Origin of the sequence: Nostoc sp. LEGE 12447 (assembly GCF_015206985.1) — a bacterium.
In the GTDB taxonomy this organism is placed as follows: Bacteria; Cyanobacteriota; Cyanobacteriia; order Cyanobacteriales; family Nostocaceae; genus Nostoc.
Window position 1 is genome coordinate 1 of record NZ_JADEXT010000050.1, and the last position, 45389, is coordinate 45389.

Sequence of the window (45389 nt, forward strand, 5' to 3'; positions counted from 1 at the left end):
AAAATGCTGAGACACTCTATCCGACTGGTCATACATTATCTTAAGTATGGTTCAGTGCCGCTCACGATGTGAGGTACAAGTTTTATTCCAGCGATCGCCTGATTCATATTTTGATTCAGCAACGCCAGAATTGTAATGCCTCTAGCAGTACGAAAGCTTAACCAAATTAAGACAAGGGAACTGACAAGTCACAGCGCAAGCACTCGCACTATGGTTGATTGTATTTCTCCCATAACATAGCTGAAAATTTTTGAAACGTCCTGCCTTAACCTTTGACTATACTGTTAAAGGCAAGCAATAACAAAAACTGTTATTATAATAGCGATTCTGGTTGATTGTGAGGCATAAATGAATATTTCCCTGACTCCTGAGCTAGAAGCGTTTGTGCAGAAACAGGTTGAGTCTGGTTTGTACCATTCTCAAAGTGAAGTGATTCGGGAAGGATTGCGTCTGTTGAAACGCTTTAACGACCATTCCGAGGAATATAAACTGTGGCTCAATGAACAGATTGCCATTGGTCTAGGCCAACTTGACAATGGCCAAACTCTTCCCGCCTCTGGCGCACGCGATCGCATTCGTAACAAGGCGCAAAAGTTGATGAAAAAATCCGATTGATGAACCCAAAACCTTATGTTTTCTCTGAGCAAGCAGAAGAAGACTTGGCTTTGATTTACGCTTATATTCCGCGAGATAATCTAGATGCTGCCGAACGGATGCTGGATAAACTGCTTTGTGCTTGTGAGTTGCTGACAGATAATCCCAGGATAGGGCAGTATCGTTCTGACCTGACACCGTTACCCGTTCGTTTCTGGTTGGTGCATCCCCGCTATTTCCTGATCTATCGAGGGGAAAACCCTGTTGAAATCGTGCGAGTACTGGCGGCCAATATGGATATTGCGCGAGAACTTGCTGGAAAATAATCAAGCTCTCAGATTGCTATCTGTAGTTTGCCACACATAGTAAACGCTTCAATGCAGCTAATTCAGTCGTAGCAGAAGTTACCCAAACTGTAAAAGTTTTAGAATTGCTATGAAAGTTTAAAGCCTAAAACCTCGGTGCTGTCATTTTTTGGGTATTTATAAATTTTCGTCTTTGTAAAGTTGGCTTTGTGACTCTGATTTATCTGATTACTCCTGAGAGAAAGGCTGTTGATTTTTGCTCTGAGGTAATTATGTCGGATCAAATTAACATATGTGAGTTGCTGACAGAACTATCCACAAACGAACAGCAGCTTCTATCCGGTGGTCACGGGGGTCATGGTCATGGTCATGGTCATGGTCACTGGGGTCATGGTCATGGTCACTGGGGTCATGGTCATGGTCACTGGGGTCGTGGTCATCATCGTCGCTGGGATTATGATGATGATTAATAAAAGTAAAGCCATAGCAGAGCGTCTGCCGCTACCTGTCACCAGTTGAGCACAGCGATCGCGTCAGGGCAAACGCATCTAAAGTATAAGAATCCTTTAATAGCAAGGGTTTTAGCGTTTTTTAATTTAACCTATTTTTTCGTCAATATCCTTATCCAGCAGGGGTTTCAGAAATACCGTGCGTTCGCCCTGGGAATATAGCGGTTCTCAGTTGGGTGCAATATAGTAACAGCAGTGGGTAAACCATCCAATAATGTCTTTTTTAGTTACTGTATTCAGAGCATTTGTAATGGCCTCGTCTAACTGTTGATATGTTCTAGAAGCTTGTGATACCTGCGGCGGGCTACGCCTACGCAAAAATTCTTTTACTTTCGACCAACAGTTTTCAATCGGTGAAAAATCAGGAGAATAAGGAGATAAGTACACTAGCCTTGCCCCAACGGCTTCAATGGCTTCCTTGATACCTGCGACTTTGTGAGAACTGAAATTATCCATGACAACAGTTGCGCCTGACCAAAGATTTGGAACCAAAACCTGAGTGACATAAGTTTCAAATGCTGATGCATTAGTACCGCCAGTAAAAGTCATGGCAGCAATGATGCCTTCCGTTGACATCGCTCCAATCATCGTCACTGAAAACTAAACCCCGATCTCACTTTTTCGCGTTGCTCCCGAGTTGAACTGCTAATGAGTAAGTTTTCTGGTTAATTCAACGACGATCGCCACCAAAACTTCTGGATCGAAGGGTTTGGCGAGGTGATGTTGAAATCCGGCGGCGATCGCAAGGTTTTGATCGAGTTCTCCGGCATAAGCTGTTAAGGCAATAGCAGGAATTTGTCCGCCTTGTTCAAGCCCAAGAGTACGAATTTGGCGCATTAGCATATAGCCATCCATCTGGGGCATCCCAATGTCACTGATGATGATGTTGGGAATGGATTGAGCGATCGCTTGCAACGCCTCAGTCCCAGATGCAACAGCCGTGACGATCGCCTCATCTTGTTCTAAAACAAAAGCGATGAAGTCCCGCGAGTCCGTTTCATCATCGACGACTAAAATGTGAATGCCGTTCAAATCACTATCCTGAACGGGCGATCCCTCCAAGGTTGGTGCTTGAGTTAACCCAGGTGCAAGTGGAATTTTAACTGTGAATGTCGCTCCTAGTCCAACACCAGGACTGTCTACTGTGACTGTTCCGCCATGCATTTCCACAATTTGGCGCACGATCGCTAATCCCAAGCCAAGTCCGCCAAATTTGCGGGTGGTTGCGCTATCTTCTTGGCGGAAATGCTCAAACACGTAGGGCAGAAAGTCGCCACTAATTCCTTTTCCAGTATCGGTGATTTGAATTTGGGCATGACTTTCAGTTTGAGCGAGGGCAATTGTGACTTGCCCACCATTATGTGTAAACTTAACGGCATTCGACAGCAAATTCCACACGACTTGCTGCAATCGCCCTGCATCCCCGATTACCAGGCCTAGAATGGGCGAGACGATCGTCTGAATTTGGATTGACCTGGCTTCTGCGGCTAGCCGAACTGTTTCCAGCGCGGTCCAAATCACTACATTGAGGTCAATGGATGAGGCTGATAAGCTCATTTTGCCGCTCAGAATCCGGGAAATGTCCAGCAAGTCATCAATGAGTTGCACTTGAAGCTGGGCGTTGCGCTCAATTGTGGCGATCGCAGCATTCGTTTTTTGGGCATCCAGCTTTCCTTGCTGCAACAGTTTTGACCATCCCAGAATTGGATTCATGGGCGTTCTCAGTTCATGGGAAAGAACCGCCAAGAACTCATCTTTAATGCGATTACTTCGATCTAAAGCTTCGGCTCGTGCCTGTAACTCTGCAATTAAGCACGATCGCTCTAAGGCAGCAGCTACTTGATTGGCTACTGTTTGCATGAGTTCGAGTTCGTCGGGCGTAAAGCGATCGCGTTGACGAGTTCCCAGCCCTAGTGTACCTAAGACGCGATTGCCCACGATTAACGGATGACTAGCATAAGCTCTGATACCGATTGATTGAACTGGAAGGGCGAGTGGATTGGTGGTTGAGAGCGCATTTTCAACGATAGCTGGCTGGCGATGTTGTACCGCATAACCACATACACCCTGCCCTAACTCCAAAAATTTAGCTCCTAAAGCAATGTCTTCCGAGATACCGCCATAGGTATTAAGTTTAAGGTGCTGCTGGTCTTCTTGAAACAAGTAATTAAAGAAAACTTCCAGTCCCAAATAAGTCGAAATTTTTTCAAACAAACTGGCTAAAAACACCTTGGGATCTTCGTTGAGCAACAGATCGTTGGCAACTTCTGAAAGCAGCTTCAGCCGTTCGTTGCTTGCTTTCAAAGTCGCTTCAATTTGCTTGCGATCAGTGATATCGTTAAACAATATCGCTACTTTTCGGCTCTGTGGCTGCCCAATGGGAAACGCATACACGTCAAACCAACGGTACAGCGCTTCGGCGCGATTCTCAAAGCGATGGGGTTGTCCTGTTAGGACAATTTTACCGTAAATTTCAAACCAATACTCTTCATGATTTGGAGCTAACTCGCGCATCCTTTTGCCTTGTGCGTCGTTGAGTCCCGTTTGTTTCTCGAACGCCGGATTTATTTCCAAAAAGCGATAATCGATGGGCTTACTGTTTGCATCAAATAGCACTTCAATTACACAAAAGCCTTCGTCAATGGACTCAAACAAAGTTCGATAGCGTTCCTCAGATTGGCGCAAAGCGTCTTCGGTTTGTTTGCGTTCGGTGATGTCTGCTAATGCTCCAGGAAAAGCAATCGGTCTGCCATCAGCAGCATATTCAACTCGGCCGCGTGCGGCAAGCCAGCGCTCCTCGCCTCTTGCCGTATAAACGCGGTACTCACTAACATATTCTTCCCCAGTTGCAATCGCCTGATTAATTGCAGCGACCGTTCGTGGGCGGTCTTCTTCGTGCATTGCTTGTACAAACAGTTCAATCGGCAACCCTGTTGTTGCTTCCACAGGGTCAACGCCAAACAAGTGAGCAAATGCTGCATTCACGATTACTAGATTCTCAGGAATCTTCCACCGCCATGTGTAAATGGCTCCTGCTGCTAAAGCGGACTCCAATTGCACGTGGGTTTCCCGTAAGTCAGCTTCGGCTTGTTTGCGGATATCTATCAGTTTTAAAGTTGATTCAACACGAGCCAGTAGTTCGCGAGCCGAAAACGGTTTGATTAAATAATCATCGGCTCCCTCTGCCAGTCCTTCTACACGAGCCTCTTCGCCCGCCCGCGCTGATAGCAAAATTACGGGCAATTCTCTGGTTTGGGGGTCAGCCCGCAGTTGATGCAGCAACTCATACCCATCCAGCCCCGGCATCATTACATCACTGAGAATCAAATCCGGTTGCTGTACCTGGATTGCAGCCAGAGCCGCCATTCCATCAGCGACTGTCTCAACCTCATACCGTTGACTCAACAATCGCCGCACATAATCGCGCATGTCGGCGTTGTCATCTGCCAGAAGGATACGGGCAGAAGCAACAGAGGGGAAAAACACTCTATCAAAACTACCTTCTTTCTCTGTATCTCCTCTGCCCCCCTGCCCCCCTGCTCCTCTGCCCCCCTACTTCTTCCAAAAGCCAGCGCGAAACTTCTTCAATGTATGGCGTGGCGCTGAGTGTGTTTGATGCCACAGTCCCAGGGGCATTTAACCGTTCTTGTGGTAAATGCGCGCACCCAGTTGGAATAGAAACTGTAAATCGGCTACCCTCTCCTAAAACGCTGGTAACGCTGATGGTACCGCCATGCAACTTTACCAGCTCTTGCACGAGCGATAAGCCAATTCCAGAGCCTTCAAAACTTCGTCCCTGTAACCCTTTAACTTGATAAAACCGTTCAAACAGGTGCGAAATTTCAGCTTCTGGAATGCCAATTCCAGTATCTTCAACGATTAAATTAACAGTATTGCGATCGCGCTGCAACCGAACAGTGATGGTTCCCGTCAACGTAAACTTAAAGGCATTCGATAATAAATTAAATACAATTTTCTCCCACATTTGGCGATCGATATAGATTGCTTCTGGCAAGGTCGGACAGTTGATCGCGAACTCCAGACCAGCTCGTTCGGTCAGCGAGCAAAACATACTAGCTAGCTCTGTTGTCAATGCGGCTAAGTCAATCGGTTCATAGGATGCTTGCATTCGCCCTGCTTCCAGTCGCGAAAAATCAAGCAGCGTGTTGACTAATTTCAGCAACCGGAGTCCATTGCGCTGCACGAGTTCAAGGCTATCGCGCTGTTGGGGCGCTAATGGAGTTTGAGTGTCGAGTAACAAGTCTTCGAGCGGACTCAACATCAGTGTTAAAGGCGTGCGAAACTCATGGGAGATATTGCTGAAAAAAACAGTTTTGGCGCGATCAAGTTCTGACAATGCCTCATTCGCCGCTTGCAGTTTTTCGTTGACCTCTCGTAACTCCTGCGATCTAGCATAAATTTCCATCTCCATTTGGTCGGTGCGACTCTGGAGTGATTGATTCATCTGACGCTGTTCATTTCGCTGCTGCTGCACCCGCACAAACTCAGTGACATCTTCGGCTCGGTGAATAATGTGTGTCATCTCACCGTTTTCATCAAAGACTGGCGAGTTGGTTGGTGTCCAATACCGCTCCTCAAAACCACCGCCTTCTGATTCCGGGCGGCGAATGTCATACTTTTGCACTACCATTGTGTGGGGCTGGCGATGCTTGAGTACGCTTTCTAGCGAGGCACGTAAATTCCGAACTCCATTAGCTTTAGGATCGTCAGGATTGTCTGGAAAAACCTCGAACAAATGGCGACCAACGACCTCTTCTCGTTTGGTTTTGGTCGCCCGAAAGTAAGCATCACTTCCCCCAACAATCACAAAGTCCAGTGAGTAGACGATATACAATCCCGGTATTGATTCAAATAAGGTTTGAAAATTCAGCATCTGTTCCCCCGGTCACGCTTCGCCAAAGTAATCGAGCAGTAGGGATTTAGCACCTGTTCGATAGGCTTCAATAGGTGAATCTTTCAGTTGGTTGAGCTTGGCTTTAATTTGCTTGAGTGCTAAGGGTAGTGGCTTGGCTCGGTTATTTTCCCAACGATTGATCGTCACCAGCGTCACCCCACCTCAGCCGCAAACTGCTCCTGTGTGAGTCCTAACAATTGTCTCAGTTGACGCACCAGTGCTGATGCGTCAACCTGACGACTGCTATATAACTTTGATGTATCTACCATAATCAATCCTTTTCTATTTAAAGAATGATAAGTCACGTGACCCATTATTTATCAAAAGGTACAGATATTGGCGTTGTGGTAGCAATCGTGCCAAAATTAACGCACTTGGCTGTAAAGCAAGCAGGACAAGCATTCTAGCACTCACCAAACATTGCCTAGTTTGATTTCTTGTATGCAAAAAAGATCCAATAAATAAAATGCCCAGCCCTTCGGCTTAGTGCAGTTGCTGGGGATAAATGAGCAGCAGTCCCGCAAGGCGGATGTCTCAGCCCATTGCTGGCGAACATCTGCCTAGATGGGTTAGGGAAACTACTCAAAGAATTCCAGACCCTGGACAAATATGTGACTGCAAAAGGCAAGAAAACATCCAAATGGAGAAGCACATATGAATACATTCGCTACTGTGAAGTCAAATTTGTGGACGAATATTGCCAGTGGTATAAAAGCCTGTTTCCAGATGTTAGGAGTTTTGAGGCTTTTAAATATCTTCATGTAGGCTGTGTTTCTGAGCTAAAACGGAAAACCCTACCAGAAATAGCAAAAATTGTAGGATTGGATAATCACTCTTGGGTTGCATCATTTTTTAACTACATCACCTTGGAATATAGAAAAGTTAAGAGTGTTGCGATTAGAACTAATTTTACAAGTGCTAAAAGGCAGACCAATCATTCTAATTATTGATGAAACAGGAGACAGAAAGAAAGGGAATAAAACAGATTACGTAAAACGGCAGTATATAGGGAACTTAGGAAAAGTAGAGAATGGAATTGTGGCAGTAACAGCGTATGGCGTATTCTGCGGTATGACTTTTCCACTGCTATTTGAAATATATAAGCCTCGTAAAAGATTAAAGCCAGAAGATAAATACCTAACCAAGCCACAAATAGCAGCAATTCTAATGCGAAAGCTCAAGTCAATGGGCTTTAAATTTAACTTAGTACTGGCAGACAGTTTGTATGGAGAAAGTGGAACTAACTTCATATCTGTGTTAGATGAAATGAATCTAAACTATATAGTGGCGATTCGCTCAAACCATGATGTGGATTTACTTCCGAGACAACATACTCAATATTTAAAGTGTCACAAGTTTAAAAGAGTATTTTCAGACCTTAGAAGTGAAAATCGATTTATTAGAGAAATAATTCACGGCAAACGACAAGAAAAAAGATATTGGCAGATTACCACAGATAGTGAGAATTTACCTGATAACACTACTTGGTATGTCATGAGTAAGTATCCAGACATGAATATGCCTTTACTCAAGGATTTGGGAAACTTGCCAAGATCATGTTCCGGTTAAGTTGATTCCCAATGTTGGGTCATAATTGAATGGCACGCTTGAAAAGCGCATCAGCTTGCTTTGACAAAAGTTTTACATATTTTGTAAAATCAATATTTCCCCATCTTTGTGCAAATTCATTGTAAGGTGCAGGTATCTTACCTGGTAGTTGCCACTAGAATTTAATTGTTGCAGATGGCTTGTAATCATACAGCCATTTATGAAAATCATCATTAAGGCTCATTGTCTGTTCCCGTTGCCCGTTTGATGCCACGGTGTTAGATTCGTAGTAGCGCATCTCACCCAAAGCGCTACGAGCTTGGATAATTTCTGTGCGCTGCATACGACGCTGTTCGTAGCTAGTTAAGGCTTCCTGGAGATTAGCTGATTGAGAAAAACACTCTCGCAATTCATAAGCATCTTCAAAAGTAGTATTCGCTCCCTGTCCCATAGCTGGAGCCATCGGATGGGCAGCATCGCCTAAAAGTGTAACTCTGCCTTGACTCCAGTGAGTTAATGGTGGGCGATCGCAAATCGGCCCTTCCCAAATTTGCTCGGCTGGTGTTGCTTGTACTACCACTTGAAAGGATTCATCCCAATCAGCCAATTCATGGAGAATACGAGATTTGACTTCATCGGCGCTGTGGCAAAGAGAGTATTCAGGAGAAAACTTACGACTAATCCAACTCATATAGCCGCCGCCCACATTCAGAAGGTACATGAACTGTTGATTGCCTTTGACGAACACTAATTCATAGTCATTAAATAGCTCGTGGTGATATTTGATGACGGCACGCCAACACATACTACCAATATAATTAGGCTTACCCTCGCCAAATAAAATTTCTCTAATTACAGAGTTAACACCATCAGCGCCAATCAGTAAATCTGCATATACCGATTTTTCGCCATCAAAACGAATTTTCACACCGTTTTCATCTTGCTCAAAGCCGATACAGCGATGATTGAGATGAATTATATCAGATGGTAATCTAGATGCTAAGACTTGCTGTAGACGATACCACCAAACAGTCACTAATGGCTGTCCATATTTCTCTTGGTATTTACTTGCATTAGCCCGGATTGTTTCTCCCCGAAAATCCTTTAAAACCGTGTGGTGAACCTCACACCCTGAACCTTTAAGGGTTTCGACAATTCCCGGTGCGATCGCATCTAAAAAATTCAAGCCATTGGGAGCTAGTCCTAGCCCAGTTCCAGCCGGACGAAACTCTTGAGCTTTTTCGTATATTTGAACGTCTATCCCTTGGCTTCTCAGTGCTATAGCAGCAGCTAAACCGCCTGGGCCAGCACCAACAATGGCAACTTTTTCTACTATGGGTTGGGATAATTTCTCAGTTGGGTTTATATTCATAATGTGAGGTTAATTGTCTGAGCTACAAAAAAGTAATAATAGACTGTGGTGGAAGTTGACTACTTTTCAGACTTGTTTCTTCAGCCCCAAGTTTTTCCTATTGCCTCTTTACTCTTGCCCGCCAATGCAAATCAATTCTAAAATCAAAGCGGACTGCGAGATCAAATTCAATAAACATCTGAAAAAACTATTAGTATCATCATTCAACATGAAAGAAAAGTTTTTAGATCCAATAACTTCAAACTCTCTTACCCAAAAATTACAAATATTTGCTTCCGAAGAAGTAGAATTATCGCTGAACATCAATAATATCTCCTACTCAGTAAAACTAGAACCTCGCCTTACTTTACTGGATGCACTCCGAGAGAAGCTGGGTTTGATGGGCACTAAAAAAGCTTGCGATCGTGGTGAATGTGGTGCATGTACTATTCTAATCAATGGTCGCAGAATTAACTCCTGTATGACTCTAGCAGTAATGCATATCGACGCTGAAATTACCACGATTGAGGGATTAGCGCAAGATGACAAACTCCACCCCATGCAAACAGCCTTTATCACCCATGATGCTTTTCAATGTGGTTACTGCACATCGGGTCAAATTGTATCAGCCGTAGGGATGATATTAGAAGAACCACCAAAATCTGAGGCAGAAATTCGAGAAAAAATGAGTGGAAACCTTTGCCGTTGTGGAGCATATCCAAATATTATTGCGGCGATTCGAGATGTGCTAGAGGAAATGGAAAATGCAGCCATTTAGTTATGCTAAAGTTACTTCACAAGATGCTGCGATGCCTGCGGCAACCCGAAGCGGGAACGCTACGGTTGAACAAAACGAAACTGCTGCATTTATCGCTGGTGGTACAGATATCCTGGGATTAATGAAAGATGGAGTCCAAACAGCGAATATATTAATTGATATTAATAATTTGCCCTTAACAGATATTGCATCTCTTGCGAATGGAATCCGTATTGGTGCAATCTCTCGTATGAGTGACGTGGCTTTTCATCCCAAAATTCAGGAATGTTATCCAGTAATTAGTCAAGCATTGTTACAAAGTGCTTCACCGCAGCTACGAAATATGGCAACAGTGGGCGGTAATTTACTACAACGAGTCCGTTGTGGCTACTTTCGCGATCCGGTTTTTCCTTGTAATAAGCGCACCCCAGGTTTAGGTTGTGCCGCAATTACAGGCTACAATCGAATGCACGCTATTTTCGGAGCAAGTGAACATTGTATTGCCGTTCATCCTTCCGATTTAGCTGTAGCATTAACGGCATTAGATGCGATAATTTACATCCAAGGGGTGGAAAAAGAACGTCAAATTTCAATTCATGATTTTTATCTCTTACCAGGTGATACACCAGAAAAAGAAACTTTATTACAGCCTGGAGAATTAATCGTTGCTATTGAAGTTCCAAATTCTGTATGTAAGTCCTATTATTTAAAAGTTAGAGATCGAGCTTCCTACCAATTTGCTCTCGTTTCCGTAGCTATTGCCATAGAGTTAGAACAGGACATAATTCAATCAGCACGAATCGCTTTTGGTGGGGTAGCACCCAAACCTTGGCGTGCAAGGGATGCCGAGGAATTTCTCAAAGGTAAAGCAATTAACGAAGCTACCTTTAAAGCCGCAGGAGAAGCAGCTGTTAAAGAAGCAAAACCGCAAACACATAATGAATTCAAAATTGAATTAGTTAAAGGCGCTTTGGTACGTGCGCTTTCAGTTGTGACAGAAAAATTATGAATAAAATTATCGGTAAACCGCTCGATCGCGTTGATGGCAAACTCAAAGTTACCGGAGAAGCACCCTATACAGCCGATGTTGCTATAGAAAATTTAACTTATGGAGTGATTTTTCAAAGTGCGATCACAAGCGGTAAAGTTATCCAAATAGATACATCCGCCGCCACCGCCGTCCCTGGTGTTGTAGATATCATTACCTACAAACAAACTCCATCTCTGGTAAAAATCCCCTTCTTTTCATCTCCCCAGCCTCAACCAACCGAAAAAGACGATAATATTTACTACGATGGTCAACATTTGGGCATTGTAATTGCCCAAACTTTAGAACAAGCCGAAACCGCTGCCTCCCTAGTTAAAATTATCTACGAAGAAGCCACTGCGATAGTCACAGTAGCAGATGCAGAGATATTTGAACCCGAATCAATATTTTTTGGCATGATGCCAGGTAAAATCACCAGGGGGGATGTGGAATCTGGGAAAGCTCAAGCAGATGTTCTGGTAGAGCAAATTTATACCACGCCAATGGAACATCATAATCCCCTAGAGCCTTCTGGAACGATCGCAATCTGGGAAGGAGATAATTTGACGCTGTATGAAACTACTCAAGGCATTTCCGCAACCCAAAAAGCGATCGCATCTGTTCTGAATATTCCTCAAGAAAATGTCCGTGTTATCTCTAAATATTTAGGCGGAGGATTTGGTTGTAAGGCATTGTTGCGATCGCATACTATTTTAGCTGCGATCGCATCTCGTCAAGTAAAACGCCCTGTAAAAGTTGTGCTAACGCGATCGCAAATGTACACAGCTTGCGGCCACAGATCCCAAACTCAGCAGCAGCTAACGCTAGGTGCAACCACCGAAGGTAAACTAACCGTTATTCATCACATTGGCACATCCTTAACATCGCTATATGATGACTTTGTAGAACCAGTTGGTGCAGCAACAACAATGATGTACGCCTGTCCAAATCTGGAAATTAAATACCGTCTAGCACGTATCAACGCCGCCACACCAACCTTTATGCGTGGGCCAGGAGAAGCGACAGGGATGTTTGCCCTAGAGTCAGCAATGGATGAACTAGCATACACCTTAAATATTGACCCAATTGAACTAAGACTAAAAAATCATGCAGATATCGATCCCCACCAAGGATTACCTTGGTCAAGTAAGTTCCTAAAAGAATGTTACCAAAAAGGGGGAGAAATTTTTGGTTGGTTCCAACGCAACCCAATTCCCCGTTCCATGCGAGATGGTTATTTCCTAATTGGTTGGGGAATGGCTAGTGCAACATTCCCCACTAATGTTGAAACTGCATCAGTCAAAGTAGAAATTTTTGCCAGTGGAAAGGTGCGGCTACAAAGTGGAACCCAAGATATTGGTACAGGTACTTATACAGTGATGACGCAGGTAGCTGCTGAGGTATTAGGCTTACCAGTGCAGTTTGAACTAGGTGATAGCAATTTTCCGAAAGCGCCCATTACGGGTAACTCAATTACAGTTGCTAGTGTTTCCCCGGCGGTGTATAAAGCTGCGATCGCTGCACGGGATAGAATAATCCAAATGGCGAGCAAAGATCCAAATTCTCCGCTTTATCAATCTCAAGCAGAAGATATTACCGTCGAGTCAGGGCAAATATTTTTAAAACACGATCATTCCAAAAGAGACAGCTACACCGATATTCTGCGCCGTCACGAATTAGAAAGTTTAGAAGTCACAGAGCAAACCTCACTCAACCCAGAGGGTAAGCAATACGCCAAACACTCATTTGGTGCAATTTTTGTGGAAGTAGCAGTCGATGAAGTGTTGGGAGAAATCAAAGTTAGACGTTGCGTAGGAGTTTATGATGCAGGACGAATTCTCAACTTCAAGACAGCGCGAAGTCAGGTTCTCGGTGGGATTACATGGGGAATCAGTATGGCGCTGATGGAGAAAACTGTAATGGATACAAATCAGGGCAGAATAGTTAATGCTAACCTTTCTGATTACCTGATTCCCGTTCATGCAGATATCCCAAATATGGAAGTACTATTTATTGGGGAACACGATCCTTATGTGAATACTCTAGGGACAAAAAGCTTGGGTGAACTTCCGATTGTTGGGGTAGCAGCAGCTATATCTAATGCAGTGTATCATGCCACAGGTAAACGGATTCGTGACCTACCAATTACACTAGACAAGTTGTCTGAATCCGGGATTGATTAAAATTTCTAGATTATTAAAAAACATCATGGACTAAAACGATCATTTATTTGTGCTAAAAGTCATGGTCAAATCCATGACTTTTTTCATTAGTTTTTTTGTTAAATATCTATATAATAGTCGTATTCAAACCAAGTTATATTGCGATATCAACCCAAAATTAAGACACTCTTGCCATTATATTTAGATATATTTACCGGATAATTTAAAAATACTAGGTATTAGTTAATAGAGATAACATAGAGCTATTAACTATGCCTTTTACATCTTATGTTTTAGTCTTGACTTTCCTGTTTAGTTTACTAAGTCTTAATGACCAAATACAGATAAATAAATTATCTCAGACCCTGTATCCTACTTATAAAACACAACAGTTATTTTTAGAAATTACTAAATCTAATACTCCCAGTACCCCTGTACCTTATAGAGGCGGTGGACGTAGATATTTAATTGAACCTTTCAAAAAGATTGATCTTCTTGTTTAACCTAACTTTTCACAGTATCTGAAAAATCAAAAGGTGTGGGGTGTAGTAAGACTTTCTGTCTTTCCCTACACCCAAACTTGCAACCCTACCTCCACACTTCTTTTTTTGCTAATTAGCCCCTAAAATATCATCAATGAGTGCTTCTCACGAAACTAAATACTGTTGAATTTCAGTTTTTTGACGACGTAGAACAGTGATTGCTTGCTGCTGAATTTGACGAACTCGTTTAATTCGACCATTGTTGGCTCACGATCTAGTTGTTGGGTGAGTTCATTTTTTCTTTGCTCAATTGCCATGATTTGCTGTACCTGCCTCCCATAAGCAATTTCTTGGTCTGCGGTTAGCATTGGGTAACGACCAATCTCTTGCAAATAGATACGAACCATGTCTGGACTCAGGCTGGACATACAATAAAACTTTTTTTGATATTTAGACGAATTTAAAAGTATAAATCAAATCGCTGAATTAATTTTCCTGATTTAACAGCTAAAAAATATTAACCTGAGATTGCGATAAATAAATTCAACCTAGAACAAAATGGTACTAAGTTAATCGCAAAGCCCTGATATAACTTGGATATAACTTGCTTTTTGAGTGGGGGAGTGGGGAGAATGGGGGGTAAGACTTATTCCTCGTCCTCCCACACCTCCCACACCCTGCCAGCAAGGAGGTTTCAGCTTTTCTTAGTGCCAATTCAACCTAGAACACAATCATCTATAACGGTATCCAGTGAGCGCTTACTATACCTCCATTCCAAAGTTCTATCTCTGGTAAGTTTTGTCATTAAACTTAACTTGTTGAGAATTAATTAGCTGGTATTACCCAAGCTATTTTGAGAGTTCCTGACTTAACTGGATAACTGGAAAAGTCAGGTAGGGCATGGGGGACAAGAGTTTTTCCCCTATACCGAATGATGGCACGAAGATTTATGTGAAACCTCCTTGCTGACAAGGTGTTGGCTGTACTGTTTCAGACAATTAAATGCGAGTGCGTCAAGGAAGGAGTTCAACATCTTCTTAATTCCCCACACTCGAAGGGAGCAACTCCATACTCTTTCATCCAGAAATACCAGGGATTTACGCTTTTCTTCGTGCTATTCTCCCTGATCAGATTGGCGACTGTTGCGAACATGAAGAATTGCTACAGTATTTTCTGACACGACAAATAAAACTCGATATTTTCTTCGTTTTCCAACCCAGAGTTGCCGAATTTCACGACCAATCACTGGTGCTTCTGGTGCTATGCTACAGCGATTAGGAAATTCTTTCAGTGAAGCGATAGCGTCTTGAATTTCATAATACCAGCTATTGGCTACTTCAGCACTCAGATTGTCGCACATCCAACGATAGGATGTTTCGATTTCTTGAAAGCCAGTGGGTTGAATGAGAACCTGGTAACTCATGGGCGAGGCGGAATGCCTAGTTTGTGTTCTAGGGCTGCCAAGGCTTGGTCGGACGGAATTCCTTCACCCTGCTCAAACTCATCTAGTCCTTTACGAATACCTACTATTGCTTCTAGATAATCAATGCGTTCTAAGAGTTCTCTATATGTGGCTAGTGGATGTTTTGGAGATGTTTTGAGTGATTTCAAAAACCCAAGTAGATCCTCTAGTAGTTCGTTTGGAGTGTTGTCAATTTCTTGTAATAGCAATTCTTTGATCGTCATTACAGTTATATAGATGAGATTTCTGTTTCTAGTATGGCTAATTATAGCTAGAAGTGCAGACGATAGCACTTTAAACGTGTCGGTTCGCAGACTAATTGAAAAATCTCAACGAAATAATCAGGGTTCTGGCGTACCTTGTCGCAAGCTAAGTGAAAAACGAGTTATTTCTTGCACTGTTGCATTGTGTATTTGTTGCATTAACAATCAAGTTCACTTTTGCTGTCTCCATACAAGGTTGTACTCTCTCTCAACAGCCGCCAGCAGTTTCGATTGCTCCCGTGAAAGATACGGTTTGGCAAAATCCCCAATCCCTGCAACAGCCAATCCACAGAAGAGTTACGGCTTAGATGGGTTATCTTTATTTTTTATATTACTATCTGTCTGATGGCTGATATATCTCTTCTAATTTCTCAAGCAAGCTTATCCGTAAGATAGTTTTGTTTTATATGAAAAAACGTCTATTTTAAATATAAGTTTGAACAGTATTCGTATAAATCAAAATTGACAAATAAAGTGGCACATTATCCCTTATTGAAGTCAAAAAATCACGAATGAAGCAAGTAAAACTAACTATGTCAGCCTGACCTTTATTTTGAAGGCTAACTCTATCATCAAAGAATTGGATTTATCGAACACTATCTCAAAAAAATATGCCTAATATATCAGGAAAGCACATTTCTTACTGGATTGACTCAACACCCACAGCTAATTTTCCACCACTTATCAATAATCTATCTGTGGATGTTGCAATTGTTGGTGCAGGTATTGCGGGAATCACTGCTGCAACATTACTTAAACGCGCAGGTAAAACCGTTGCTGTAATTGAATCGCAACAAATATCTACTGGTGTTAGCGGTCATACTACAGCCAAAGTTACCTCACTTCACCAATTGATTTATGCCGATTTGATTAAAAATCATGGTGAAAAAAAGGCACAGATATATGCACAGTCAAACCAAGCAGCACTAGAATTCGTTGCTAAAACAGTTACTGAACAACAAATCGACTGTGATTTTAGTCGCCAAAGTGCCTATACTTTCGCAGAAACCGAAGATCATCTCAAGGACATTGAAAAAGAGGTAGAAGCAGCACTAAAAATCGGACTACCCGCCACATTTGTTCGTGAAACTTCCTTGCCCTTTCCTATTGTTGGTGCTGTTAAGTTTGACAACCAAGCACAATTTCACTCTCGCAAATATCTCTTACACCTGATCAAGCAGATTCCTGGTAATGGAAGTTACGTATTTGAAAATACAAGAGTACTGAAGGTCGATGAAGATAATCTTTGTCAAGTTACTACTGACAAGGGAATTATTCAGGCACTGGATGTCATCGTTGCAACTAATATTCCCATTACCGATGAAGGATTATTCTTTGCTAAAACTTACCCCAAACGTTCTTACATCATTGGTGCGCGGATTGCAGAGCAGAAAGCACCTGTGGGAATGTACATCGGTTCAGGAGAAAAATACTACTCTATTCGGACTACTCCTGACAAGAATGGCTTATTGCTACTTGTTGGTGGCGGCGGTCATCAAGTGGGAACAGTGGAGAATACTGAAGAAAAATATCTAGATTTAGAAAATTATGCCCGTTCTCGCTTTGATATCGATTCCATCGACTATCGTTGGTCTACTCAGGATTTTGTCTCTTTTGACAAGATACCATACGTAGGAAAATTAACTCCTCTAAGCAAGCATACCTTTGTGGCAACTGGGTTTAGTCTGTGGGGCATGACTCAAGGAACCTTGTCTGGAATGATACTTTCAGACCAGATTTTAGGCATTGAAAATCCTGCGGCTGATTTGTACGATTCAACCCGCGCCACTCCTTTTCTCACTCCACAAGGTATAAAGCAAAACTTGGAAGTTGGCGCTCATTGGGTAGGCGATCGCCTCAAGGGATTGAATAAATCTCTGCAAGATGTGGCTATCGGTGAAGGAAAGCTAGTCACTGTCGATGGTGATAAAGTTGCCGCTTACCGAGATCAAACAGGAGATATACACGCTGTTTCTGCGGTATGTTCTCACTTGGGTTGTGTTGTTGCTTGGAACAGTGCCGAGAAAAGTTGGGACTGTCCCTGTCATGGTTCACGTTTCAGTTGCAAGGGTGAAGTTTTACACGGTCCGACAGTGAAAGATTTAAAGAAATTTTAGCTTTAACTATTGCCTATTAAGGGTTTCATCATTTCTTAGCTGCTTGCACACGCCCTTTTCTACCTTGTGTCACCTTCGGTTCTTCTTCCTTACTGGACTTAACCATTTTCACCAAGTGCTGATTTAGATAACTCTGCGCTGAGATATACAAACTTTCCCAAATCTCTTGATTGTGGCTGATTTTTGTGCCGACTGTATTTCCGGCTGTTTTCTCCGACACCAAATATTTGCGGAAATAGTTATTCCACAGGTGTTGGAGAAAATCTTCAGCGAATTCGTCAAACGACAGAATCCATTTATAGTCCTTGTCTAGAAATACCCGATATGATGCGATTATCGGTAGTGCCAGGTCAGTTGGCGCACCAAACCCAAAAGAGTACTTGCTGTCAGGCAACAACGTCGTTTTAGGTATATCTATTGAAGCTAAATCGTTGGCACCCTTTCTTCTGGGGTTGCTGATATATTCTTGGATTATTTCGTACAGTCTTTGCTCTATCCACAGAGCATGAGTCAAGAGAGGCAGTAAAACGGTTAATCTTTCCCTTTCTGCGTCTGTGATGTTACTTGGAAGACTCATCCCTTTTGATGTTCCAAGTCTTGGGCATACAATATCTGCAATGTCAGAGAAATTTCTATGTTACCAAAACCCTTAACATGTCGCCCAAGTCCTCATCTTCAAGCCACTCCCCCGTGATTACAGAAGCTCAGATTTCAGCCGGAGGCAAGTCTGAGTAGTTCACTCGGATTCTTCACCTAGATTAGATTGGCGACTGTTGCGAATATGAAGAATTGCTACAGTATTTTCTGACACGACATATAAAACTCGACATTTTCTTTGCTTTCCAACCCAGATTTGCCGAATTTCATGACCAATCACTAAGTAGTAATCCTGCAATTAGTAAAATATAGCACTTTAGACTACGTAAACTTAATTAGCGTAGGCGTAGCTAGCCGCAGACATTGCTCTTGGGGAAAAACTTTTTGGTTTACTGATTCTAAAGGGTGTGATCGCATCGGAATTTTAATCATAAACTCTGTTCCCTGACCAGGCGCTGAAAGGCACGTTATCTGACCACCATGTTTTGAGACAATAATTTCCTGGCTAATCGACAAGCCTAAACCCGTGCCTCTACCTACGGGTTTTGTTGTAAAGAAGGGGTCGAATAAGCGATCGCGTACTTCCTCTGTCATACCGGGGCCAGTATCGCCAATCCAAATAGTCACAAACTCATTGTCAGTTACTTCGGTGCGAATCCTAATCGTGCTGCGGCAAAAGTAAATTTCTTGGGGCGATCGCTGTTTATCATACTCCTCCAAAGCATCAATTGCGTTCGCCAGTAGATTCATAAACACTTGGTTGAGTTGTCCTGGATAACACTCCACAAGCGGTAGATCGCCATAATCTTTAACGAGTTGAATACCTAGTTGGTTAGAACTGGCTTTAAACCGATTGTGCAAAATCAGCAACGTGCTGTCTAGCCCAGCGTGAATATCCACCAGCTTCATTTGGGCTTCATCCACGCGAGAAAAAATCCGTAACGACTGAATGATTTCGCGGATACGATCAGCCCCAACCTTCATCGAACTCAGCAATTTGGGTAGGTCGTCACTCAAAAATTCTAAATCTATCGCTTCAGCCAGTTGTTGAATTTCAGGTAGCGGTGAGGGAGTGTACTTGGCATAGAGATTCAAAAGGTTGAGCAAATCTTGGGTATATTGATAGGCGTGAGTCAGATTTCCATAGATAAAGTTGACAGGATTATTAATTTCATGAGCGACACCTGCCACCAATTGCCCCAAACTGGACATTTTTTCACTATGAACCAGTTGGCTTTGAGTTTCTTGAAGTTGGCGAAAGGCAAGTTCTAGCCGATTGGCTTGTTCTCGATAACGTGCTTCTGATTCCTGCAATGCTTGCTCTGTACAAATGCGCTCTTGGATTTCCTGTTGCAGCAACTGATTAGATTGTCCAAGTGCAGCCGTTCTTTGTTCCACCCGTTCTTCTAACTCAGATGTCAATTTTAAGAGGGCGTTCTCTGCCTTAGTTCGCTCTTGAATCTCCTGCTCTAGATGCACATTTTGTTCTTGCAGTCTCTTCGTCAGATTTCGGATGCTTAAATGGATTTTGACACGAGCTAAAACCTCTTCATGCTGAAGCGGCTTAGTGATGTAATCCACCGCCCCAAGATTCAACCCTCTGACCTTATCAACCGTCTCAGAAAGCGCTGTCATAAAAATTACGGGGATGTCTTTAGTTGATTCTTGAGCTTTCAAGTGTTCACAAGTTTCAAACCCGTCCATACCAGGCATGAGTACATCTAACAAAATTAGATCGGGGAGAGCATATTCGACCTGTTCAATTGCATCTTCGCCATCCTGCGCCACCAACACTTGGAAGCCAGAGTCAGCCAAGAAATCAAATAATACTCCTAAATTTGTCGGGTTATCATCAACGATTAAGATAATGCTATTTTCAATGTTGGAAATACTCATTAATTTACCCCTATATTTTTTAGAATTTCACGAATTTTTTTAACTTGAAAACCTTTAGCTAATTGACGAAACTCTAAAGAAAAAGGTGCATATTTAACATCCACTTCTTCCAAGTGAGTAACTCGCTCCACAATCCGTTTGAGATCGCCTTTCATTGCTAAATTCAACAGAATCGCAATTTCGTCTGCGGAGGGAGCTACCAATGATTGCTGAGAATTTTCTTTTTTGTTACCTTTATATACTTGAGTTTCCCCATCATCATAAATCCATTCCAGTTCTAAGTGATGCCGTAACTTTTCTAAAAGCTCTGTTATGCGGATGGGCTTAGGTAGAAAATCATTGCAACCCGCCTCTCTACTTTTGTTGAGATCGAAATCAAAAACACTGGCAGAAGTGCCAATCACGATCACATTCTTTAGTTCAGGCGATCGCCGAATGCGACGAGTAGTTTCAAAGCCATTCATTTGAGGCATCATCAAGTCCATCAAGATACAATCTGGATTTAATTCAAATGCCTTATTGAGACAATCTTGACCATCTACTGCTTCTATCATTTCAAATCCTAAAGGCGATAGCATCTTGACTAAAATCGCCCGATTTTCTGGTCTGTCATCTGCCACGATGACTTTCCGCTTACCGCCTTTAAAACCTTGAATATTTCGTTGCTCTTTTTTGACAACATCAGCGTATTGAGAAACTTCAGGCAAATCTAAATCAAAGAAGAAAACACTCCCTTTTCCTAAGTTACTCTTCACCTGGATTTCGCCACCCATCATCTGAACTAATTGGCGGGTAATTGCCAGTCCTAATCCCGTTCCTTCTGCTTTGCGATTGTGATCTCCTACCTGCTGGAACGGTAAAAATATCTCTTCTAATTGTTCTGGTGCCATGCCAATTCCTGTATCTTCCACCTGAAACCGAATTTTACCTTCCTGATAGCCGACTTTGAAAGCCACACCTCCAGTTTCAGTAAACTTAACGGCATTACCCAGTAAGTTAATCAAAGCTTGCCGCAAGCGTTTTTCATCAGCCTTGACACCTATAGGAAGTTGAGTAATCTGTTCAAAAATTAAGCAAATACCTTTTTGTTCGGCCCGGATACGGCAGATTTCGGCAATGCCTTCGAGAAAATCTAGGAAATGAAAATCCGTTAGGTGGAGTTCCATTTTTCTCGCTTCAATTTTAGAGAGGTCTAAAATGTCATTAATCAGGTTCAAGAGGTGGTCGCCACACTGATGAATAATATTCACACCATCTTTTTGTGAGTTAGTTAAACTTTTTTCACGCTTAAGGATTTGGGCGTAACCCAAAATGCCATTAAGTGGTGTTCTCAGTTCATGGCTCATGTTGGCAAGAAAATCACTTTTAGCACGGTTGGCTGATTGGGCGATTTCTTCTGCTTTTTGCAGATGCACATTTTTTTCTTGTAACTCTAAAGTTCGCTCTTGTACTTTGGCTTCTAAGTTAGCGTTGGCTAATTTTAAGTCTTTATAAAGACGAGCATTTTCAATGGAAATCGCCGCTTGAGAAGATAACACTTGTAATACTTCTAAGCGATCTGATGTAAATGCGCCAATGGTAAGATTATTTTCTAAATAAAGGATGCCACTAAGTTTTCCTTGATGGATGAGCGGTGTACATAAAACCGATTTCGGTTGATGGGTAGCGATGTATGTATCTGTGGTAAATGTTCCTTCACAACTTGCATTGCTGAGAACAACATTTTCTTTAGTTCGGGCTACATACTTAATCAGTGAAATTGGTAGCTGCTGACTGTTTGATACTGAAATTTCTTGTAGCACAGTTACATCATTTTTGTCTACTCTTTTTGATGCTTCTATTTGCAAGTCTCCTGATTTTTCTAAAATTAGGTAGCCTGTTTGAGCGCCAGCATTTTCTAGCACAATTGTCATTAATTTAGCCAACAATTTGCTCAAAACTATTTCTCCAGAAAGGGCTTGAGATGCTTTCATAACTGTGGCTAAATCCAGCGAGTATGAAGCATTTTCACCCGTATAGCTTATCATCCGAGTCGCGTTCGTACTGACAGTTTCTCGCTTTGATATCCGAAATAGTTGAGGATATCTTTTTTCCAAGTCTTTGACTTTTGCCTTCGCTCCCCAGCAACCATATCCATAGTAGGCATCGTTGAGATAGGTATTAGCAACTTTCTCTCTGCCACAAGCAAAATAGAACTCTGCTGCTAGTTCTGACGCTAGGGCTTCTTCCTGAATATATCCATGTTCTCTGGCTCCAGTTATGGCTCGGTCATAAAACACGATCGCTTTGGCATCTTGTTGCAATACTCGTGCTTTTTCTGCTTCCACTAAATCGTATTTATGCTGATAGTTGGCAGGAGAATGCAACGCCCATTGCTTCATTTTTTTCTGCTGCGCTATCACTTGGCTGAAATATTGTTGGCGTAGCTTGCCGCCGTAGGCATCGCTTTTTGATGCACTGGGATACAAAGCTAGGAGAGTCAGAGAGGAGTAGAACTTGTGTTCAGCTCTATACATCAACGCTCGTCCACCTTGTTCGTATTTTTCTGCCAGAAAGGCATTCTCAGCAGCGCGATCGTAATTTTTAAATAAATAACCTAGAATCAGTTTAGAAACATAGATAGGATAAATAGCCATATAATTATTGCTATTTATCAGAATTGGCAACATTTTATTTTCATCAAAACTTTCGCCAATTAATCGATATGGTTCCGCTGTTTTCTTAATTAAATTTAAACCTGTTTGTTGAACTATACTAGCATAAATAATCTGAAATTCTTGTTTAGTTCTTTGCATTAAAGCAATATAATGCGCTTGTTTCTGGAGAGCTATTTCTAGATTTTCACCGATAAAAAACAAATGCGTACAATAAAAACAAGCCGAATAAGAAGCATATTCTAAATCTCCTGTTTCCAGCCCTCTTTGGACACCCTCAATTAACGGTTCTATAGTATTAATAGCTGGTTCTTTCCAATGCCTGATAAAATAATTAAATGTTTCATAGATTTTCGCAGTCATCTCCTTAGCATTGAATTGATTTAACAGCTTTAAGCCTAACTGACCAAATTGATAGCCAGAATCCATGTCTTCAAAAGCGCCACATAGGAACATTCCATAAAGTACATATGCATAAGCTGACAGAGGAGAGTTTCCATCTTTCAGACAGAGATTGGTCATTTTAAAAACGACCTGGGGATAAAGTTCGGGAGCTGCAATATAAACCGGAGGAATCAGATTGATCAAGACTCGCAGTGCGGCTAATTTATAAACATCAGTCATTTCTGGCAACTCTGTTAAATCCTCAATCCGTTTTCCTCCTAAATTCAATCTAGTCAGTCTCGTCGGGGGTTTTTCTGATAAAGGCAACCCTAGCATTTTTAGCACTTGCAGTCCAGTATTTAACGCAGCTTGCATTTGGTTTTTAGCAATATAAAACTGCATTTTTGTCTCATATACCTGGACTCGATCGAGCAGGGTTTTTGCCTGTGATAAAACTACATCAGAAAGCATTTCTGCTCGTTCAAAATTAGTGTTGAGGAATTCTACTGCTGCCGTTTCTACATAGAGGTTGAGTGTCATGTCATACTGACACTGCCAACTATCTGCCGCAAGAAGTTCCAAACCTACATTTAAATATTTAACAGATGATTCATACGCTGTTGCTGCTTTTGCTTTCTGTCCAGCTATAAGATTGAGTTGAGCCAGTCTATCTTTTTGAGATTGTTGGGTGATGAATTCAGCACCAATATTTAGTTGGTTGACAATTTCAAAAATGTTTTCTTCAATGTCCGTTTCCGAGGTATGTATTAGTAGCAATTCACCAATTTTTAGGTGAGTCTGTTTTTTCTGGTCATCTGGTATGAGAGAATAAGATGCTTGTTGCACCCGGTCGTGTAAGAACTTATAGGTAATAGGTGATGGGGGCTGGTTAATGTGCGATCGCCTGTTCTCAGTCTCCATTTGTTCTGAGTCAAAAACAAGCGGTATTTTGTAGGAATTATTGAGGGGCAGAACCAAACCTGATTGCAGAGCTTCCCACAAATCTGCTGCTGTCTCTGACTGAGATGTTTTATTAATAATCGCTAAAATATCTAAAGTAAATTTGTCTCCTATGCAAGCAGCAAGCTTTAATACATTTTGTGTTTTGACAGATAGCTTTTGAATTTGGCTGACCATCAATTCAACGACATTATCAGTTATATTAACTCCCTGAATAAACTCAATATTCCATTGCCAAAAACCGCGCTCAAAGTCAAAAGATAATAAGTTGTCCTGATAAAGAGATTTGAGTAACTGAGTTAAGAAAAAGGGGTTGCCTTGGGTTTTTGTAAAAACTAACTCAGCTAGCGGCTTTACCTTTAAAACTTCACTACGAAGAGTATCGGCTACTAACTGGTTCACATGAGCACTATCTAAAAGCTGGAGGATAATATTATTTACGATCGCACCAGTCTGTTGAATCTCCTCCAAGGTCTGAATTAAGGGATGAGTGGCACTTACTTCGTTATCTCGATACGCACCAATTAGCAATAGATATTGGCTATCTGGGTCGGTCATAATTAACTGGATAAGCTTGAGGGAAGCTGAATCCGCCCACTGCAAGTCATCCAGAAACAAAACTAGCGGGTGTTCGGGTTGACTAAATACATGAATGAATTGTTGAAACACCCGATTAAATCGGTTTTGTGATTCTGATGAGCCTAATTGAGGAACTGCTAGCTGCGGGCCAATAATCCGTTCTAATTCGGGAATAACGTCTATAATCACTTGAGCATTGGAGCCAAGAGCATCTATTAGTTTTGATTTCCAAACGGCGATTTGGTCATCGGTTTCTGTTAGCAATTGCCGCATCAAATCTTGGAATGCTTGAATTAGAGAAGCAAAAGGAATATTCCGCTTGAACTGGTCAAATTTACCGGAGATAAAATAACCGCGCTGGCGCACAATCGGTTTGTGAACTTCGTAAACTAAGCATGATTTACCGATGCCTGAGTAACCAGAAACTAGCATCATTTCTGTACTACCAGAACTTACGCGATCGAATGCTTTTAACAAAGTAGCAACTTCTATTTCCCGTCCGTAGAGTTTTTGTGGGATGGAAAATTGGCTGTATGAATCTAGTTGACCGACAATAAAGTGAGAAATCTCGCCATCTATTTGTAACTGAGTCATACAGGTTTCTAAATCAGCTTTTAATCCTAGAGAACTTTGATATCTATCTTCAGCGGTTTTAGCTAACAATTTCATTACAATGTCAGAAACCGTTAAAGGAATTTTTGGATTGAACTCTTGAGGCGTTATTGGTGTTTTGGCAATATGGCAATGAACAAATTCCAGAGAGTCAGCGGCATTAAATGGCAGCGAACCTGTCAGCATTTCATAAAAGGTAACGCCTAAAGAATAGAAGTCGGTACGGTAATCAATTGACCGATTCATTCGTCCGGTTTGCTCCGGTGACATATAGGCGAGAGTGCCTTCTAGTAAATTGGGATTGCTGATACTTTGATTTTCTTTTTCTAACCGCGATGCAATGCTGAAGTCGATAATTTTAACTTGCCCAGTTTTTGGGTTAATAACGATATTGTCAGGTTTAATATCTTTATGAATAATCTTGGCTTGATGCAGTTGAGTTAGAGTGGATGCTAACTGAATGGCTATTGTGAGAAATTCGGTTAATGATAATTGGCGATCGCTAATATACTTTTTCAGAGATTCTGCACCAAAGTCTGCCAAAATTAGGGCTAGACCGTTATGATGATTTTCTAAAGCTAGAGACTTGACAATTCCTTCTATATCTACTAGAGTCTGTGAGATTTTATATTCATGTCTGAGTCGGGTTAGTTCTTCGAGGCTGGGATACTCGGCTTTCAGGGCTTTAACGATCGCAAGAGTTTGATCTGACTGCTTGGAAGCGCGATAAATAACGGTATTGACACCTTCATACAGAGCTTCAATAAAGTTGTAACTGGGAAGAACAGGTATCATTTTTCTAAGCCTAAGTATTAGGATGAACTGGGTATGAGGCTAATGAACGTTATTCACCACTGTCAAATAAAAGGACATTCAGGTGTTGTATTTAGCATTCCCAGCCAGTCCAAAAGTTTTATAAGACTAAATAAAGCTCAACATTTGGAAATATAAGTTTGCACTTAGTGAGAAAAATTGCACAACATTTCCTCAAAACAAGGTTTGTGCGAGATTTTTCTCTGATCGCCCGTGTAATTGACTGCGTAATCCACCAGTATTCGATCCCCTTTTGTAAACCTAATGCCCCTTCTTGAAGCAAATCGAGAAAATCTAAATTGTGATTCTGGTACTTTTTCGCAACAGAAACCACTAGCCGTCTCCAGTTCGCAACTCGCAATTCGCAATTGCGGACGTAATTGATAATTGATTCATCTTGGAATCAAAGCCTGTAATTTCAATTATGAAAAAAAACAGCGAACAGCGCCTCTTGACTTGAGAAGGGCTGTAAGACAACGCTAAAGCTTTGCAATACAACCAAAATTTTAATTAGATATCAATATTTATCTGTTCTATCTGTCTAGCAGCTTTATCCCAAAGCTTTGCAGAAGTCTCATCTTTCCAATGATTTCTGAGATTTTCTACTTTTTTATGACTGATTCGTTCTAACATTTCTAGAACTGCGGCTAATGTTAATCGATCAACAATTGCCTCTAAACACTCTATATATTATTTTGTTATAATTAACCTCTTGAATAACAATAAAAGTTAACTTTTTTCTTGAAGAATCGTAAATGTACAATTTTACTGTTGTGCATCACCTAATTATATGGACACGATTAAATACGTTCTGACTGAAAACCAAATGCCAAAAGCTTGGTACAACATCCAAGCTGACTTGCCACAAGCCTTACCACCAGTTTTAAATCCTGCTACTGGTAAGCCAATTACACCAGATGAATTATTACCTTTGTTTCCATTGGCACTGATTGAGCAAGAAGTTAGCCAACAAAGATGGACATCTTCTAGAGTATGCCAATGAGATACAGCTTGATATCAATCGATTCCTTCAGGACATGACAAGCCATATTCATGCCGAGCGGGTCGCTCAGAACATTCAAGGCGGTATACAAAGCGGTGTCAGTAATACGCTAGCTTTATTTATTAACGGATTTCGCTATAGGGATGCCTGGGATACAGAGAGATTACTCGCAGCGATTCTCGACTAGAAGCTACACCAACACGCAAGCTAGAAATTTTAAAACAATTCGCTAACGATTCTCAAATATCTCGCAGGTTTAAACAGGAGGTTCACAAATGAAGATTTTTGTTGCAGGCGCAACGGGAGCAATCGGTCGTCCGCTAATCGCGCAACTGCTAGCGCAAGGACATGAAGTAGTTGCGTTGACACGTTCTCTAGAAAAAGCAAAAACTTTAGCTGAACAAGGCGTGGAATTAGCGATCGCAGATGTGTTCGATGCAGATGCTGTTAAAGCTGCTATCACCCGCACTCAGCCGGAAGTGGTGATTGAACAACTCACTTCCCTACCCAAAACCTATACTAGCGAGTCGATGAGCGCAGCATCAGCCCTGAATACTCGCATCCGTCGAGAAGGGGGTGCTAATGTGCTGGCGGCAGCGCAAGTGGCTGGCGTGCGCCGTTATCTGAGACAGTCGATCGCATTCTGGGCGATTCCCGGGGCAGGTTTGGCAGATGAAGAAACGCCATTAGCTTTTGATGCCTCGCCTGCGGTTGCAGCAGATGCTCACATAGTCACTGAAATCGAACATCACTTACTAGGGAGCCCCAACCTAGAAGGGATTGCTCTGCGTTATGGCTTTCTTTACGGACCCGGTACTTGGTTTGCCCCTGATGGCGATGTTGCCCAACAGGTACGACAGCAAAAGTTCCCAATCGTTGGGAATGGGGAAGGTGTATGGTCGTGGATTCATATTGAGGATGCTGCGATCGCCACAGTTGCAGCAGCAGAACGAGGCAATCCTGGCATTTACCTAATTACGGACGATCAACCCTTAGCGGTACGCGAGTGGCTTTCTGCTTATGCCCAATGGCTCAATGCTCCACCACCTCCGCAGGTATCGGTTGAGGATGCTCTGCGAATTAGTGGTGCGGATGCTGTCTATTATGGTACTCAGATGCGAGGCGCATCAAATGCTAAGGCAAAACGTGAATTAAATTTTCAGCCCCGACCCTTGGAATGGATAGGTTAACACCGCCGTGGCTCATGCCAGTTAAGAATTGAAGGGAGAAGAAAGATGAAGATTGCTCAATATGGAACAGCGATCGTGGTCATCCATGCGATCGTACACGGACTGCATGGTTTAGCGCATGTGGAAATCCCAGTTCCCCTCTCAATACTTCAAAGTTTGTTTGTGGGTACTGTAATTTATGCGATTCCCATCATTGCAGTCGTTTTACTTTGGACACAGTTTTACCGCATTGGTAGCTGGCTCTTGCTCTTTTCAATGGCAGCATCAGTTCTTTTTGGAATCTACAATCATTTGATCGTGATTAGTTCGGATCATGTGTCTCAAGTTTCCTTTGCAGGTTGGGGATTGCTATTCCAAATCACAGCCATTCTGACATTAATTGTGGATGGATTCGGCTCTTGGATTGGCATCTGGGCATTGAAAACCACTCAGGAACCAGAAAAGATTATATGAATTATTTCGATTATTTTAATCACCATCATCTGTTATTGTTTACTTGCTTGCTCCCAATTTAGAGCAGTTTTCTTTCATTAGAAATACACACTGAATTATCTAATTTCTCATTGCACAGGATCTAATATGAACCACATACTCAAGAATAAACGCGCCCTCATTACTGGAGGCAGTCGCGGTATTGGGGCAGCGATCGTCAAACGTTTAGCAAGTGTTGGTGCTGATGTCGCTTTTACATATACCAGTTCACCCGATCGCGCTAACGAAATCGTGCAGGCAGCGCAAGCATTAGGTGTCCAGGCTCTTGCCATTCAAGCCGACAGTGCTGTGCAGAATAGAAATATGAATGAGAGCGATCGCTATGAAATGTCCAAGATGTTCATCAGATCATATTTGCAAGAATGGGCGGCAGCGTGGTAAACAAAATTACATATGGCTTACAATTTCACTGCAAAACGTGCGCCTTCTTTGGATATCCAAAAGATTCTCTATTCCGAAATTGTGCTGCGATCTGCTGCCTATCTTTATCTAGGATATGCAGCTACTCCTAAGATTGTTTTTCCATGAGTAATGACAGAGGTAAATAATCATGCACGACTGTCTTTATTCCTCTTACCCATTACTACGGCACATTCAGCACTATAAAATTTGCTGGTTTTGTCCCCACTGTTGGACAACGATACCTGTCTTTTCTGAAATAAAATCCACCATCACAGCACTATAGGAGACTCATCGTGATGACCCAAAAATCGTTTACAACTCAGCTTCAAGAGCAAGTTAACTATACCAAACCTGGAGCCAGCCGAAAGTCTTTGGTTAAAGATGAGCAAGTGCAATTCTCACTGGTTTGTCTAACGGCGGACACTGAAATACCAGAACACGTAGCTTCACGGAATATCTCGGTTGATGAAGGGGATTTTCTTATTGCTTATCGCCTTTTAATAGATATCTGCTATTTTATTTTTCTTTCCCCTAGTTTTACCCGATTAGTTTCTATATTCAAAGTTGAAGTTTTTCAAGAGTTCTAAATATGGCAATTATTAAAGGTTCTGAGCTGTTTATATTTGGGGGTATTAGAATTGGAGATGATAACCTTCAAGGAACAGTATATAACGATCAAATGTATGGCTATAGCGGCAATGATACCTTGAATGGCGGTGGTGGTAATGATTACCTTGATGGAGGCGATGGAAACGATCAGCTATTTGGTGGATCGGGTGAAGACATCTTATTTGGCTGGTACGGGAACGATCTTCTTAATGGAGGCGATCAAAACGATCGCCTTTATGGTGAAGGAGGTAACGATAGTCTCTATGGGGGTGCTGGCGATGATTACCTTGATGGAGGTGATGGCATCAATTATATGTATGGGGGTTCGGGAAATGATACTTATATTGTTTCTAGCCTTTCTTACTATAACAATGACATTGTAATAGAAAATGCTAACGAGGGAATTGATATCGTTCGTGCAAACGTTGATTACACCTTGGGAGCAAATGTAGAAAATTTACAATTGATCGGATTAACTGTTAGAGGAACTGGTAATCAACTCAATAACTCAATTACTGGCAACGAAGCAAACAATATCTTATTTGGAGATAGTGGTGATGACACTCTTCGTGGTGCATCTGGTAACGATAATTTAGATGGTTGGAATGGTAACGATCAACTTTTTGGGGATGCAGGTAATGATGTTTTGTTGGGATACTTTGGTACTGATTACCTCAATGGAGGCGATGGAGACGACGCTCTTTATGGTGAAGCAGACGGTGATAACTTATCTGGAGATTTAGGCAACGACTATCTCGATGGAGGAGATGGCAACGATAATCTTTATGGCGATCTTTATGGGCAAAGTGGTAATGACCAACTTGTTGGCGGAGCAGGGAACGATTACCTTGAAGGTCAAGGTGGCAATGATACTCTAACTGGAGGAAGCGGACTGGACTCTTTTAAGTTCTACTATAGAGCAGATGCTGGTATTGATACTATTCAAGATTTCAATGTGTCAGAAGATACAATATACTTTAGCTCCCCATTTGGCTCTGGATTAGCTTGGGGTACTCTCAGCAGCGATTGCTTTGTAATAGGTTCGCAAGCGAGCGATTATGATGACCGATTTATCTACAACAATAGTACAGGAATTCTCTCTTTTGATTACGATGGAGCTGGTGGAATGGCTCAATTCCAATTTGCACAGCTTTCTCCAGGTTTAGCTTTTAGTGCAACCAATATTTTTGTAACTCCTGCTGGTTAATTAACTCAACTAATCTATACAAATCTACGTAACTAGATTTGTATAGATTAATTCTGCATTACCAGTCCTGCCTCTGTTAGTGCAGCATTAATATTTTTAAAACACTGCTCTGTTTGTTTTACAACATCATCAGATATGGTCATCGAACTGTAATCAAAACCCGTGGTACCAGAAACAAAAACCCAGCTTTCATCAACAACTGCTCTCTTATAAGCAATTTCTTGCTCAAAGATAGAACCAGAAGATATGAATTGACGACTCATTTAATTGTGGAATCTCCTTCCAAATGTATCTACAATTAAACCACTATCAACCAATCACACAGTACAGACTTACACCCCGCAGCAAAGTTAACAGCAATCTGCCACTGCCCCAGATACCCATTCCAAAACGGCTCCCCATCAGCCACTCCAACAGCCTCCCCGATTGTGGAGACTAACTGATTGTAGAACGAGCCAGCGCTGTCCAAGCCTTGCTGCAATTTCAGTTTCAGCCCTTTCCAGCCAAGGGTAACAGCGCTTTCCACTGGCGTGCTTTTTCAATTCGTTTCCAGAGAGTTCAAGACTAGGCTCTTTTTGAGTACGAGGATTGGACTTAGCATTAAAATCAGATGTTATGGGTGATAAAAATACTAAATTTTTAGTAGTATCCGGAATTATAATATATATTTATCATGACGTGATTATAAATACAATCAAACTAATCAGTAGTTAATACTAGGCTAAAAAACAACCGTTTTAGTTAATTTTAATAGTAGCTAAGACCTAAATAAATAGAATATTTTACGGAAATAGATCAAAGTAGTAACTTCTTGTTCATTCTCACAGAAAACAGGACTCAAATAAAGTTGGCAGTGGTGCAAGTTTTCCGTTTCTCGTACCGAAGGATATTGCCTATTCATTTGCAACTTCGGAAAATCAAATTCTTGGTGATTTGTAAATAACTTTAGTTTGGTACAAATGTACTGTTAAATTCTATTTATTTAAGTGAGTCTGTATTTTATCTGCGTAAGCCGCATCTCGTTCAAGTTAGTCTTAGGGACGTACTTCTGCGTTCAGAATTGTTCTCTTTTTACTACGATTTCCAAGAGATGGATACTATTAGAAAGAGGAATGTTACATTACCCAAAGAATAGGGAATCCTAGATTTTAGTACCAAGCAAATATATTAGTCAGTTAGACAGGATGAACTTTCAACAGCAAGGCATTAAATCCGGTAACAATTTTTCTGTAAACCAAGTGCTAAAAGTTGATGAAGCCAGTAGAAATGGTCAGGAAATTGAAAATCAATTAGCAGAGCCAGATTTGAAACAGTTGCAAGATAAACTTTTATTACTTATAGAACGAAATCCTTTGCCTTTAATTGAGTGGAATACAGCGTTTCAAGTAATAGAATGGAATCTGGCTGCTGAACAACTATTTGGATACAGCAAAAGCGAAGTACTTGGTTGTCAGGTATCAGAAATAATTGTGCCAGAAATTGAGAGAGTACAAGCCATCAAAATAATGAAGTTATTAATTGAAGAGAAAGTGGGAGGTAATAATCTCAGTAAGAACCTGACAAAACATGGAATAGTGATGATTTGTGATTGGTGCCACACTCCGATAACTAACATGGATGGCAAGGTAATTAGTATTGTCTCCACAGTGCAGGATATTACAAAAGTAAAGTCTTTTGAAAACGCTCTGCACGAAAACGAAAAGACTTATCAGCAAATTCTTGATGCAATTACAGATATGGTACTGGTTAAAGGTGCTAAATCTCGAATAATTTGGGCAAATAAGGCATTTCGTGATTATTACGGAATGAGTGAGTCACAGCTTCAAAATATGATTGATGCACCCTTCAGCGAAGCAGATCATACCCTGCAATATATCAAAGATGATACCTACGTATTTGAAAGTGGACAGACCTTAGAAATTCCCCAAGAGCCAGTAACTCGATACAATGGCGAAGTACGCTTATTCCATACAATCAAATCTGCGATCCGTAACGAACTAGGTCAAGTGATAATGACTGTTGGTGTAGCTCGTGATATTAGTGAGCATAAACAAGCCGAGAAAGAACAGGCGAAGTTGTTGGCAATTCTAGAAGCAGCACCAGACTTTATCAGTACTGCTGACTTAACTGGGCAGGTTCTTTACTTTAATAAAGCAGCTCGTAGAATGTTGGAGCTAGGGGAAGAAGAATCCCTTCATAAGAGAAATTTGTCCCAAAATCATCCGAAATGGGCAAATGAGATTATCCAGAATCAAGGATTACCAGAATCAGTTAGAGTCGGTGATTGGGTTGGGGAAACAGCTGTTTTAAAAGCAGATGGACGAGAAATTCCCATATCCCAGGTGATTATTGCTCACAAATCACCTGAGGGAGAAGTTGAATATTTCTCGACGATTGCAAGGGATATCAGCGAACTCAAAGCTGCGGAAGAAGATTTACGGCAAAAAGCGGAAGATTTAGAGCGTACTCTTAAAGAACTTCAAAGCACCCAAGCTCATTTGCTTCAAAGCGAAAAAATGTCCTCTATTGGTCAATTGGTTGCTGGAGTAGCTCACGAAATGAATAACCCTTTGGGCTTTATTGCTGCCAGTGTAAAACAAGCTAAACCTACCTTTGCTGATATTGTTGAACACTTAAAGCTTTATCAAGAAAAGTTTCCAACTCCTGGAAATGAAATTCTTATCCATGCTGAAGAAATTGACTTGGAATATAGCTTAGAAGATTTTCCCGAAATGATTGATTCGATGACGATAGCATGTGACAGGCTGAAAAATATCAGTACCAGTCTCCGCACTTTCACCCGTGCTGATCAAGACTACAAAAAACCTTTCAATATCCATCAAGGAATTGATAGTACCATTCTAATTCTCAAACATCGTCTGAAAGCAAATGAGCAACGTCCAAAGATTGAAGTTATCACAAACTACGGTAATTTACCTGAAGTAGAATGTTTTCCAGGTCAATTAAATCAGGTATTTATGAACATAATAGCGAATGCTATTGATGCCTTGGATGAATCAAGTACAGACCGGAGTTTTAGGGAGATTAAAGCCAATCCTAATCGGATTATGATTACCACCTCATTGGAAAACAAACAGGTTGAAGTGAAGATTGCTGATAATGGTCAAGGGATGAGTGAATCAATTAAACAAAAAGTATTTGACGACTTGTTTACTACCAAAGGTGTTGGTAAAGGAACAGGATTAGGATTAGCGATCGCTCAGTCTATTGTTGTAGAAAAACATGGCGGAACTTTGAATGTGAATTCTACCTTGGGTGTTGGAACAGAATTTGTGATTACCTTACCGATTCTGGCTCAGGCTCAAAGTTAACTTGGTCGAAAGTGTGATTTCAGTTAACCGCCGCCAACCAATCACAGACCACAGACCTACACCCGCCTCCAAACTTAACCCAAACTTGCCACTGTCCCAGATAGCCATTCCAGTAAGGCTCACCATCAGCAACGCCAACAGCCTCGCCAACCTTGGAGACTAACTCAGTGTAGCAAGAGCCAATACTGTCCAAGCCTTGCTGCAATTTCAGCTTCAGCCCTTTCCAGGTTTGTCCTTGAGGACTGGACACTACCTCTTCTAATATTTGGGAGGTTGTGTCAATCACTGGTGTCGATAAAACTATATTATTAGTGACTGACACCAACTCACTGTATGATACTTCATCCCGATTTAACCACCGCTCGAAAATCGAATCACGCTGGTCATCAGGGGCAACGAATTGATAAACGCACTCCCGGTTTTCACGCTTGCCCAATCGACCAACGTAAGCCAATTTCAAATCAATCTTGGCAAGTAACTTCTGAGCGATGCCTTCGGCAACCCGAAGCGGGAACGCTACTGAAGTCAGTTTTTCCGAGATACTGACATTCAAGTAATTCTTGATAACGTGCCGATGCTTTACAGCCAGCGCTTTAAACTCCACCATCTTCTCATCAGTCCCCCGTAGCTGAACGTCTGGTGTAAGAAACTGCAACAGATTCAGATTTTCGAGTAACAATACAGCAGGCAACATCTGCCCCTTGTTAAAATCTGGTTTCCAAACCGAATTCTCCCCAGCTTCTAACTGCGATGTAGCTCTTTTGGCATCACGGTTCGTCAGAAACTCTCGCCCCAGTGTCAAATAATAGTGCATCCGTAGTTGGGGATACCACCCATCGTCATCTTTCTCGACAAGCTCAGGGGTTACGTCAATTTCGTAGCGACGGGATAATTCAGCCTTGCGCTGCTGGTGTCGCTCGATTTTCGTTTTCGCCCTTGTGTCTTGCAGCTTCTTGAGTTCGGCATCAGAGATGGTTAGAGAATCCGCGATCGCTTTACACTCAGCAGCATACAATTCAACAGATGCCGCCTTAACCGACTCGATTACAGCCCCACTCTCATCATCGTCGGCATCCGAGGCATCAATAACCGTGTACCCATCTTCGACCAAACCCGCAACCACCGATTCCCGATAGCGCCGCATCTCTACGTTAATCACAGAACCACGCTTACCCCAGGTTTGCAAAGATTCGGGCTGAAAATTCTGGTCAACAAAGCTGTAATCGTCATTATCCGCCGCCGACAACAGCGCAATGTTAGCCTGTGTTGCGACGTGTTGACTTCTGAGCAATCCCCCTATGGACGTGGAACCATTGCCCACAACCGACATCCCCCACTCTCTGACCCAAATGTGACGGTCAACAGTTTCCCGGAGGCGTGCCAACATCTGACGCACGGAGTTAACATGCACTCCCTGAAATATCCCCCATACACCATCAAAATGTCCTCGAATGTCGATGGATACGCCAGTTTCTAAACTTGGAGATGCGATAACCAAATCATACTGGGTGAGAATTTCGTTCAAGTGAGCGATACAACCGAAAGCCGCATGAGATGGATCAGCAACAGATTCGCTGTCTATCTTGCTCCATCAAGATAGATGATGACCCCCAATGGAGATCGCTTTGTCGAGTGCGGCAATCAAATTCTTCGGGTTGTTGCCAGAATAGTTGTAACAGTTGCCCGAAACGGGCTGATAGTTGTTGACGATGACGAATGGGTTAACCCGATATTCTCCAGCGAGTGATAAAATATACTTTACTTTTGTGTCGGAAACATCGGCACTTGATAAATAAATCTTTCCCTGACTGCTGCCCAAAACATTCTGTACCAGTTGTTTGAGGTTTTTGAGAACAGATACCCGACGCTTTTGCACTTCAGTACCAGAGTTAAGCAAATGCCAGAATACCTGGTCGCATTCATCGATGATCACAATATCGTTAGTCCAGTCGTTGGGATTAAATCGCGCCTGGCTTTCGTGATGTAGTGAATCCACACACACGCCATATCCTAATAATGCACCTGTTTCATTCGTGCGAACTTCTGTGACATAATTCACTCCAAAGCGATCGCATAATGCCTCACCAAGTTGAATCCGATGGGTGATGATTAATACCCTACGTCCAAGGTCATGCGCCTTCGCCACCTCAGTAGACAGCCATTGGGTTTTACCAGTACCTTTGGGAGCCTTGAGGATAATCAGTTTTTCACCTGATGGAACAAGCAAGTGATCCAAGAAGCGCTGGTTAAGTGCGTAGGCGTAGCCCGTCGCAGACATCGCAGGCGGATAAGTCAGCAAAGTAAACAGCTTAATCTCCCACAACTCCAATGCAACGGCTGTGTTGTAGAGCGCGTCAAATGCCGGTTGACCGTGAGCATAAAATCATCGACCCCTTTCTCTGCCCCTAACGGTAAATCAATCACTCGCAGGGAACAGCCCTCATTTACCAGCAACCGTCCCATACGACTGATAGCAGTTCTTACCCGTTGGACTGTTTCAGGTTTATTGTCCTGGTCAAAGCAAATGTTAACCTGCCTCCCTTGTGTTGCGAAATGTTTCAAGTCGGGAATCAGGGATGGTTTACCGATGGCAGTACCGTACTCATCTTGGGGGGTGCGGTATCCAGCGTTTACTCCCGGAATTGCGATCGCTGGTGGTGAACAACTCGCCGCGCAGTTGCGTAGCTCCAAGTGAATTAGCTATCCATCATCGTCACAGACAATCCTTTCAAACACCGCCTAGTTTAAGCAATTGCATTCTCAAAGCCATAGCTAAATTATCTATCGTCAGCGCTATGTTGTTTGGCATCAGTGCGTTAGGCTACTGGGGATTAGAAATTGTTGAAGCTAATACAATCCCGACAATAGAAGACAGATACGATTGGCGAACTCAAAAACATATTTGTTTCGGTTGGATGCTAGTTACTTTTTCTAGCTTTCTTGGAAGTGCTTCTTTTGGTAACGAGTTTCACTAATCAGTTCCAGAGGATAAAGCCCCTGATAAAAGTCATAATTGAGAAGCAATCTAATATGATTGGTATATTGATTCATGAAAATTTCTGTTGGTATTATTCTCAGAGAGTTAAGCAGCCTTAAAAATTAATGCGACGATAGATTTCAGTCAGGGGAATTTCTACGTTTAAACTGTGCAGCATAATCGTGCGCTCAAGGTGAGAGTGAACTTGCCATAGCCAGCGATCGTTACTGTTACGATCCAAATTGTGATATTGCTCAATGTAGGGTTCAGTTTGACTCACAAGCAGATATTCACAGAAGCTGGCAATCGAGCGATATTTTCTGAACTTGTCCCCTCGATCATAAGCAACAGTCACGGGTGATAAAACTTCGACAATAAGCATTGGATTGAGAATTTCATCATTGCGATTGCCATTGAACTCTGGTTCACCATTAACAACCATCAAATCGGTATAAGTCCCACACTGATATTCGGGAATCCAAACTCGCAAGTCGCTGTTATACAAACGAAAATCGGTGTCTCTCAATAAAAACCCTAAGTAAATTAAGAAGTTGCTGGCGATGGCACTGTGAGATTCCGACCCTCCCGACATAGTAATAATCTCTCCGTTACGGTATTCATGGCGTTCGGGGTTGGTTTCTTCCATAGCCCGATACTCGTCTAACGTCAGGCGAGTTGTTATTATATCTGGGGGACTGGTTTGAGCAAAGACCACAATCAACCTCTTAAATAATTAGCTCTAAAACTATTATCTGCAAAGTCAAGAAGAATTGCTATTGAACGATAGAATGCCGCAACCTCCAAGTGGGCGATGTGCTTCCATCGGCTGCTTACTGATGTGTTTTATTGCCTTTGGGCAAGAATTCATCCAGTTCACCAATGGCAAGGAAATGTTGGTAGAGACGGCTTGGCGCTCTTAATGGAAACGAGTACTACAATACGCTAGTAGTTGAAATGGTGAACCGTTACTTATTCCACTTCATCAACACGCCATCCACAATCGCAATCCCCCACTGCGGAAACTTCGCCAGCAACTTCTTGATCACTATCACAAGTGCCGGGTCATCATTCCAGCACTCTTGCAAAAAGTTCAACCCCGGATTATGCCCCGAATTTTCAGCTACTTTAAGTTTATGCATACGCTCCGGTCGCGCATTTGCCCTTGCAACTATCGCCTCATGCGACCATTTTTCAGGACTGGGGACAGGCGCGGCGGAACTTTCACCCTCATGATCTGCTTTCACTTCTCCACCCGAAACTGAATTTTCAACCATCAATAAAGCAGAATAACTTTGTTCGAATGGCACTAAGAAAAGGGAAAATCGTTGAGGCAGCAGGGGTGCAGAGGAGCGGAGGAGCAGGGGAGAAAGAAGAAATTTTAGGCATACGAACAGATATTTAGAAATTCCTCTCTGCACCCCTGCCCCCTGCTCCTCTACAATCCTTACGCTGCCTACTATTCAGCTTAACTTAGTGCCATTCAACCTTGTTCTACCTGCCCCTGTATTTGATTGGCGATCGCTTCCTTGGAAGAAAATTCATTTTGGGCAACGGGCGCGGCGGAAAAATCGCCTTCATGAGAGACTGCCGCCTCAATACCACAGTCCTGCTTTTCAGCCAACAACGGAGCAGGTTGACTTAGTGCAGCTTCCACAAGCGCCAGCGATGTACAGTCATTCGCCGTAGGCGAGTCTTTCTCGTTCTCTGACACGCTTTCAACAGTCTGAGGCGACGCGCCCCTCAAGGGCGCATGAGCCGTCTCCTCAACTTGCGAAATCTCATTTAGCGTGTCAGAGACACAGCTAACGAACTCATCATTTGAGTCCGTTAGCTGTTCCTGAGTAGTTCGTGAGGTTTCCTGTAACCCCTGCTCTGACTGGTCTTTACCTAAAATAGGCACTTAATACAAAGCACCCATTTCTTCAGAGCCAGCATCTTTATCTGAAATATCAGCATAAGGTTATCGTTTTTCAGCATCTGGTTTTAGTGACGCAGAATTGGCTTTCCCCCAAAATTCTTTCATCCGGCTACCATGCAAATTCTTGATCAGCCAAGCAACGTCTCGCGTCCATCCTGAATCGACAAGTCCTGCTTGAAAATGAACAACCCACTTTCGGAGAGAATTTTCTTTGCAGAGATAAAAGTACTGTAACCCAAAGCACTTGTCAGAGGCATCCACCTAGAACCGTAGGGGTCAGCCGTCCAACACTCCTGCCATAGCTGATTGACTGAGGGCTTTTGCTGCGATCCCCACAGCATATCTTCAATCGGGATAATCACATGAAGTCTTAAACAAATCGATGATTTTTCTGAAATCTGCATAAATAGCTAAAAATCAGCAGATAAGACAGTTAAAGGGAAACCCTAATTTTGAGTCTTTAATTCGATCAAAGCGACTTGACGTATTGAACGTAAATTCTCATCTCTTGGATATATTTCAATATGAAATCAGGCTCAAAATTTATTCCAATAAACGTGTCTATTTTGTTACTCAGAATCAAAAAATGGAGGTAGATAACATCGTAGTTTTTCTCATAAAGACTGCTTTCATAGATTTCGAGTTGTCAATCTAATAATCAATATGCCATTACAAAAATTAGCTAAATTCCTTAATCCATTAGGTGAACCTGTAATAGCACCAGGTGGTATTCAGGATACATCATTCAATCGTGATGCCCTTTCCAGGTTTGTTTGCAATACCCTAGATGAAGCTTTAGCAGCCGTACCAGGTGGCTTTGACGTTATTGTAGTTGGATCGGGAATGTATGGCGCATATTTTGCAACCGATATATATAACAAAACAAAGAATTTTGGGTCTGGTCGTCCTCGCCCTAAAATTTTAGTTCTTCAAGAAGGCCCATTTTTGATTCACGAACATTTCCAAAACCTACCTTTGGGATTAGGAGGACTTTATGAATTACCTCTTGCTAATCTTCTACCTGAAGGACAATATCGAATCATTAACGTAAATGGTACATCAGAGGGGCAAGGAGTTCCATTTGGACGCGATTTTGCCGGAAAATTCCGACCTCATCATCGTTGTGTTGGTGGGAAAGGTCTTTTTTGGGGTGGTTGGTCTCCTTCCTTGACTACTGCTGATTTGGTTCAGTGGCCAAACTCAGTCTCTGCATTCTTGAAGAGCGAACAAGGCTATAATTTTATCACTCAAGAAATTGGCGCAGATTACGATGTTGATAGGCGTGGCAAAGAAGAGGACTTTATCTATGGCGGACTTTACGAAGCTTTACTCAAACGCTCTCGTAAATTAACTCCATTCAACCTCCCAGTAGATAGTTATTCAATTGATCGTGTGCTTCAACCACCGATCGCAGTCAAAGTTGAATCTGAATTATCCGGATTGTTTAGTCCAGATAAATATAGCAGTCTACCTGGTCTTTTGAGTGCGATTCGGGAGGATGTAGGAAGGTCAAACAATAATGATCAAGATCGCTATCTATTTTTAGTACCAAACGTTACTGTCCTAAATTTAGAAACACAAGAGGGAGTTGTCCGAGGCATAAGAGTTGCTGTTAATGACCCAGTTGGTGCAGGCGAGATAGTTCAAAACATTACAGTTCCTGAGCAAGGGATGGTAGTTTTAGCCGCTAATTGTGTCAATTCAACCCGCATAGCCAGAAACTCTTTTCCTCGCCCAGCGTTACTTACAAAAGAACGTATGGGAGCTAACCTGATGGTTCATATCCGAGGTAATTATCTTTGGAAGATAAGCCGCACCCACCTCGAAAGTTTACCTATCTTAGAAGAAGAAGGATTGTTAAAAGATATCTTCAAGGATAAAGTTTTACAGCAAGCAGCTTTACAGATTGAGGGTACAGCAACAGATTTAAACTCCAATAACCTCACTGGACGCTTTCACTTCCAATTTTACGCAGCACCCAATGCTGGCAATAACGCCGAGTACTCTCTTTATCAGATGATACCCGATCGCGATGACCTACTTGAGAAAGCCCAACAACTAAAAGGTGAGCCAGATGCCAATGAATGGATCACCGTAGGGATAAGAACTTGTGGGGAAGATTTCGGTGACAAAGAAGCGCCAGTAGAATATGGCGGGGTACGTAGTGCCAACACTAGTTGGATGGATACCAGCCCCTCAGCTAAAGACCGTTTTGGCAACCCAGAAGGCTATGTTCAACTTGTGGAAACGAACGAGGTATTGAAACTTCGTAATGCACAGAGGGCAGCAGCTTTCCAATTCATTGCTCGGTTAGCCAATGTGACCGTTGAAGAAGCTGGCAAAAGACAAGGTGAATCTAACGCTAATCCCAATATCGTACTTGTTGATGCTGTTGAAGACGGCTTAGGAACTACTTATCACGAGTGCGGTACTCTTTGGATGGGAGATGATCCAGAGACATCTGTAACTGACGTGCATGGACGCTTTCATCATGTTGCCAATGCTTATTGTGCCGATCAGTCCTTGTTCCCCACAGCAGGCTCGGCGAATCCCGTGCCTACAGGGTTAGTGCTGGCTCGTAAAGTAGCTTTAGGTATTACTGAGCGATATCAAGAAGAAAAGCCTTTTGAAGACAAAGATGCTGGCTTCCAATCTCTCTTCAACGGTAATTTTCCTGGTGTATGGCGTTCTGTTGGGGCTGCAAACTTTACACCTTTACAGCCTTTAGGACAACCTCCTATTATTGAAGCAGGGAAAGCTGGCGTAGATAGTGTTTTAGGGTTGCTCTATTATCAACCGAAGCAATTCAAAGATTTTGTTCTGCGTCTAGAGTGGAAAGCCTTTTCTATACGTGCGAACTCTGGAATATTTTTACGTATCCCAGATCCTACAGGAAGATCCCTCGACAACTCTTTCTATGAAGCTTGTACAGAAATTCAAATCGATGAAACTGGGAAGAATTATCGAGATGATAGAAATCCTCAATCAATCTTTGGGGGATTCCGTGAGAAGACAGGCGCAATTTATACTCTTGCTCCTGCCACACAGGGGATGAGTAAGGTAATCCGTTCCAGATTTACAGCTGATGGGCCTTGGAATGTTTACGAGATTACTGTTCAAGGCGATTCGATTGTTGTAGTTCTTAATGGTGAGAAAGTATCTAGCACTACTATTGCTGCACCAAAGCGGAGGGAAGGTTATATAGCCCTACAATGCCACACCGAAATTGTTCAGTTCCGCAATATCCGCATTAAAGAATTGTAAAACACGGAGAATATAATAACTATGCCATTAGATTTAACGACCAATTCAGGGCCAATTGATCAAGATAATCCCCAAATTGCAGATGTTCTCAAAGACTTACAAGGAAACATCCTTAACGGGCATGGACGAGATCATGCTGCCCATATTTTTATCGCCTTCGATAAACCCAATCAGATCGAAAACGTCAAAAAGTGGATTGCTAGATTAGACGTTACTTCAGCTAAAGCCCAATTGGATGGAACAGAACGCTATAAACGAGAGAAAGTTGATGCGGGTTTATTCACCCATTTTGCGCTGAGTGCTAGTGGTTATGCTCGTCTCGGCATCCCAGCAAACAAAATACCTACAGGAGCAAACCCACAGAAACGAACGGCTCCACCTTACGCCAATGCTTTTCAAGAAGGGATGAAAAATCGCGCCTCAGTTCTTCTTGATCCGCCTACGAGTAACTGGGAAAGTGGATTTCAAAACTCAATTGATGCAGTTTTGCTCCTTGCTAACGATGATCCGGCGGAATTAATCGCTCAGGAAATTAAAATTCTTGAACAACTCAAAGATGTCGCCACAGTCAGAACCATCGAGCGTGGGCTTACCTTACGACGCAAATTTGATACTGCCGATACGACTAACCCTAGTAATGAGTTCGGTGTAGTTGTCGAACACTTTGGTTATGCTGATGGTGTTAGTCAACCTATCTTTCTTAAAAAACAGTACGAACGAGAGAAAAGCCTAAAAGGAACTCGTTTCTGGGAACCAGCTGCTCCTTTAAAGTTGGTTTTAATTCCCGACCCAAATGGCAAGACGGCAGACGTTAGTTTTGGCAGTTTCTTAGTTTTTCGCAAACTCGAACAGAATGTGCAAGGTTTCAAAACTGCTGAAGCTAAGTTAGGAGAAAGCTTAGGACTGCCAAGAGAATTAGCAGGAGCGATGGCAGTGGGACGTTACGAGGATGGTTCACCTATTGTCCTGCAACCTGGTAACGGTGCTTGGGCGAACACAAACAAACCCGCTATCCCCAACGATTTCAATTATCAAGGTGATAAGTTGGGTTTGACTTGTCCTTTTCATGCCCATATCCGTAAAAGTAATCCCCGATTGGAATCTGTGAAAGCAGATGGTCCTTTCGCTAAGTCGAAGGAGGAAGAACTAGGACACAGAATTGCTCGACGTGGTATTACCTATGGAGGACCTCTCAGCAGTTCTGATAATTTAGATGATCTTCCCACCAATGGAGTTGGATTACTTTTCATGTGCTACCAATCAGATATCTGGGAGCAGTTTGAGTTTATTCAGCGTTTTTGGTGTAATAATCCCAACTTCCTTGAACCTGGTATTTCTGGTGGCACAAATCCAAACTATGATAAAACGGGATTAGACGCGGTTATCGGTCAAAAGCTGGGTGAGCAAGCCGATCCAGTGATTAATGAAGCTCCTAAACCCCCAAAAAATTGGCCATCACAGTGGGGTAAATCTACAGTCAAGCCCGAAATTCCCGACGAAAATCAATTTGGTCAATTTGTCACTCTCAAAGGTGGGGAATATTTTTTCTCTCCTTCGATTAGTTTTTTAAAAAATCTCAGTGGTAGTTCACCAAGCAAATAAGGACTCTAAAAGTCGGGTAAAGGGGAAAGGTGAAGGGTTTCTACTTTTTCCCTTTCCCCTTATTCAAATAGCACTAAGAAAAGCTAAAACCCTTACCAATCAAGCAGTTTGTAATTGTTTACATCATTTCGATGTGGTGATGTGTGAAAAATTACTGAGAAAAATTAAGAAGGCGCTGGTTGCTGATGGAAGAGTGATAGTTTTTGAGTTTATTCCTAATGCTGATCGTATTAGCACCGCCTCTAAGCAGTAACTAATGCCTTTAACGCCTCATTGATGCCCAGCTACGAGCAGCAAGATGGGAAGATGGGAAGTAGATTCACAACACCTTACTTATCCTGATCAAACTGAGATCATGCTTAGAAACTCCCTTAATAAATTTGGAACTGCTTCCATATATTGGTTTCGATGGATTGCATTCATTGTGGATAAAACTGGTAGCCACCTCAAAGCTGCAACAATAGGAGACAACTGTTGAGCTTGCTCAAACGCTTGTTGGAGTCTTTCTTTAGTCTCATATTCAGCCCATTGTTCTAAGTAGAAAGCTCTGAGTCGCTCAAACCAAGATGAATTTTTTGCTAATTTAAATCTCCTCTTCAAACAATCGTAGGTACTATGGAGGCTGAAAAAAGGATGAGTGATGCTACTATCACCCCAGTCAAAAAACAAGTAATTTTCATCGCAAATAAAAATGTTCCCATCGTGTAAATCACCATGATGCAAAGTTTCTGGTATACCAAAGGTCGCTAGTTCTTCACATAATTTAACTAATAAGTTAGCCTGATTCTGTAAGCACTGATATTCGAGTAAATTAAGTCCACCAGGCTGATTCAGCCCTAACGTTTCGGTATCCATTAGCAGTTGTTGAAACCTAACAGGCAAGCTTGCTAAACGACGATCAGGCACACCCAGTTTCAGAAACTCATTAAGATATTTGGTACAATCCTGTTGCAATTTTGCATAGCAGGGTAAAAGATTCTGCCAATGTTTAATGTCATCTTCAATTTTCAGAGTGTTCTGAAGCATCATCCCTCCATCAAGCATAAGTAGCCAACCTTTCTCCCCATTAATCGCTAAAACTTGTGGCATACATTGAGGATACCGATGCGATAGAACTTGGCTAAGTGCGGCTTCATAAGCAAGCTCTGATACAACTGCTTTGAAATAAATGTTGCCGATGCTTGTAGGTATTTGCAGAACTGTTGACCAGTGACGAACGCGAAGCTGCTTAATTGAATCAATACGTTTGATATCTTTTTGATGTAACTCACAATTAATCGGCGTTGCTGAATCAAAATATGAATCAGGCGATCGCTGGAATAAAACTTGTACCTCACATCGTGAGCGGCACTGAACCATACTTAAGATAATGTATGACCAGTCGGATAGAGTGTCTCAGCATTTTT

General features: G+C 42.1%; 44 protein-coding genes and 4 pseudogenes. 25 read left to right on the forward strand and 23 right to left on the reverse strand.

Annotated elements, in window-relative coordinates; all coding sequences use genetic code 11:
• Nucleotides 1-348 precede the first annotated feature (348 nt).
• From IQ274_RS30790 to IQ274_RS30800, 3 genes are all read left to right on the forward strand, one after another.
• Nucleotides 349-615, forward strand: a complete 267-nt coding sequence (locus IQ274_RS30790; RefSeq protein ID WP_194144503.1) for a type II toxin-antitoxin system ParD family antitoxin — start codon at nt 349-351, stop codon at nt 613-615.
• A complete protein-coding gene (locus IQ274_RS30795) occupies nt 615-920 on the forward strand; it encodes a type II toxin-antitoxin system RelE/ParE family toxin (protein WP_194144504.1) in 306 nt (101 codons plus the stop codon). Before IQ274_RS30790 ends, IQ274_RS30795 begins: the two co-directional genes overlap by 1 nt.
• A gap of 251 nt (nt 921-1171) precedes the next feature.
• The gene (locus tag IQ274_RS30800) at nt 1172-1369 is read left to right on the forward strand and encodes a hypothetical protein (RefSeq protein ID WP_194144505.1); all 198 of its coding nucleotides are present in this window, start codon (nt 1172-1174) and stop codon (nt 1367-1369) included.
• Between the two features lie 207 nt (nt 1370-1576).
• Here IQ274_RS30800 and IQ274_RS30805 read toward each other — a convergent pair whose 3' ends face one another.
• From IQ274_RS30805 to IQ274_RS37855, 4 genes are read right to left on the reverse strand one after another with little or no spacing between them, the layout of a single operon-like run.
• The gene (locus IQ274_RS30805) at nt 1577-1996 is read right to left on the reverse strand and encodes a transposase (protein WP_265578587.1); all 420 of its coding nucleotides are present in this window, start codon (nt 1994-1996) and stop codon (nt 1577-1579) included.
• 57 nt (nt 1997-2053) lie between these two features.
• Nucleotides 2054-4894, reverse strand: coding sequence for a response regulator (locus tag IQ274_RS37560; protein WP_194144507.1), 2841 nt, complete (start codon nt 4892-4894; stop codon nt 2054-2056).
• Between the two features lie 10 nt (nt 4895-4904).
• Nucleotides 4905-6302: a PAS domain-containing sensor histidine kinase gene (locus IQ274_RS30815; protein ID WP_228058470.1), complete on the reverse strand. Its 1398-nt coding sequence runs from the start codon at nt 6300-6302 to the stop codon at nt 4905-4907.
• A gap of 12 nt (nt 6303-6314) precedes the next feature.
• Nucleotides 6315-6470, reverse strand: coding sequence for a hypothetical protein (locus IQ274_RS37855; protein ID WP_322745389.1), 156 nt, complete (start codon nt 6468-6470; stop codon nt 6315-6317).
• Nucleotides 6471-6985: 515 nt separating this feature from the next.
• Between IQ274_RS37855 and IQ274_RS30825 the strand changes: the two are divergent.
• Nucleotides 6986-7868, forward strand: a pseudogene (locus IQ274_RS30825) (IS701 family transposase); the annotation flags it as partial.
• Between the two features lie 178 nt (nt 7869-8046).
• Here IQ274_RS30825 and IQ274_RS30830 read toward each other — a convergent pair.
• Nucleotides 8047-9243 (reverse strand): FAD-dependent oxidoreductase, encoded by a 1197-nt coding sequence (locus IQ274_RS30830; RefSeq protein ID WP_194144508.1) that lies wholly within the window; start codon nt 9241-9243, stop codon nt 8047-8049.
• A 208-nt stretch (nt 9244-9451) separates the two neighbouring features.
• Here IQ274_RS30830 and IQ274_RS30835 point away from each other — a divergent pair, with 208 nt between their 5' ends.
• The 4 genes from IQ274_RS30835 (at nt 9452) to patX (ending at nt 13671) form a co-directional block, all read left to right on the forward strand.
• Nucleotides 9452-10000 carry a (2Fe-2S)-binding protein gene (locus tag IQ274_RS30835; RefSeq protein ID WP_228058471.1) on the forward strand — a complete coding sequence of 183 codons (549 nt, stop codon included), beginning with the start codon at nt 9452-9454 and terminating at the stop codon, nt 9998-10000.
• Nucleotides 9987-10988, forward strand: coding sequence for an FAD binding domain-containing protein (locus tag IQ274_RS30840; RefSeq protein WP_194144509.1), 1002 nt, complete (start codon nt 9987-9989; stop codon nt 10986-10988). Before IQ274_RS30835 ends, IQ274_RS30840 begins: the two co-directional genes overlap by 14 nt.
• A complete protein-coding gene (locus IQ274_RS30845) occupies nt 10985-13189 on the forward strand; it encodes a xanthine dehydrogenase family protein molybdopterin-binding subunit (protein WP_194144510.1) in 2205 nt (734 codons plus the stop codon). The genes IQ274_RS30840 and IQ274_RS30845 overlap by 4 nt, the downstream gene beginning before the upstream one ends.
• Nucleotides 13190-13440: 251 nt before the next feature.
• A complete protein-coding gene (gene patX, locus IQ274_RS38150) occupies nt 13441-13671 on the forward strand; it encodes a heterocyst-inhibiting protein PatX (RefSeq protein ID WP_163927774.1) in 231 nt (76 codons plus the stop codon).
• Nucleotides 13672-13823: 152 nt separating this feature from the next.
• On the opposite strand, the gene IQ274_RS30850 is transcribed toward patX, so the two are convergent.
• From IQ274_RS30850 to IQ274_RS30860, 3 genes are all read right to left on the reverse strand, one after another.
• Complete coding sequence (locus tag IQ274_RS30850) at nt 13824-14057, reverse strand: sigma-70 factor domain-containing protein (protein WP_243458359.1); 234 nt, start codon at nt 14055-14057, stop codon at nt 13824-13826.
• A gap of 707 nt (nt 14058-14764) precedes the next feature.
• Nucleotides 14765-15073 (reverse strand): type II toxin-antitoxin system RelE/ParE family toxin, encoded by a 309-nt coding sequence (locus IQ274_RS30855; RefSeq protein WP_194144511.1) that lies wholly within the window; start codon nt 15071-15073, stop codon nt 14765-14767.
• Nucleotides 15070-15336 carry a prevent-host-death family protein gene (locus IQ274_RS30860; RefSeq protein ID WP_163927777.1) on the reverse strand — a complete coding sequence of 89 codons (267 nt, stop codon included), beginning with the start codon at nt 15334-15336 and terminating at the stop codon, nt 15070-15072. The genes IQ274_RS30855 and IQ274_RS30860 overlap by 4 nt, the downstream gene beginning before the upstream one ends.
• 149 nt (nt 15337-15485) lie before the next feature.
• Between IQ274_RS30860 and IQ274_RS30865 the strand changes: the two genes are divergently transcribed.
• Nucleotides 15486-15683 (forward strand): hypothetical protein, encoded by a 198-nt coding sequence (locus IQ274_RS30865; protein WP_163927778.1) that lies wholly within the window; start codon nt 15486-15488, stop codon nt 15681-15683.
• 303 nt (nt 15684-15986) lie between these two features.
• Nucleotides 15987-17492 (forward strand): FAD-dependent oxidoreductase, encoded by a 1506-nt coding sequence (locus IQ274_RS30870; RefSeq protein ID WP_194144512.1) that lies wholly within the window; start codon nt 15987-15989, stop codon nt 17490-17492.
• A 28-nt stretch (nt 17493-17520) separates the two neighbouring features.
• On the opposite strand, the pseudogene IQ274_RS30875 reads toward IQ274_RS30870, so the two are convergent.
• From IQ274_RS30875 to IQ274_RS37860, 5 genes and pseudogenes are all read right to left on the reverse strand, one after another.
• Nucleotides 17521-18072 (reverse strand): annotated as a pseudogene (locus tag IQ274_RS30875) (abortive phage infection protein); the annotation flags it as partial.
• Nucleotides 18073-18410: 338 nt separating this feature from the next.
• A complete protein-coding gene (locus tag IQ274_RS30880; RefSeq protein WP_228058472.1) occupies nt 18411-19985 on the reverse strand; it encodes a response regulator in 1575 nt (524 codons plus the stop codon).
• On the reverse strand, nt 19985-25969 hold the full coding sequence (locus IQ274_RS30885) for a hybrid sensor histidine kinase/response regulator (RefSeq protein WP_194144513.1): 5985 nt from the start codon (nt 25967-25969) through the stop codon (nt 19985-19987). Before IQ274_RS30885 ends, IQ274_RS30880 begins: the two co-directional genes overlap by 1 nt.
• Before the next feature lie 205 nt (nt 25970-26174).
• Nucleotides 26175-26327 (reverse strand): annotated as a pseudogene (locus IQ274_RS30890) (sigma factor); the annotation flags it as partial.
• Between the two features lie 170 nt (nt 26328-26497).
• Nucleotides 26498-26620, reverse strand: a complete 123-nt coding sequence (locus tag IQ274_RS37860) for a hypothetical protein (protein WP_322745390.1) — start codon at nt 26618-26620, stop codon at nt 26498-26500.
• Between the two features lie 157 nt (nt 26621-26777).
• On the opposite strand from IQ274_RS37860, the gene IQ274_RS30895 reads away from it, so the two are divergent.
• The 8 genes from IQ274_RS30895 to IQ274_RS30930 all read left to right on the forward strand — a co-directional run bounded on the left by IQ274_RS30895 (nt 26778) and on the right by IQ274_RS30930 (nt 30890).
• Nucleotides 26778-26990: a hypothetical protein gene (locus tag IQ274_RS30895; RefSeq protein WP_228058473.1), complete on the forward strand. Its 213-nt coding sequence runs from the start codon at nt 26778-26780 to the stop codon at nt 26988-26990.
• A gap of 34 nt (nt 26991-27024) precedes the next feature.
• The gene (locus IQ274_RS30900; RefSeq protein WP_194144514.1) at nt 27025-27177 is read left to right on the forward strand and encodes a DsbA family protein; all 153 of its coding nucleotides are present in this window, start codon (nt 27025-27027) and stop codon (nt 27175-27177) included.
• A gap of 88 nt (nt 27178-27265) precedes the next feature.
• Entirely contained in the window at nt 27266-28180 is a 915-nt protein-coding gene (locus tag IQ274_RS30905; RefSeq protein WP_194144515.1) for an NAD-dependent epimerase/dehydratase family protein, read from the forward strand.
• Nucleotides 28181-28225: 45 nt separating this feature from the next.
• Nucleotides 28226-28633, forward strand: coding sequence for a hypothetical protein (locus IQ274_RS30910; protein WP_163927782.1), 408 nt, complete (start codon nt 28226-28228; stop codon nt 28631-28633).
• Between the two features lie 126 nt (nt 28634-28759).
• Nucleotides 28760-29053: an SDR family NAD(P)-dependent oxidoreductase gene (locus IQ274_RS30915; RefSeq protein ID WP_228058474.1), complete on the forward strand. Its 294-nt coding sequence runs from the start codon at nt 28760-28762 to the stop codon at nt 29051-29053.
• On the forward strand, nt 28995-29165 hold the full coding sequence (locus IQ274_RS38155) for a transposase-like zinc-binding domain-containing protein (RefSeq protein WP_416209859.1): 171 nt from the start codon (nt 28995-28997) through the stop codon (nt 29163-29165). Before IQ274_RS30915 ends, IQ274_RS38155 begins: the two co-directional genes overlap by 59 nt.
• Nucleotides 29166-29370: 205 nt before the next feature.
• Complete coding sequence (locus tag IQ274_RS30925; protein WP_194144516.1) at nt 29371-29661, forward strand: hypothetical protein; 291 nt, start codon at nt 29371-29373, stop codon at nt 29659-29661.
• A gap of 2 nt (nt 29662-29663) precedes the next feature.
• Entirely contained in the window at nt 29664-30890 is a 1227-nt protein-coding gene (locus IQ274_RS30930; RefSeq protein WP_194144517.1) for a calcium-binding protein, read from the forward strand.
• 47 nt (nt 30891-30937) lie between these two features.
• Here the strand turns inward: IQ274_RS30930 and IQ274_RS30935 are convergent, their stop codons facing one another.
• Nucleotides 30938-31153, reverse strand: a complete 216-nt coding sequence (locus IQ274_RS30935) for a Rid family hydrolase (RefSeq protein WP_194144518.1) — start codon at nt 31151-31153, stop codon at nt 30938-30940.
• A gap of 35 nt (nt 31154-31188) precedes the next feature.
• The gene (locus IQ274_RS30940) at nt 31189-31416 is read right to left on the reverse strand and encodes a hypothetical protein (protein ID WP_194144519.1); all 228 of its coding nucleotides are present in this window, start codon (nt 31414-31416) and stop codon (nt 31189-31191) included.
• 658 nt (nt 31417-32074) lie between these two features.
• On the opposite strand from IQ274_RS30940, the pseudogene IQ274_RS36895 reads away from it, so the two are divergent.
• Together IQ274_RS36895 and IQ274_RS30945 are read left to right on the forward strand one after the other, a co-directional pair.
• A pseudogene (locus tag IQ274_RS36895) lies at nt 32075-32566 on the forward strand (PAS domain-containing protein); the annotation flags it as partial.
• Between the two features lie 9 nt (nt 32567-32575).
• Nucleotides 32576-34222 carry a PAS domain-containing sensor histidine kinase gene (locus IQ274_RS30945; protein WP_228058478.1) on the forward strand — a complete coding sequence of 549 codons (1647 nt, stop codon included), beginning with the start codon at nt 32576-32578 and terminating at the stop codon, nt 34220-34222.
• A 19-nt stretch (nt 34223-34241) separates the two neighbouring features.
• On the opposite strand, the gene IQ274_RS37865 is transcribed toward IQ274_RS30945, so the two are convergent.
• The 3 genes from IQ274_RS37865 to IQ274_RS37875 form a co-directional block, all read right to left on the reverse strand.
• Nucleotides 34242-35747, reverse strand: a complete 1506-nt coding sequence (locus tag IQ274_RS37865; RefSeq protein WP_322745391.1) for a hypothetical protein — start codon at nt 35745-35747, stop codon at nt 34242-34244.
• A gap of 66 nt (nt 35748-35813) precedes the next feature.
• Nucleotides 35814-36521 (reverse strand): hypothetical protein, encoded by a 708-nt coding sequence (locus IQ274_RS37870; protein ID WP_322745393.1) that lies wholly within the window; start codon nt 36519-36521, stop codon nt 35814-35816.
• Nucleotides 36515-36913 carry a DUF3854 domain-containing protein gene (locus tag IQ274_RS37875; RefSeq protein ID WP_322745394.1) on the reverse strand — a complete coding sequence of 133 codons (399 nt, stop codon included), beginning with the start codon at nt 36911-36913 and terminating at the stop codon, nt 36515-36517. The genes IQ274_RS37870 and IQ274_RS37875 overlap by 7 nt, the downstream gene beginning before the upstream one ends.
• On the opposite strand from IQ274_RS37875, the gene IQ274_RS30955 reads away from it, so the two are divergent.
• Nucleotides 36799-37197 carry a hypothetical protein gene (locus IQ274_RS30955; protein WP_175586558.1) on the forward strand — a complete coding sequence of 133 codons (399 nt, stop codon included), beginning with the start codon at nt 36799-36801 and terminating at the stop codon, nt 37195-37197. The two genes, IQ274_RS37875 and IQ274_RS30955, sit on opposite strands and share 115 nt — an antisense overlap.
• A 117-nt stretch (nt 37198-37314) precedes the next feature.
• On the opposite strand, the gene IQ274_RS30960 is transcribed toward IQ274_RS30955, so the two are convergent.
• Entirely contained in the window at nt 37315-37914 is a 600-nt protein-coding gene (locus IQ274_RS30960; RefSeq protein WP_163927788.1) for a Uma2 family endonuclease, read from the reverse strand.
• 73 nt (nt 37915-37987) lie between these two features.
• Between IQ274_RS30960 and IQ274_RS37570 the strand changes: the two genes are divergently transcribed.
• Entirely contained in the window at nt 37988-38119 is a 132-nt protein-coding gene (locus IQ274_RS37570; RefSeq protein WP_265578586.1) for a hypothetical protein, read from the forward strand.
• A gap of 45 nt (nt 38120-38164) precedes the next feature.
• On the opposite strand, the gene IQ274_RS30965 is transcribed toward IQ274_RS37570, so the two are convergent.
• From IQ274_RS30965 to IQ274_RS36905, 3 genes are all read right to left on the reverse strand, one after another.
• Complete coding sequence (locus IQ274_RS30965; protein ID WP_194144526.1) at nt 38165-38617, reverse strand: hypothetical protein; 453 nt, start codon at nt 38615-38617, stop codon at nt 38165-38167.
• 62 nt (nt 38618-38679) lie between these two features.
• On the reverse strand, nt 38680-39099 hold the full coding sequence (locus IQ274_RS36900; RefSeq protein WP_228058475.1) for a hypothetical protein: 420 nt from the start codon (nt 39097-39099) through the stop codon (nt 38680-38682).
• 146 nt (nt 39100-39245) lie between these two features.
• Nucleotides 39246-39521, reverse strand: a complete 276-nt coding sequence (locus IQ274_RS36905; protein ID WP_228058476.1) for a hypothetical protein — start codon at nt 39519-39521, stop codon at nt 39246-39248.
• Between the two features lie 259 nt (nt 39522-39780).
• Here IQ274_RS36905 and IQ274_RS30975 point away from each other — a divergent pair, with 259 nt between their 5' ends.
• The 3 genes from IQ274_RS30975 to IQ274_RS37880 are packed head-to-tail and all read left to right on the forward strand — an operon-like array spanning nt 39781 to nt 44236.
• Nucleotides 39781-42381 (forward strand): family 16 glycoside hydrolase, encoded by a 2601-nt coding sequence (locus tag IQ274_RS30975; protein ID WP_194144522.1) that lies wholly within the window; start codon nt 39781-39783, stop codon nt 42379-42381.
• A gap of 21 nt (nt 42382-42402) precedes the next feature.
• Nucleotides 42403-43983, forward strand: coding sequence for a Dyp-type peroxidase (locus IQ274_RS30980; RefSeq protein ID WP_163927790.1), 1581 nt, complete (start codon nt 42403-42405; stop codon nt 43981-43983).
• Nucleotides 43961-44236 carry a methyltransferase gene (locus tag IQ274_RS37880; protein ID WP_322745395.1) on the forward strand — a complete coding sequence of 92 codons (276 nt, stop codon included), beginning with the start codon at nt 43961-43963 and terminating at the stop codon, nt 44234-44236. Before IQ274_RS30980 ends, IQ274_RS37880 begins: the two co-directional genes overlap by 23 nt.
• 89 nt (nt 44237-44325) lie before the next feature.
• On the opposite strand, the gene IQ274_RS30990 is transcribed toward IQ274_RS37880, so the two are convergent.
• Nucleotides 44326-45342, reverse strand: coding sequence for a phosphotransferase (locus IQ274_RS30990; RefSeq protein ID WP_194144523.1), 1017 nt, complete (start codon nt 45340-45342; stop codon nt 44326-44328).
• Between the last annotated feature and the right edge of the window lie 47 nt (nt 45343-45389).

Excerpts from the sequence above, each read along its gene's own strand:
- IQ274_RS30790 (WP_194144503.1), top strand. The coding sequence starts at position 349 with ATGAATATTTCCCTGACTCCTGAGCTAGAAGCGTTTGTGCAGAAACAG.
- IQ274_RS30795 (WP_194144504.1), top strand. The coding sequence starts at position 615 with ATGAACCCAAAACCTTATGTTTTCTCTGAGCAAGCAGAAGAAGACTTG.
- IQ274_RS30800 (WP_194144505.1), top strand. The coding sequence starts at position 1,172 with ATGTCGGATCAAATTAACATATGTGAGTTGCTGACAGAACTATCCACA.
- IQ274_RS30805 (WP_265578587.1), bottom strand. The coding sequence starts at position 1,996 with ATGATTGGAGCGATGTCAACGGAAGGCATCATTGCTGCCATGACTTTT.
- IQ274_RS30815 (WP_228058470.1), bottom strand. The coding sequence starts at position 6,302 with ATGCTGAATTTTCAAACCTTATTTGAATCAATACCGGGATTGTATATC.
- IQ274_RS30830 (WP_194144508.1), bottom strand. The coding sequence starts at position 9,243 with ATGAATATAAACCCAACTGAGAAATTATCCCAACCCATAGTAGAAAAA.
- IQ274_RS30835 (WP_228058471.1), top strand. The coding sequence starts at position 9,452 with ATGAAAGAAAAGTTTTTAGATCCAATAACTTCAAACTCTCTTACCCAA.
- IQ274_RS30840 (WP_194144509.1), top strand. The coding sequence starts at position 9,987 with ATGCAGCCATTTAGTTATGCTAAAGTTACTTCACAAGATGCTGCGATG.
- IQ274_RS30845 (WP_194144510.1), top strand. The coding sequence starts at position 10,985 with ATGAATAAAATTATCGGTAAACCGCTCGATCGCGTTGATGGCAAACTC.
- patX (WP_163927774.1), top strand. The coding sequence starts at position 13,441 with ATGCCTTTTACATCTTATGTTTTAGTCTTGACTTTCCTGTTTAGTTTA.
- IQ274_RS30850 (WP_243458359.1), bottom strand. The coding sequence starts at position 14,057 with ATGGTTCGTATCTATTTGCAAGAGATTGGTCGTTACCCAATGCTAACC.
- IQ274_RS30855 (WP_194144511.1), bottom strand. The coding sequence starts at position 15,073 with ATGAGTTACCAGGTTCTCATTCAACCCACTGGCTTTCAAGAAATCGAA.
- IQ274_RS30860 (WP_163927777.1), bottom strand. The coding sequence starts at position 15,336 with ATGACGATCAAAGAATTGCTATTACAAGAAATTGACAACACTCCAAAC.
- IQ274_RS30870 (WP_194144512.1), top strand. The coding sequence starts at position 15,987 with ATGCCTAATATATCAGGAAAGCACATTTCTTACTGGATTGACTCAACA.
- IQ274_RS30880 (WP_228058472.1), bottom strand. The coding sequence starts at position 19,985 with ATGAGTATTTCCAACATTGAAAATAGCATTATCTTAATCGTTGATGAT.
- IQ274_RS30885 (WP_194144513.1), bottom strand. The coding sequence starts at position 25,969 with ATGATACCTGTTCTTCCCAGTTACAACTTTATTGAAGCTCTGTATGAA.
- IQ274_RS37860 (WP_322745390.1), bottom strand. The coding sequence starts at position 26,620 with ATGTTAGAACGAATCAGTCATAAAAAAGTAGAAAATCTCAGAAATCAT.
- IQ274_RS30895 (WP_228058473.1), top strand. The coding sequence starts at position 26,778 with ATGGACACGATTAAATACGTTCTGACTGAAAACCAAATGCCAAAAGCT.
- IQ274_RS30900 (WP_194144514.1), top strand. The coding sequence starts at position 27,025 with ATGACAAGCCATATTCATGCCGAGCGGGTCGCTCAGAACATTCAAGGC.
- IQ274_RS30905 (WP_194144515.1), top strand. The coding sequence starts at position 27,266 with ATGAAGATTTTTGTTGCAGGCGCAACGGGAGCAATCGGTCGTCCGCTA.
- IQ274_RS30910 (WP_163927782.1), top strand. The coding sequence starts at position 28,226 with ATGAAGATTGCTCAATATGGAACAGCGATCGTGGTCATCCATGCGATC.
- IQ274_RS30915 (WP_228058474.1), top strand. The coding sequence starts at position 28,760 with ATGAACCACATACTCAAGAATAAACGCGCCCTCATTACTGGAGGCAGT.
- IQ274_RS38155 (WP_416209859.1), top strand. The coding sequence starts at position 28,995 with ATGAAATGTCCAAGATGTTCATCAGATCATATTTGCAAGAATGGGCGG.
- IQ274_RS30925 (WP_194144516.1), top strand. The coding sequence starts at position 29,371 with ATGACCCAAAAATCGTTTACAACTCAGCTTCAAGAGCAAGTTAACTAT.
- IQ274_RS30930 (WP_194144517.1), top strand. The coding sequence starts at position 29,664 with ATGGCAATTATTAAAGGTTCTGAGCTGTTTATATTTGGGGGTATTAGA.
- IQ274_RS30935 (WP_194144518.1), bottom strand. The coding sequence starts at position 31,153 with ATGAGTCGTCAATTCATATCTTCTGGTTCTATCTTTGAGCAAGAAATT.
- IQ274_RS30955 (WP_175586558.1), top strand. The coding sequence starts at position 36,799 with ATGGTTTACCGATGGCAGTACCGTACTCATCTTGGGGGGTGCGGTATC.
- IQ274_RS37570 (WP_265578586.1), top strand. The coding sequence starts at position 37,988 with ATGCCGCAACCTCCAAGTGGGCGATGTGCTTCCATCGGCTGCTTACTG.
- IQ274_RS36905 (WP_228058476.1), bottom strand. The coding sequence starts at position 39,521 with ATGCAGATTTCAGAAAAATCATCGATTTGTTTAAGACTTCATGTGATT.
- IQ274_RS30975 (WP_194144522.1), top strand. The coding sequence starts at position 39,781 with ATGCCATTACAAAAATTAGCTAAATTCCTTAATCCATTAGGTGAACCT.
- IQ274_RS30980 (WP_163927790.1), top strand. The coding sequence starts at position 42,403 with ATGCCATTAGATTTAACGACCAATTCAGGGCCAATTGATCAAGATAAT.
- IQ274_RS30990 (WP_194144523.1), bottom strand. The coding sequence starts at position 45,342 with ATGGTTCAGTGCCGCTCACGATGTGAGGTACAAGTTTTATTCCAGCGA.